The sequence below is a fragment of the Streptacidiphilus jeojiense genome (assembly GCF_000719095.1).
Classification (GTDB): domain Bacteria; phylum Actinomycetota; class Actinomycetes; order Streptomycetales; family Streptomycetaceae; genus Streptacidiphilus; species Streptacidiphilus jeojiensis.
Window position 1 is genome coordinate 572,863 of record NZ_JOEH01000004.1, and the last position, 57,541, is coordinate 630,403.

Below are 57,541 nucleotides of genomic sequence, written 5' to 3' on the forward strand. Positions count from 1 at the left end.
GGCAACGGCTTGGCCGTCCTGGAGGCAGTGCTCCGCAGGATCGACACATCGGGGCAGAAACCACTCCTGGTGTGGGGAAACGGACTCAGCACGTCCGACAGGACCCGCCAGCGCGGCAGCCCGGCGGCCCGAGCCGCTTCCTGCCCCGCCAGGATGATCTCGCTGTGCGCACGCCCCTGAGGTGACAAGACGATCTCCCCACGTACCAGTTCGGACTTGAAACCGGGGGGAGCCTCGAGCTTCTCAAGAATGTCGAGCAGTTCCTGGTAAGTGAACACCTCGTGCGCAACCATCATGTGCCTACTCCTCCCCGGCGCTGCCGGTTCCCGAGCGCGTTGCGGTCCACAACCGACTTTATCGCCCAACGAGACGCCTTCGCCGAAGTCACCGGGGTCAGGAGCCTCGCTGTGAGCGGCTACCATGGTCCACACGGCGGACGAGCCGGCCGGGCGGTCGCGTTACACCCCTCACGGGGTGTGCCGAGGAACGTCCGGGCTCCACACGGCAGGGTGGTGGGTAACGCCCACCCGGGGTGACCCGCGGGAAAGTGCCACAGAAAACAGACCGCCGGCCGCTTCGGCAGCCGGTAAGGGTGAAACGGTGGTGTAAGAGACCACCAGTGCCCAGGGTGACCTGGGCAGCTAGGTAAACCCCACCTGGAGCAAGGTCAAGATGGAACGCCGGAAGGCGCTCCGCGCAGGCGTTCGAGGGCTGCCCGCCCGAGCCTGCGGGTAGACCGCTGGAGGCTGTCGGCAACGGCAGTCGTAGATGGATGACCGCCTCCCGGTCGACCGCAAGGTCGGCCGGCGACAAAACCCGGCGTACAGGCCGTGCTCGTCCGCTGTTAAGCCTGTGAATTGCAACATGCTCAAGCGGTGAGGGCGTTCACGCAAGAGCACAACCCGCGCTGATGTGGGAGCTCCTGCCTAACTGAGAACCGTATGTGGACCGATTCATGAGCCCCGGGGTGGCGGTGGCGGGTGGTCTGGAGGACCCGCATAGGCGGCGCTGGGGTAGGGCGGATGCGCGGCCGGGGTGGGTGGGGGCTAGTCGGCCGAGTTTCGTTCGACTGAGAGCGCCCTCGGCCGGCTGTATTCGGGGTCGTCCGGCGCTGCGGGGGCTGGGGATGTCAGTGGGGCCCCATAGACTTCAGCGCTCCGACAGGTTCGCCGGTGGCGGAGTCGCCGCGGGGTTGCCGGAGCACCCGGTAACGTCCGGGCACGGTTGTGTCTTGGGGCCGGTCCTGCTTTTCTTCAACCCAATCCAGCGGCCCCTGACAGCCGATGGACTACAGAGCACGTGTGCAACGCGCCGCCGAAAGGAGACCGACTCATGGCATCTGAGCGGTTCGAGGTTGTCGAGATCTGTGCCGGCGCCGGCGGGCAGTCCTTGGGGCTGCACCGGGCTGGCTTCCAGCATCGGCTCGCTGTGGAGCTTGACGTCAATGCGGCGGCCACGCTGCGGCACAACTTGGCACGGCTGCTCATGGAGGAGGACGACACTCTTACGCGGGAGGCGGCCGACGAGGCCGTGGAGGCCGTGGTAAAGGTGGGCGACGTGGCCAGCCCGCATACCTGGGCCCCCGATGACTATCAGGACGTCGATCTGCTGGCGGGCGGCGTGCCTTGCCCGCCGTTCAGCATCGCTGGCAAGCAACTCGGGGCCACCGATGAACGCGACTTGTTCGCCTGGGCAGTTGAGCTGTGCGGGCGGGTACGACCGAAGGCGCTACTGCTGGAGAACGTCAAGGGCCTGAGCGGCAACCGCTTCTCCGCCTACCGCCAGCATGTGCTGGAGCGACTGCACAAGCACGGCTACACCGGCGAGTGGCGACTGCTCAACGCCTCCGACTATGGCGTCTCGCAGCTGCGCCCTCGGTTCGTGTTGGTCGCCCTACAGCAGGAGTACGCCGAGTACTTCTCCTGGCCCGATCCTGACCCCGATCTTGCCAGGCCGGTAGGCGACCTGCTCCGCGATCTGATGGGGCAGCAGGGTTGGAAGGGTCTTGAGAAGTGGGTAAAAGCGGCCAACGGGGCTGAGGGCAGGAGCATCGCGCCCACCATTGTGGGCGGGTCGAAGAAGCACGGCGGCGCCGATTTGGGGCCGACCCGGGCCAAGGTCGCCTGGGCGCTCTTGGGAGTCGACGCCATGGGCGTGGCCAATGAGAGTCCCGACAAGAAGTGGGTCAGGCCCGAAGGGGTGCCCGGCCCCAAGCTGACCACGGCGATGGTGGCGCGTATCCAGGGCTGGGACGACGATCGGTTCCGCTGGGAATTCCTGGGCCGTAAGACTTCGGTCTACCGTCAGATCGGCAATGCCTTTCCGCCACCGGTCGCCGAGGCTGTCGGCGCGTCGATCGCCCGGGCGTTGCGCAAGGAGCAGAAGCGCACCGATGTCGTGGAGTCGGTGAGCCCGGTGCTGGACCCGGTGTACGCGCTACTCCGCGGCAGCGGCACGCGCGCGCTCAGCGCGAAGCAGATCGTCGCACTCCTGGAGAAGGCTGAAGCGGCGAAAACGAGGGCTGGAACAAATCCGATGACTGCCCTCAGTCTGCCAGAGGTTGAGCGGCGCATTGCCCACATCGGCCAGGACTTCGACATTGTGGAGGCCGAGCTGAAGACAGGGGAGCTGACGTATCGCCTTGGCGAGTTCAAAGCATTCGTTGGACAGCAGGGCCATGCCAGGCACGATCTGTTCGCGAAGAACCAGGCGAAGATCAGCTGAACGCCCCCGGTTTGGGAGGGCGGTCGCTTCCGGCGTCATGATGCCGGAAGCGACCAAGTTCGCGCGGGATACTAGCGGAATGGATATTGGCCTTCAGCGTTCTGTGTCATTGCTGTGTCACTCCCGTCGTCAGCACCCCAGGCGCGGGCGTTGAAGCGCTCTGTATCCACGCCACCAGAGTCCATGACTTCCATGATCGCGGTGTGGATCGTGCGAAGGACAGGGGTCGCAATACGCAGGGCGTCATCTGCCATGAAGCGGTCAGTCCAGGGCCTGATGGCCCATCCGTGACGTAGCCCGAAGGGCTCCGGGACGGAGAGAGTGCCGCCGAGCCGACCAAGGAGAGCCGGGGTCCAGGAAAAGTAGGCGCGCGTCAGCAGCCGGGCGACCTCCCCGGAGTCCACGGGAAACTCGCTCTTTCGAAAGCGGGTGACTGAGAGGACTTGGCTCCAGTTGCAACCAGGTTGGCTGATCAGTTGCGCGGAGGGCGGCCCCAGGGCGTAGGCAGATACCTCCACTTCCAGCACGGCGTCCACAACGGTGGCGCTGACCAAGAACGTGACCACCAAGCGCCCTCCGTGCAACGAGTACTGGGCACCGAGCCGATGCTGGCGATCCTTGCCGAGCAGCATCGAGTCCTTAGCCCTCAGGACCTCTGCGGCGCTGAGATTGAACCCTTCGACCTCGACCCCGGTCGGCCGTTGAATCCTTCCCGTGCGCCCGCTGGTATCGATGACTACCCAGTTGCGGATTGAGGGACCAATGTCACCGTCTCCGTCGACACTTAGCTGATGCTGGTCGAGTAGATTCGTAATCACCGAGTCAATTATTTCTCCGGCCTTGAACGATTGGATACCGATCCCGTCACGCGCTGTGAGATCCTCTTCTAACCGCCAACGTCCCCAGCGTCGGCCGAGCCCGAGGATTCCTACTCCATCGGAGGACAAGAGGACGTTGCTGTCCTGCTCGGCGTCGAGTTCTTCCAGCGCAACGATGCGAGACGTACTTCTCCGGCGGTAAACCGGCGACGGTCTGTCGGCGACCGGGGTGCCGTCCAGAACCGCTAGCAAGCGCGCGCGCAGGTTCACTGCACTCCGGAGGACGAGATCCTTGGCAATGGACCAGCCGACAACTGGCGCAAGCAGTACAAATCTGCTGTACCAGCTTAGCCAACTGCCACCTGGCAGTCCGCGGACGGCCAGCCACACTGCCATGGCTACTATTGCCGCCACGGGCAGCGATCGCAGTGCTGCAGCACCAGGCCGAATTAGCGAGCGAATCCACAATGCCGCAAGCCAGAGCATCACGCCGGGGAAGAATGACCAGCCGAAGGCCAGCGAGACGAGCACCAGCAACAGGTCGCGTCGCCGTCGCAGTTCGAGGGATTCCAGGCAGTGCTCGACAACCGTTCGCGGGGACATGCCGAACGACTGGATAAAGATTCCGGCACGGTGACCCAGGGTGTGCTCCACCACCGCGCGCGCATAAGCTTCACCCAGACTCGGCCGAAGCAGCCCGACGCGCTTCTGGCCGCCTGACAGTTCGAATGCATCCGGAAGGTATCCCATGGGGAGTTCGCGAAATGCGACGGATGCCAGCTGCTGAGTCACCGTCGGTTCGCTTTTCGGATTCTCTGCTGGCGAGCTCGATGGCAAGTTACCGTTATCGGGCAGCGACTGCCCTGACTTGAGCAGCACCGCCAGGTACCTCTGGTGGAATGGCTGCCTGGAAGACTGGGCTGTCAGCGCCTGGCGGAAGCGGTCGAAGAGGTCAGTTGCCACGAATAGCCCCCTGCTGCGTCGACAGTTCTCCAACAGACTCCGAAGCCGGGACTGCGGATGGTGGCGATGCCTCCGAAGGGTCTGGCACTCGACTCGGCTCCGCCTCCAAGGTGACTCGTTGCCCCGAAGTCAGTCGGGCACTACCGAGTTGGGACAGCAAGGTGGGCGCCGAGGCCCCAACCACAAGCGCGGCGTAGGGACCCTCAATCTGACCGGTACTTCCGAACAGCAGCCCGGCGAGGCAGCCCAGTACCACTTGGGTCGACGCGCCTGCCAGACGCGCCGGCGCATCGTAGACCGCAAGTAACCTCGGCGGGCTGATAGGAGGAACGGCCGCCGCAGCATCACGGCGGGCGATCTGCCAAGCCTGAATGGTGCGGTGCAGCTCAAGCACACCATCGAGTAAGCCACCGGTTGCACCCAATAACGCGAAAACCCAGAGATCCAACGTACGCCGCCCCGAGCCAGACTGTCGTTCGAATCGGTCCCAGTGTGGCAGTTGCCGGCCCGCCGGGACGAGGATCCGCCCTTTCGACTCAAGGAACGTCTGTGAGGATGTCCTCGTGGGGTGTTCCGAGTCGACGTCCGGTCGTGTCTCATTGACGTCCCCCCTGACCGTGGACAGCGATTGCTTAGGCTGCGGAGTGAATCGTTTCCCGGCTATGCCTGCGTTCCTTCCTCCGCACCCGTCGCAGGCGCGTCGACGAGGTTGCCACCGTCCTGCTGGTGATCGAGTAGGCTGCGTCGCTGCGCAAGAAGGCTGTCAGCAGCCGCTGCACCAGACTGCCGCGCTTCCCCCTGTCGCCCACGGCCCGCGCCGAGCTGTATGACTGACTCGAGCGCTTCCGCAGTTGCTTCGGTGGTCGGACTGCGGCCCTTGTGATGGCGTAGTCACCCTGTCCCGCCCACAGCTGGCTCCCTTCTTGCATCAGGATGAGCAGGTAGATATCCCATCTGATCTGCATAGACACCCTCGGTGGATCTCGCGGATTCCTCGCCCAGGTGTACTTGTCATCTGTATCGTCTTCACTGAATCTTCAAAATGGCTGCTTGCCGTGGTGCTGTGCTGCCTTGACACTCCGAAGGACGCCTTCGCATGGTCGACTCCAATGCTCTTGCCTCGCACTGGCGTGAAGATGTCCCGGTGGCGGGGAGTAGTCACCTACCTCCAGACGTCGGCTATGCGAAGGCGCTGACCAACCAGGGGTACAGCTTCGACGTGGCGGTTGCGGACCTGGTGGACAACTCGATCGACGCAGGGGCCGACTTGGTGGCGGTCCACTTCCTCCGTTCGGCGGACAGATTGCACACGCTGCTCGTGCTCGACAACGGGCAGGGCATGAACGAGCGGGACCTCGACCTGGCCATGACCGTTGGCCGACGCCGCGATTACGGAAGCAGTGCGCTCGGGATGTATGGCACTGGCCTCAAAGCTGCTTCGCTGTCACACGCGGGGGCGCTGACAGTCATCAGCAGGACCAAGAGCAGCCGTCCGGCCGGACGTAAGCTCACAAGCGAGGGTATCGAGGACAACTTCCGCTGTGACACCGTAGATAAGGATTTTGCGCAGGAGCAGATTGACGTCTATGACGGGGTGATCGGTTTCCAGGGGACGATCGTGCGGTGGGACCGCGTCAACGCCTTCGAGACAGTCGCCCCCGGGGAGACCGACGCCTTCCTCGCCAAGGCGACCCAGAGCTTGGAGCGGCATCTGGGACTTCATTTGCACCGGTTTCTCGCCCGCGGGCTGAAGCTGGACATCGTTGTCACGGATGTGGACACCGGTGAGGAGACCCAACACGACGGCGTGGAGTCGCTGGACCCCTTCGGCTACAAGATCCCCGGCCGCAAGGGCTACCCGCGGGAGCTTACTGCTGAAGTCGAGGGAGTGGGGCAGGTCGCCCTAGAGGCTCACATATGGGTGGCCAAGTCCCGGCTGGCTGGGTACGCCCAGATCGGCTCGCCCATCCAGCGCCAGGGCTTCTACTTCTACCGCAACGATCGCCTCGTCCAGGCAGGCGGGTGGAACAACCTTCGCACCCCGGAGAGCCACCTGAACCTGGCCCGCATAGAAGTGGATCTGCCTGCCCAGGCGAACCGGGTTTTCAGCCTCGATGTGAAGAAGGAGGGTGTCCAAGTTATGCCGGCGTTCACCTTCGGCGTCGAGAGCGCCTGCGACGCCGAAGGCAGAACCTTCCGTCACTACCTTGCGGACGCCGAGGCCGCGTACCGCGACGGCAACTCGCGCCAGGTCGTCGAGCGCCCAGCCATTGTGGCTCCCGGCAAGGGCTTCGATCCGAAGGTGAAGCGTTCTGTTCGGGAGCAGCTCGCCGTCAAGGCGGCCGAGGACCCGATTCGCATCGAGTGGACGGCCTTGCCAGAGGACAGATTCTTCGAACTGGACCGCGAGCACAATGCCATCCATCTCAACAAGGCGTTCCGCGAGGACTTCAATGGTGGCCGCCGCGGAGGCGCCAACGATGCGCCTGTCACCAAGACACTGCTCTACCTGTTGCTGCAGGACTGCTTCGGCCTCGGGCGCTGGGAGAAGAAGCGTGCGGATCGCATCGACTACTGGAACGCCATCCTGCTGTCGGCGGTGCTGGCCCAGCGTGAACGGCTGGAACGCAGCACGTCCTGACACTGACTCAGCTGGACCCGGCCCTACCACGTCGGCTGTACTCGGGAAACCGTCCGGCGGCTATGGTCCCGAAGTTTCCGTCTCCGAGGAGGAACTTTCTTATGAGCGACCCGCTGCTGGATGTCCACACCACCACACTTGCTGTCATGAAGCAGTCCCCGCGCCCCTTCGCCAAGTGGGCGTCCGGGGTCGCCGAGGAGGATCACCCGAATATCGACCTGAGTGAGGCGATGTTTGTCGACCGCATCGGGCGGAGTGGGACCGAGGGCGACCCGCTGGTTGCCTTGTGGTCGCGGACGTTGACTGCCTGGGACTTCGCCGAAGCCGCTGCCTGGGCGCAGGGCACGCCCGCGCGCTCCGCCGCCCGCCGCGCCTGCGCGTACGACGTGCTCGGCTTCGATGAGGCGCTGCGTGCCGCGCTCGACGATGCCGTCCCGGTGTCCCCACTGCCTGGCGCTACGGTGATCACGGACGACAGTCGCGGATACGTGCCCTGGTACACCCCCGGGCGTGCCGCCGCCCGTAGCTTCTATTGGAAGGCATACGAAGCGAAGTTGCGTGCCAAGGGCTGGTCCGACAGTGCCATCGCCAGCCTAGATGAGGCCAGCCGTGCGGTCGTCGAGCGCCTCGCCGACCCAGAACATCCCGAGCCGCGCCAGGCCAAGGGCCTCGTCGTGGGCTATGTGCAGTCCGGCAAGACGGCTAACTTCACCGGCGTCGCTGCAAAGGCGATCGACGCTGGTTACCGGTTGGTCATCGTTCTCGGCGGAACCCTCAACATGTTGCGCTCGCAAACCCAGCGCCGCATCGACATGGAGCTGGTCGGCCAGGAGAACATCCTGCGCGACGCTGATCCGCAGGACCTCGACACGCTGGTCGGCATCGACTACGTCGGCGAGGACGGGGAATGGTCCGAGTTCGTCCGACATGGAGGCAGACCCTCACAGTTGGGCGCGTTCGACATCGAACGATTGACGGGACGTGACAACGACTACAAGAGCTTGGATAAGGGCATTGGGACGCTGGAGATCCAGAAGCTCAAACGCAGCCTGCCCCTGTACGACCCGGAGAACCTGCACCGCGCAGCCGCCCGCGTCATGGTGGTGAAGAAGAACAAGGCTGTCCTATCCAAACTGGTCAAGGACCTCAAGCAGGTGCGGAGCGTCCTGGGCGAGCTGCCTACACTGATCATCGACGACGAGTCGGATCAGGCGTCCGTCAACACGAAGGACCCACGCAAATCCGCCTCGAAGGAGGCGATCGAGCGCACCGCCATCAACGGCCTGATCTCGCAACTGCTCGGGCTGCTGCCGCGAGCCCAGTACGTTGGATACACGGCCACGCCATTCGCCAACGTATTCATCGACCCAGGCGACGTGGAGGACCTATTTCCCAGCGATTTCCTGATCTCCCTCCCGCGCCCCGAGGGCTACATGGGCGTCCAGGATTTCCACGACCTGGATTCGGCGTTGCCCGAGTCCGAGCGTACTCCCGCCAACTCCCAGCAGGCGGCTCACGTCCGCAGCATCTGCGACGGTGACGATGACCGGCTGCAGGAGGCCGTCGACGCCTTCGTCCTCACCGGCGCCGTCAAGCTCTATCGCGCCGACCGGGACGTGGACCAGCGTTCGTACCGGCACCACACCATGCTCGTTCACGAGTCCGTGAAGAAGGATGACCACGCTGAACTGCAGTTCCGGGTGAGCGCCCTGTGGAACAACTCCGGCTACAGCTCCGCCCGGGGTCATGCGCGCCTCGCCAAGCTGTGGGAGGACGATATCCGAAAGGTCTCTCTCGCTCGCGCGGCTGACCTGCCGAATCCGAACACTTACGAGGAACTGCGTGAATACGTGAGCCGGGCCTGCCAACTCATCCGGAAGGGCGGCAGCCCGGTCACGGTCGTCAACGGTGATTCCGACAAGTATTTCGAGCAGCTCGACCTGGACTTCGACCGAACTCCGAACGTGTGGAAGATCCTTATCGGTGGAGCCAAGCTATCCCGCGGCTTCACCATCGAGGGCCTGACGGTGTCCTACTACCGCCGCACGACCCTCGCCGCCGACACGCTTATGCAGATGGGCCGCTGGTTCGGTTTCCGCCCTGGTTACCGAGACCTTGTGCGTCTGTACATCAGCCGCGCCGAGCAGCGCACCAAGACGCAGACGGCTGACCTTTACGAGGCGTTCGAGGCCATCTGCCGAGACGAGGAGGCATTCCGCTCTCAGCTCGATCAGTACGCTGAACTCATCGAGGGTCAACCACAGGTGACGCCAGGTCAGGTCCCCCCGCTGATCGCTCAGCATATGCCGTGGCTCCCGCCGACCAGCCGCAACAAGAGGTTCAATGCGGAGCTTGTCGAGATCCGCTCACCCGGCAAGCCTATCGAGCCGGCCGCCTACCCGTCGGACGGAGAGGTGCTGGAGGCCAACGCGAAGAGGTGGGACGCCGTACTGCGCGGATTTACCAGGCAGAAGGTTGAGTTCCGGGCCCCGGCCAGCCCGGCGGGCAACTCTGAGCGTACGTTCAGTGCGCTTACGGCCATGGTCGGCCAGGAAGGACTCATGCGTGTCCTGCGCAGCCTGGAGTGGGGGAATCCGGGTAACTTCCTCCCGAACCTCCGTTACCTGGAGCAGCTGGACGGCACCCTCGCACGGGTGGACGAGTGGCTGGTGATCGCCCCCCAGCTCGTCGACGGAGAGAAGGCCCGGGCTGCTATCAACGGTTCACCTGTCCCTTTCTCCCTTGTCCGCCGTACGCGGCAAGCTGGGAAGAGCGCCTTCGGACGCATCTCCAGCGTCGAACATCTGCGCCTCGCCCAGAACTTGGTGGACTCCGCAGCTGACCCCGCCCTCGCCCTGGAGGGCAACCCTGTACTCGGGCGGCACACTGGCGTCGTCCTGCTCTATCCGGTGGTCGAAGCCCGCGCCGACGCTGAGGTTCACGCTGCGGTTCAGTCCGACGGCTCAGCCGACCTCTCGCGCCTGGTCATGGCCTTCACCGTGGTTGCCCCGAAGTTCGCCAACGACTCCTCGCGCCGCTTGGTCCGCTTCCAGGTCAAGGACTCCCGTCACAAGGACGCCATTGTCGTCAACGCCGAGGAGTAACAGCCTAGGCATGACCCTGCAGGGGCGCCGGTCAGCGCTGTCCGCGCCGTTCATTGACGGCGGTGACGACCTCGGCAGCGCAGAGCACGGCTGGTTGGTGCTCCCAGAAGCGGAGCACCAACCAGCCGGCCTCGGCTAGTCGCGCGTCGGTGTCCCGGTCGCGCTGGACATTGCGGCCGATCTTCTCGCGCCAGTAGCCGGGGTTGGTCCTCGGCGGCACGAAGTGCTCTGGGCAGCCGTGCCAGTAGCAGCCGTCGACAAAGACCGCGACCCGCGTGGGCCGGAACAGCAGGTCTGCGGTGCGGCGCATCCCCGGCAGTGGCTTGGCCGCCACCCGGTAGCGCAGCCCCGCTGCGTGGACAAGCGAGCGCAGGGCCAGTTCCGGGGCGGTATCACGGCTGCGGATGGCCTGCATGTTGCGGCGGCGGGCCGCGGAGGATGCCCAGCTCCCCTCCGGGGCGGTCCAGGCTGTACCTGCTGTTTTGGGGGTACCGGTCACCTGGTCATGATGCAGGATCTCGCTGCGGGTCCGGAAGCCGCGGTGCTTCTTCGACCGGGTCGCCAGGCTGGGCGACGACCCACAGCTCGCCGCCGATCTGGGCACTTGGGCGGTCTGCGTACCGCGGGTGGGCCCGGACGACGCGGTGGGCGACGAACTCACCCTCGTGCGGGACCGGGCCGCCGAGACTGGTAGCAATGGCCTGGTGGACTGGGTAGTCGCCCAGGATGAGGATGCCTTCTGGGCGCAGTCGCGGGCGGGCGCGGCCCGGGCTGCCTTCTCTGACCCTGGCCATGTAGTCGAGCTGCTGGGCAGCGGTCCGCACCACACCGCGGCCGATCCGCTTGCCGTGGACCGAGCGGAACAGTTCGACGACTCTGGCCTGCCCCTGGCGCTTTCCGGGGATGAGGATGCGGTTGCGGGTCTCCTCGTCAAGGTGCAGCAGGACGTTCTCCGGCAGCACCGAGTCCCGCCACAGCCAGACAATCTGGTCCCGGTGCTCGGCCTTGATTGTGAGCTTGAGGTCGCGGTTGGTTCCGCCGTTCAGTATCCCGGGTCGGATGCGTACCAGACCGGCGCTCCAGCGGCTGCGGTAGTCGTCCGCCGACACCACCAGGCACAGGTGCCCCAGGGCCTCCGGCGGGATCATCCAGCTCCCGAATTTCTGGGAGTACTTGCAGTCGACATCGATACCGGCGATCTCGTAGTCCATGTCCTTGCCATCGTCAAAGCGGAACCTGCGCTGGAGGTTGATCTCGACGAGGGTTCCGGCATGGGTCTTCTCGGTCTTGAACAGGTCCTGCCAGTCATAACGGCCGGTGACCTCGCCGTTCAGCAGCTGGTCGATGGTCTCCCGCAGGACGGTCGCGAAGCGTGAGCCATCCGGGTCAAGGAGGATTAGCGCTTTCCGCACGCGTTCCAGTTCCTCATCGACTGGGGCATGGGACACAGGCGGTGAGCTTTCAGCAGTCACGGGGCCTTGCCTTTCATTTGGGTACGGGCCGACTAAGCAGCCGGGAGTGGGTGCGCTGGGGAGCTATCCGCGAGCAGACGGCGTATCGAGGTGGCGCAGCAGTGCCCGCACGTCTGCCGTGTCCAGGCCGGCTCCGGCTGCTGGCTCCTCCTGCAGATCGGCGAGCTGTTGGACGGCCGGGTCGTCCAGGACGCGGCCCATGAACTCCAGCTTCTCCTCCAGCCGCAGCCGTACCACTTCGTCGACGGTGCCGCGCGTGGCCAGGACGGTGACCCGGGTCTCGGTGCCGGGAGCCAGGCCGAGGCGGTGGATCCGGTCCAGACTCTGCAGGTACCGCCCGGCCATGAAATCACGGTCCACATAGACGGCATCGTGGCAGACCTGGTGCAGGCTGATGCCCTCACCCAGGGTGGCCGGGTTTGACAGCAGCACATGGCAGTCCGGATCCTGGCGGAAGCGTCGCAGCTGCTCCTCGCGGTCGGCCGTGCCGCCGTAGATGGTGGCTGGGCCGTAGCCCTGAAGCAGCTTCTCCAGGGTGGTCAGGCTGCGCACGAAGGTCGTCCAGACCAGGGTCTTACGTCCCTGAGCCGCATTGTCAGCGACGATCTTCAGGGTTTCTTGGTACTTCGGTGACAGCTCGTAGCTCGGCAGGTCCTGTAGTAGCTGGTAGAGGGAGTCGCTGGGCGAGGCATGCAGAGGCGGGAGCTGGTACTCCAGGGGTTCGTAGCGGCTGGCGCCCTCCAGCAGCAGGGCCGGGCTGGTTGCGGCCATCAGCAGCCGCAGCATGGCCCGGCCAAGCGCTTCGATGCTGCTACGCGCGCCTTCCGCGCGGGCGGAGAAGTTGCCTTTCAGGGCCTCGTACACCTCGGCGTGGATAGGCGGCATGTCCAGGTAGCGGAGTTTCGGCTCGAATCCGGGCAGCCCCAGTTCTTTCTTGGTGGTGCGGGTGAAAAGCGGGCGCAGCACCGAGCTGGCATAGGCCAGGTCGCCGCCGCCCACTGCCTCGGTGACTACGCGCTTGCCGTGTCCTGGCCAGACGAAGGACAGCAGGTTCTCCAGGTCCCTGGCTCCATTGGGTGCCGGGGTGCCGGTGAGGATCAGCCGCCGGTCAGCCAGCGGTCCCAGCGCCAGGCAGGCGGAACCGTAGGTGCCGCCTGCCCCCAGCTTCATCCGGTGTGCCTCGTCCAGTACCACCATTGAGGGGCTAGCCCGGAGCCAGGAGGCCAGCGCGCCCAGCGACCGGTCCAGCCGCTCGTAGTTGACCACTCGCAGCTCCACCAACGGGTCAGCCTGGCCACCGGGCACCTCGGTGCGCAGCGGTTCGTTGAAGCAGAAGGAGCTCTCGTACTCCCACGACTCGTAGGCGGACTTGGGGCAAACGACCAGCAGCCGCTGGGCCTCGCCGCGCTCGCGCATCGCGGCGTAGACGGCGAGCGCCACACGGGTCTTGCCGGCACCGGGGACACTGAAGTTGGCGCTGTGCCGCAGCGACAGAAGCTGGGCGATGTCCCGCTGCTGGAAGGATGTCAGATCGGCTGTCCATTGCGGGCCGAGGAGCCCGGTGACATCCGCAGGCCCGACCGTGCCAGCAGTGCTGCCAGCCAGGCCGTGGTTCAGACTGCGCTGGACTGTCTCGGCGTCGTCGAGTACTCCGTTGACCAGCGCCATGAGGTCAGCAGCCCAGTTGACACCAGGGTGGGTCCAGGTGCTGAGCTCGCCAAGACCCACCAGAAAGTCGTCGAGATCGATCTCGGCGGCCAGAGGCCCGCGCTGGCCGCCGACCGCGATCCGGGCAGTCAGCTTGGCGAAGTCGGCCTGAAACGCTGGCAGGGTGCGCAGCTCCACGCGGGTGCGCGTCACATCGAAGCCCAGCCGCAGTGAGGTAATTGTGCTGTTTCCGGGGCCGCTCAAGGCTGCGGCTGCTTCACGTCCGCAGCAGCGATCAGCCACGCCAGGCCGTTCCCGGGCAGGTCGATGCTGCGCTGTGCCTCGACTGCGAGCTTGCGCATGACGGTGCGCAACTGGGCAAGGGCGTCGTCAAACGCTCCCTCATCTAGGCTGCCATTGCCCCGGGACATCACCAGGTCGGTGACGGACTGCTCCAGGTCCTTGCAGGCGTCGCCGACTCGGTCGGGGGCGGCTAGGCGCTTCTTGCGTAGCCGAAAATCGCGGCCCGCCGTATCGATGGCCTCGTTGAACGCGTCCCGATATGAGGCGACGACCGCGGCGGCGGCCGCGAACTGTTCTGCGGGTGCCGCGGATTCGCCGGCCGCCTTGACGGCTTCAGCGCGCAGCAGGGTGTCAGTAACTGCACGAGCTGTGGCGACGTCGGCCCCGCCAGCCCTGATGCTGCGGTTCAGGCCGGGGATCGCCACTGCCGCTGCCGCGGCGGGCTCAGCGGGCCTGAGGTTAGCGGGCATGGTCTTGTCGAGATAGCGGCTCTGGAAGTCTGCGTCAATGAACCGGACATCGGTCTTGGCGAAATCCAGCACGATCGCGGCAAGCCGAGCTTCCTTCAGTAGATCAGCCCGTTCCCTGCTCTTAGCTTTCTCCTTCTCGTAGGCACGGTAGAGTTCGGCGAGTTTCTCCTGCGACCGCTCAAGATCCATCAGGCGCAGCGACACCCCGTCGGCAGTGGTGCTGCGCTCGATCAGGTCCCGCAGCTGGGCCAGTACCCACAGGTCACGTATGCAGGACTTCGCGTCGGTGTGGAACGCCGCGGCGATGACCGACAGATCGCGATTGAGCTGGACGTGCTGCTCCTCGATCGCGAGCAGCCGGTTGATGTACGAGTAATCTCGCCGCTGGTCGGGGCGCAGCTGCAGGGAGAGCTCAACATTATTGACGTCCTGCCAGTCACAGGCCGCCGGCAGCACGCCCACCCGGATGCTGCTCACCTTTTTGGTCTCACGCAGGGCCGCGCAGCGGGTGTTTCCGTTGACCAGGATGCCGTCACGGGTGATCAGGCCAGGCTCGTTCTGGCCGTGGGTACTGAGGCTCCTCTGCAGGACCTCGAAATCGGGGTCCCGCCGGTCGGGCTCCGAGGGACGGATCGTCAGTAGGTGCTGCAAATAGTCCTGGCTCTCCGCACTCCAGGGGTCGGCTGAGAGGACGGCGTCACGGCCCGGGTCGAGGCTGCGCTGAGCACGGATGCGGTGCGTCCCGGGGTTGTAGTACAGCGCATCCAGCGGCATGTCGATGACCTCGACGTGCAGTTGGGAGCCGCCACGCCACTCCACGGTCAGGGTCTCGGCGACCCCGCTGTCATCGCGCAGCTCCTTCAGCCGCTGTTCGACCAGCGTGCGGGTGGCCGTGGCGACCGGGGGGACACCGAAGTTCGTGAACATCTCTGGGACTCTCCTTGAGGATGCAGGAAGGCAGTTGCTGCCGAGAGCGGGCGGGCAGGGCGCCTTTCCGAGAACGCCCCGCCCGGGGACGACAGGATCAGTGCTGCTGAAGGGCAGCCCGGACCTCGTCGCGGGCCTCCGCCGGCAGCGTGCGGTACGCCGCCCACAGGCCCTCGGTCTCGCTGAAGCCGCGCGCATCCTGCTCGACCCAGGCCGCCAGCATCTTCTGCTCGTAGGCCGGCAAGCGGCCGATGCGCGACAGGACCTCGCCCAGGTCAGCTGTCAGCTCGCGACCGCCGACTCGGCAGCGGTTGCACTCGATCACCAGCTGCACTCTGGTCTCCCCACTGGGCAGCCGGACCGGGCGGCGGGCGATGTCGAGCTGCGAGGCGATGTAGGTGCCGGCGTACTGCTCGCCCGGGCCGATGCCGCAGGAGCGGCACTTGTGACCGTCCCGCATCATCAGCGCCTGACGCTCGGCGGCCGTGACGGTAACGCCGGCCTTTTTGGTCGCCTTCCCCGGCTCCCACACCGCAGCGCCCTGCCTCACAAAGCGGTGCTCGTGCGAGCCTAGGGCCGGGTCCTCCCGGTTGGTGTCGATGCGCCATTCGAAGTCACGCAGGTCCCGCATCCGGCGGTCGATCTGCGAGGTCTGCGGAAAGGCGTCGCGCAGTTGAGTCTTGGTGAACAGCTCACCGACGCCGACCTCCTGCACCAGCCAAAGCGCTACGCCCTTCATCGTGCCGAGCTTCGGGTCGTTCCAGGACGGCATGGCCATGGGAGAAGTCCACCTCTCAGGTTGAAGAGCGAGACATCACCGGGCAGGACTGCGGACGCCGGAGGCCCGACAGCTGCTGGCCGGTTACAGCACCTAACTCAACAGCAGCGGCTCCCGGATCGGAAGGGTGATCGTGTCCCACCTGCAGAGCCAGTTAGCCCTTAAGCCGAGACAGGAATCTCGCACGCAACTCGCCTGTCAGGCGACACAATGGCCTGATCTTCAACCGGCAACTCCCATGAAGGAGACATGACTTGCCGAGGCTTGGTGACTTCGCCACGCTCGACCCCGCACTTCCCGTCGAACAGCGAGAGCTTGCCGAGGCCGTACGCGGTCTGCTGCTTCGGATCGGGCTCTCTTGCCAGCACACGGGAGAAAGACTGCTGAAGGAAGCAGGGACAGAGGGGTTCCTGAGCAGGCCGGTGTTGTCCGACCTGGCCAACGGCAGGCGCAAGCGCGCCCCCAGGGAGGCACCGCTTCGGGCGCTCCACTCGCTGGCTGCGAACAGCGAGAGAACCCAGGGCATGGTGTGCTCCTGGGAGACGCTGAACCGTCTCCGGGAAGCCCTGTCCCCGTCTCTGCCCGCGGAAGAGGAGCCGGGGAAACCGGTCGCCTGCCCGTTGTGCGGGGCAGCCGCTTCGCTGGAACAGGCACTCTCTGAGAGAGTCAGGCCGGCTGATATCACTGCCTCCACCCCCGCGCGGAGTGTTGTGCCGGTCCCCCGGCCGGAGGGGGACCGGCACAACACAACTCTCCCGGACTTCATCTGGGCGCCTACCGAGGACCTCGCCCTGTACCTCACCGCCGGCAACCTCGAACGCGCCAACGGTCTCATCCGCCACGTCGGCACCGAAGTCCAGCCCAGCGAGACTGCCGACGCCGTGGTGTCTTGCCGTGACGCCGGCCTCCTCGGAGCAGCGGACGCAATCATCAGTTACGCCGGCCGCCGTCCCGAACGGGACGTACTCCACATCCTCCACGCACTCAACCAGCGACAGCGGCGAACTGACGCCGACACCCTGCTTGAGTGCGCGCTCCTTGCCGGCACAGGAACTTTCTGAGCAGAGATGATTCAAGGCTACTAGGAACGTTATGCCGATTCTGTGTCCGGTTTCGTTGATCCAGTCCTGCTGGTAGATCAGGTCGTCAGAGAATGTTGGGCCGGCTGCCAGGGCTGTGGTGACGAAGGCTGTGGTGATGCCACGACGCATGGTGCTCTTGGCCAAACTGGCCCCCTCGTGCTAACAGCGCAGATCCGTAAGCTGCCGGGGATACAGATTTTGAATGGCCCAACGTCCTGGGCCCGCTACTTCCTGAGGCATCGTCAAGCACGGTCGGGATTCATCGACCGCACGCGGCAGGAGTGCTGGATGGGCCGCTACGAGCGCATCCTCGCCACCCAACTCCTCGCACCAGATGGGTGGATTGAGCGTCTTCCTGCCCCACTGACCGGCTGATCCGCCCCTGCCGACCACAGACCATCAGCCGATCGGTTGATGGTGCGGCTCCACCGGACGGTCATCGGCTTCTGGCCGGTCAGGCGATTCGGCGACCCGGGCACCGCGCCGAGACTGGCTGTTGTCGGCGAAGGGCGTCGGCGGGTGGGCTCGGGTGAGCGGGCGGGAGTCGTGGGTGATGTCGGTGCCGGTGATCGAGGTGGAGCGGCTGCGGAAGCAGTACGGGGAGCGGACGGCTGTGGCCGATGTGTCGTTCTCGGTGAACGAGGGTGAGATCTTCGGGATCCTGGGGCCCAACGGGGCCGGGAAGACCACCACGGTGGAGTGCATCGGCGGGCTGCGGCGCGCGGACGGCGGCAGGCTGCGGGTGCTCGGGTTGGATCCGGTCGGGGACCGGTCGCGGGTCGTCGCCGAGCTCGGGGTGCAGCTGCAACACAGTGAGCTGCCGCCCAACCTCAAGGTGGGCGAGGCGCTGCGGCTGTACAGCTCCTTCTACGAACGCCCGGCCGACTGGCGGGAGTTGCTGGAGGTGCTGGGCCTCGGTCCGCAGGCCGGGACCCGGTACGGGAAGCTGTCCGGAGGACAGCAGCAGCGGCTGTCGATCGCGCTGGCGCTAGTCGGCAACCCCCGGGTGGCGATCCTCGACGAGCTGACCACCGGTCTGGACCCGGCCGCGCGACGCGACACCTGGGAACTGATCGAGTCGGTGCGGGACCGGGGCGTGACCATCCTGCTGGTCACCCACTTCATGGCGGAGGCGGAGCGGCTCTGCGACCGGGTGGCGGTGATCGACACCGGACGGGTGGTCGCCCTGGACACGCCCGCTGAGCTGACCGCGCGCCTGGACGTGCAGCAGCGGATCCGCTTCGTGCCGTCCGTCCCGATCGAGGACTCCCTGCTCAGCGAGCTGCCCGAGGTCGAGTCGGTGAGCCGGCGCGGGGACGAGGTGCTCGTGGTCGGCGGTGCCGACGCGCTGGCCGCGGTGGCCGCGCGGCTGGCCCGGCAGGGGGTGCTGGCGCACCGGCTGCGGGTCGAGCAGCCGAGCCTGGACGACGCCTTCCTCGCCATCACCGGGCGGGACGAGGTGGCGGACCCGGGCCCACGTGTCCGACCGCTGCGTCACGACCGCTGACACGAGACATCGAGACATAGAGACACGACCTACGAGACACGACCGTTGACTTCGAGGAGTTTGCCATGACCACCGTCGCATACCCTGCACCCACGCCCGCGCCCGCTCCGGCCGGCGCGATGGCCGTCCGCCGTAGGGCGTTCTGGCTGCTGGCCCGGACCGAGGCGCTGCTGTTCTTCCGCAACGCCGGGTCGGTCGTGTGGACCGCCCTGCTGCCGATCGTCGCCGTGGTGGTGCTGGGCATCGTCCCCGGCACCCGTCACGCCAGCCGGTCCTTCGGCGGGCTCAGCCCGCTGCAGGTATACGTGCCGATCCTGATGATGTACGTGTTCCTGATGGCGGCCGTGAACATGCTTCCGGCGGTGCTCAGCAGCTACCGGGAGAAGGGTGTGCTGCGCCGGCTCTCCACGACGCCGGTGCCGCCCGGCCGTCTGCTCGGCGCCCAGGGGCTGATCTACCTGGGGCTGGGCGTCGTCATCGACGTGGTGATCCTGGTGGTCGCGACGGTCTGCGGGGCGCCGGCGCCGCGACAGTTCGGCGGCTTCGTGGTGTCGCTGCTGCTGGTCGCCGCGGCCACGCTGGGGATCGGGATGCTGATCACCGCCATCGCCAAGACCGAGCGGATCGCCAACGCGCTGGGGCTGGTCACCTTCTTCCCGCTGATGTTCTTCGCCGGGCTGTGGATCCCCAGGGACAAGATGAACGTGCCGCTGCGCACGATCAGCGACTACAGCCCGCTGGGCGCCGGTGTGCGCGCCCTGCAGGCGTCCATCGCCGGGCACTGGCCGCCCACCGCGGCGCTGCTGGTGCTGGCCGGGTACGCGATCGTCTGCGGCTTCGCGGCGTCGCGGATGTTCCGCTGGGAGTGACACCATCGAGACCATGACTGCTGTCCCCGTTCCGGATGCCTGGCAGGCCCGCTCCGATCGCCTGGCCCGGCTGCTGCTCCTGCCGATCCTGGGCGTGGCCACGACGCTGGCCGTGCTGGGCCCCTCGGACGGGGGCGGTCCGTCGCTCACCTCGGCCCACGGTCTGACCGGTACGGTCGCCGTCGCCGTGGCCGCCTGCTGGTCGGCGGCGCTGATCCGCTACCCGGTCACCGGGGTGCCGGGCAACGTACGGGCCGTGGTCTTCTGCGTGCACATCCTGCTGAGCGGAGTCCTGGTCTGGGCGAACCCCTGGTTCGGGGTGTTCGCCTTCAGCTGCTACTTCTTCGCCGACGAGCTGGAGCCGGATCGTCGCAAGGCCGCGTTCGTCCTGGTCGCCGCGGTGCTCTCGGCCTCGCAGACCAACGGCTATCCGGTGGCCTGGGACCTGCACACCGTGATCTACCTGGTGATGGTGGCCTTCAACGTCACAGCGGTCCTGTTCATGGTCGGCCTGCTCAACCGGGTGCTGGAGCAGAACACCGAGCGGGGCCGGATGATCGACGACCTGGGCGAGGCCAACCGCCGGTTGCAGGAGTCGATGGCCGAGAACGCCGGTCTGCACGCCCAACTCCTGGTCCAGGCGCGCGAAGCGGGCATCGTCGAGGAACGGCAGCGGCTGGCGGGCGAGATCCACGACACCCTGGCGCAGGGACTGACCGGCATCATCACCCAACTGGAGGCCGCCCGGCGGGCGCGCCACGACGAGCCGGAGTGGAACCGCCACCTGGACCTGGCGGACTCGCTGGCCCGGGCCAATCTCACCGAGGCCCGCCGGTCGGTACGGGCGCTGCGTCCGGAGCAGTTGGAGCGGGCCACGCTGCCGGAGGCCATCGAGGCCCTCGCCCGGAGCTGGTCCGAGCAGTCGGCCATCGCCGCCGAGGTGGAGACCACCGGGATCCCGGCTCCGATGGGCACGGACGTGGAGGCGGCGCTGTTCCGGGTCGCGCAGGAGGCACTGGCGAACGTCGGCAAGCACGCCCGGGCCACCCAGGTGCATCTGACCCTCAGTTATCTTGACGACATGCTGCTGCTCGACGTCGCCGACGACGGGGTGGGATTCACACCCGCCGACGAAACCGCCCCCGCCGGCGAAGCCGGTCGCTCCGCCGACGAAGGCGGTCCCTCCGGCGCCGAAGCCGGCTCCTCCGGCGACTCCCACCGCTCCGGCGGCTACGGTCTGCCCGGGATGCGGCGCCGGCTGGAACGCCTCTCGGGCAACCTCAACGTGGAGTCCACCCCCGGCTACGGCACCACCGTCAACGCCGCCGTCCCGGTCCGCGACCCGGCGCTGGGGGCGGTCCGATGAGCCCGATCCGGTTGCTGATCGTGGACGACCACCCGGTCATGCGCGACGGCCTGCGCGGGGTCTTCGCCGGCGACGACGGGTTCGAGGTCGTCGGCGAGGCGGGGGACGGGGCGGAGGCGGTGCGGCAGGCGCAGCGGACCGACATCGGCGTCGACGTCATCCTGATGGACCTGCGGATGCCCGGCACCGGCGGCGTCGAGGCCATCACCCGGCTGCGCGAACTGCGGCATCCCGCCCGGGTGCTGGTGCTGACCACCTTCGACACCGACCGTGACGTGCTGCCCGCGATCGAGGCCGGGGCCACCGGCTACCTGCTCAAGGACGCACCGCGGGAGGAGCTGATCCGCGCGGTGCGGGCGGCCAACGCGGGCCAGTCGGTGCTCGCTCCGGCCATCGCGGGGGCCCTGATGGGTCGGCTCGGGGTGCGCGAGGCGGGCAGTCTCAGCCCGCGCGAACTGGAGGTGCTCCGCAGGGTCGCGGCGGGTGCCACCAACCAGGCGGTCGCCCGTGAACTGCACGTCAGCGAGGCCACCATCAAGACCCATCTGATGCACCTCTACACCAAGCTCGGGGTGCGGGACCGCGCAGCGGCGGTGGCCGCGGCGTACGAGCGTGGGCTGCTCGGGCGGGACTGAGCCGCGGGGCTTCCGGAGCGGTTCCGGGGCGGATCCGGGGCGGATCCGGAGCGGTTCCCTAGCGGTTGCAGGGCGGAACCGGGGCGCTTGCGGAAGGTTCGTGCCGGCGGCGGTGAGCTGATCGGCCGTCCGTGATCGATTGACCCGGCGGTCGGCGGTTCCCCACGTCCTGACAGCAGGTATAACTACGGCATGAACAGGAAGCCGCCGTCCAATGGTTCGGTCACGCTCGAGGACGTGGCCCGGGTCGCAGGCGTGTCCCGGGCCACGGTTTCGCGTGTCATCAACGGCAGCACCACCGTGGACCCCGCCATGCGCCGGCTGGTCGAGGACGCCGTGGCCGCCACCGACTACGTCCCCAACCGGGCAGCCCGCTCCCTGGTCACCCGGCGCACCGACTCGATCGCCCTGGTCGTCTCCGAGGCCGAGCAGCGCAACGTCGCCGACCCGTTCCTCGGCCGGATGTTCACCGACCCCTTCTTCGGCCGGATGGTCACCGGCGTCATGGAGGTCATCCGGCCGCGCGGCGTGCAACTGGTGCTGATGCTGGTGGACGACGCCGACTCCCGTACCCACCTGGTCAGCTATCTGCGCCAGGGGCACGTGGACGGTGTGGTGCTGATCTCGGGTCATGCGGCGGACCCGCTGCCCGGGCTGCTCGCCGACGCCGCCGTTCCGGCGGTGCTGTCCGGCCGACCGGGGCAGCCCACTCCGATCAGCTTCGTCGAGGCCGACCAGCGCGCCGGTACGGTGCTCGGGGTCGAGCACCTGGTCGCCACCGGCCGCCGCAGGATCGCCACGCTCACCGGCCCGCTGGACATGCCGTCCGCCCAGGAGCGGCTGGCCGGCTTCCGGCAGGCGATGGCCGCGCACGGCCTGGCGGAGGCCGGGGTGGTCGAGGGCGACTTCACCCAGGCCGGCGGCGCCGCGGCGATGCGGCTGCTGCTGGAACAGGCCCCCGACCTGGACGCGGTCTTCATCGCCTCCGACCTGATGGCCCTGGGCGCGGTTCCGGTCCTCAACCGGGCCGGCCGCAGGATCCCCGAGGACGTCGCGCTGGTCGGCTTCGACGACAGCAGCGCGGCGCTGGCCTGCGACCCGCAGCTCACCACGGTCCGGCAGCCGCTGGAGGAGATGGCGTCCCGGATGGCGCAGTTGCTGCTGCAGCAGATCGCGGAACCGGAGGAGTCGCTGCAGTCGGTGGTGTTCCAGCCGACGCTGGTGATCCGCGGGTCGGCGTAGCCCTACTCCCGCCGGAGTAGTCGAAGTGCCGCTCCGGCTACGACGCGCGGGTGCGGCCGGAGCGGCAGGGTGGGCACATGTCCGCCGAGACCTCCGACCACACCGCGTCGAGCATCCCTTCCGCAGCGACGCCTCCCGCACCGACCCGGGCCGCCGTTGCCGCGCCGCCGCTGTTCCGGTTGTCGCGGCGCGGGCGGCGGCTGTGGGTGCTGCTGCACGTGGTGACGTCCGTCGGGTGGCTGGGGCTGGACCTGGGGGTGCTGGCCCTGGGGGTGACGGGGCGTTGGTTCACGCCCGGGGACGGGGAGTTGGGGGTGTACCGGGCGATCGACCTGCTCGGCTACGCGGTGGTGCTGCCGGTCGCGCTGGTCGCGGGCGTGTCCGGGGTGGTGCTGTCGCTGGGGACGTACTGGGGGCTGCTGCGGTACCGCTGGGTGGTGATCAAGCTGGTGCTGACACTGGTGGCCCTGGTCGCTACGGTGTTCGCGCTGCTGCCGCTGATGGACCGGGCCGTGGCGAACTGCCTGGCCGGTGGTGGGCCCGGTGGGGCCGGGAACAGCCTGGTCGCGGCGCCGATCGTGGCCGGGGCGCTCTACACCACGGCGACGGCGCTCTCGGTCTACAAGCCGAGGGGCTCACGCAGGCGGGCGTCGATGCCCTAGTTTCTGGCCATGGATATGTTCGGCAAGATCGACATTCGGACCACGGACCAGCGGCTGGCGGACATCGAGGCCAAGCTCGACTCGATCATCGCCCATCTGGGGATCGGCGCGGCGGCGGCGCAGGCGACGCCGACGGGACCGGCGGCACCGGTGGACGCGGCGCCGGTTGCGTACGACGCCACCGATCCGCGCGGGATGCCCGAGGTGATGGCATTCCTCCGGCAGGACAAGCTGATCCAGGCCATCAAGGCGTACCGGGAGATCACCCACGTGGGGCTGCTGGAGGCGAAGCAGGCGGTGGAGCAGGTGGCCCGGGCGGAGCCGGGGGAACGGGGAGGCGGGAGCCGCTGGCGTCGGTGAGGTCGGGGTTCCGGCGTTCTTCGGCTGCGGGCCGCGAGAGGTTGGTCGCGCACGCTTTTCAGCAAGCAGAGCCCCGCGCCCCTATGGGGCTGCAAGTTGCCCACTGTGCGGAACCATCAGGGGCGCGGGGAACTGCGCGACCAACCAGGCAGACGCCGCAGTCGAAAGGGGAACCTAGTCCGCGGTGGCGATCAGGGTCTCCAGTTTCACGTCCGGGTTGCTGCGGACGAAGCTGTTCATCTGCCACTTGTCGCCGAACAGGGCCAGCAGCACGTCGTCGGAGCGGCGGGTCAGTGCCTCGCCGGTGACCAGGCGGCTGCGGCCGAGGACGGCGGCGCCCTCCGCGTCGGTGACCCGGGCGATGTTGTAGGGCAGGTAGTCCAGCGCGATGGGGGACGAGAACTCGTGCTCCATCCGGTGCAGCACGACGTCGAACTGCATCGGGCCGACAGCGGCCAGTACCGGCGCCTGGTCACCGCGGCGGTCGGAGACCAGGACCTGCACCACGCCCTCCTCGTCCAGCTGCGAGATGCCCTTGCGGAACTGCTTGGAGCGGCTGATGTCCTTGGGGCGGGCCACCGCGAAGTGCTCCGGGGCGAACGCCGGCAGCGGCGGGAACTCGGCCTTCTTGCCCGCGTAGAGGGTGTCGCCGACGCGCAGCGCCGTGGCGTTGATCAGGCCGACCACGTCGCCGGGGTAGGAGGTGTCGACGACGGTGCGCTCCGCGCCGAAGACGGTGTGGGCGTACTTGGTGGCGAAGGATCGGCCGCTCGCGGCGCGGGTGACCGACATGCCGCGCTCGAAGACCCCGGAGCAGACCCGGACGAAGGCGATGCGGTCGCGGTGGGCCGGGTCCATGTTCGCCTGGATCTTGAAGACCAGGCCGGAGAAGTCGGACTCCACCGGGCGGGAGCCGGTGGTCGCCAGCGGGCGCGGGCCGGGGGCCGGGGCCAGGTCGACCACGGCGTCCAGCAGCAGGCCGACGCCGATGTTGGTGAGCGCGGCGCCGAAGAACACCGGGGTGATCCTTCCGGCCCGGAACTCCTCCTCGTCCCAGCCGGGGCCGGAGGAGAGGACGAGCTCCATCTCCTCCAGGGCGGTCTGCCAGACCTCGCCCTCCTGCTCAGCGGCCTGATCGGCCGTCAGCTTCTCCTCCTCGGCCTTGTGGGTGCCGCCGGGGACGCGGGTGAAGCGGCGCATCTGCTCCGGGTTGCTCGCCTCGACCAGCCCGCGCAGGTTGCCGGCGTTGCCGACCGGCCAGACCACCGGCACCGGGGTGATCTCCAGGACGTTCTGGATGTCGTCCAGCAGTTCCAGCGACTCGCGGCCGCGGCGGTCCCACTTGTTGATGAAGGTGATCACCGGGACGCCGCGGTGGCGGCAGACCGAGAACAGCTTGCGGGTCTGCTCCTCCAGGCCCTTGGCCGCGTCCACCAGCATGATCGCGCAGTCGACGGCGGAGAGGACGCGGTAGGTGTCCTCGGAGAAGTCGGCGTGGCCGGGGGTGTCGACCAGGTTCATCACATGGTCGCGGTGCCCGAACTGGAGCGCGGCGGAGGTGACCGAGATCCCGCGCTCCTTCTCCAGCTCCATCCAGTCCGAGGTGACGCCCTTGCGCCCGCTCTTGCCGTGGACGGCACCGGCCGAGGTGATCGCCTGCGCGTGCAGGGCAAGGGCCTCGGTGAGGGTGGACTTACCGGCGTCGGGGTGGCTGATCACGGCGAAGGTTCGCCGCCGCGAGGCTTCCTGGAGGACCTGGGTCGCGCTGGCGGGCTGGTCGGAGCTCACGGTGATTTCCTCGGTCCTGAAGCATGCGGGGGAACAAACCACCTTAACGAGGAAGTGCCCACCGAGTCGAACCACAACAGTGGCGCAGGGCTCTGCTTGATGAAAAGCATGCGCTGCCGACCATGCACCTCCGTAGAGGGTTGGCAGCGCATGCTTTTCATCAAGCAGAGCCCCGCGCCCCTAAAAGACTAGAAGACCACCAGCGAGCGCCCGCCGCGCCCCGCGGCCATCCGTTCGAACGCGGCCGGGATCTCGTCCAGGGTGATCCGGTCGGTGATCAGGGCGTCCAGGTCGAGCCGTCCGGCTCGGACGTGTTCGGCGAGGACCGGGATGTCCTTGACCGGGTCGCTGTTGCCGTAGACGCACGCGGTGAGCGTGCGGGCGAAGTGGAAGACCTCCAGGGCCGAGAAGGAGACCAGGTCGTCCTTGCCGCCGATGCCGACGACCGTCACCCGTCCGCCCTTGCGGGTGGAGGACCAGGCCGCGCGGATGGTCGTGCTGCGGCCCACGCACTCGAAGGCGTGGTCCGCGCCGTTGCCGCCGGTGAGCCTCCGTACGGCCTTGGGGGTCTGCTCGTCGGCGAGCAGGAACTCGGTGGCGCCGTGCAGCCGGGCCAGTTCCTCCTTCTCCGGGCTGACGTCCACCGCGATGATCGGCGACGCGCCCGCGATCCGGGCCGCCTGGAGCACGGCCAGGCCGACCCCGCCGAGGCCGAACACGACCACGGACTCGCCGTCGCGCACCCGCGCCGCGTTGTGGATCGCGCCGTAGCCGGTGAGCACGGCGCAGCCGAGCAGCGCGGCCGAGGTCAGCGGGACGCCCTCGGGCAGCGGGATGATCGCGTTCTCGTTGACGATCGTCTCCTCGGCGAAGGCGGCGACGCCCAGGCCGGGGTAGAGGCCGGTGCCGTCGGGCAGGGCGGCGTAGGTCTCGACCGAGGCGGCGTACTGGTTCTCGCAGAGCCAGGGCTCGCCGATGGTGCAGAGGTGGCAGCTGCCGCAGGCGGGGGCCCAGTTGAGCACGACCGGGTCGCCGGGACGGACCGAGTCCACGCCCTCGCCGACGGAGACCACTGTGCCCGCGCCCTCGTGGCCGAGGACCACCGGGGTCTTGGCCCTGAGCACGCCGTTGGCCAGTGAGAGGTCGGAGTGGCAGACGCCGGCGGCGGCCAGCTTGACCCGGACCCGGCCGGGGCCGGGCTCGGGGAGCTCGATCTCGGTGAGTTCGAGCGGGGCTCCCACAGCGGGGAGCAGGGCGGCGCGGACCATGGCACGGGCCTTTCTCGGCGGGAGGGGGTGGGCGGTGCGGATCAGAACTGCAGCGACTTCGGCTGGAGGAACTCCTCCAGGCCGTGGCGTCCCAGTTCGCGGCCGACGCCGGACTGCTTGTAGCCGCCGAAGGGGGCGAGCGGGTTGAAGCGGCCGCCGTTGATGTCGATCTGGCCGGTGTCCATCCCGCGGGCGAAGGCGGCCGCGGTCTCGTTGTCGGCGGCCCAGACGCCGCCCGCCAGGCCGTAGGAGGTGCCGTTGGCGATCTCCAGGGCGTGCGCCTCGTCGCGGTAGGACAGGATCGACAGCACCGGGCCGAAGATCTCCTCCTGGGCGACGGTGGCGTCCGGGGTGACGTCGGCGAGGACGGTCGGGCGGATGTAGAAGCCGGTCTCCAGGCCCTCGGGGGCCTCCGGGCCGCCCGCGACGACCCTGGCGCCCTCGGCGACCGCGGTCTCGATGTAGCCGCGGACCCGGTCCCGCTGCTTGGCGTTGACCACCGGGCCGAGGCGGGTCTCCGGGGAGGTGGGGTCGCCGGGGACGTACTTGGCGGCGGCCTTGGCGGCGATCGCGACGGCCTCCTCGTACTGGTCCTGGTGCACCAGCAGCCGGGTCCAGGCGGTGCAGGTCTGGCCGGAGTTGGCGAAGACGTTGCCGACGTTGACGTTGACCGCTCGGGCCAGGTCGGCGCCGGGCAGGACGACGTTGGCGGACTTGCCGCCGAGTTCCAGGGCGACCCGCTTGATGCCGCCGCCGGCGATCTCGGCGATCTTCGCGCCGACCGCGGTGGAGCCGGTGAAGGAGACCAGGTCGATCCCCGGGTGTCCGGCCAGGGCCGCGCCGGCGACCGTGCCGACCCCGGTGACCAGGTTGAACACCCCGGCCGGGAAGCCGGCCTCGTGCATGATCTGCGCGAACAGCCGGGCCACCAGCGGGGTGTCCTCGGCCGGCTTGAGCACCACGGTGCAGCCCGCGGCCAGGGCCGGGACGACCTTGGCGACCACCTGGTGCAGCGGGTAGTTCCACGGCGTGATGGCGGCGACGACCCCGGCCGGCTCGGCGTAGACGGTCGAGTTGCCGACCTGCTCGGTGAACTCGTACCCGGCCAGGATGTCCAGGTAGGAGCCGGCGACGCCGAGCGGGAGGGCGGCCTGGACGTTGGTGGCGAAGCCGATCGGGGAGCCGAGCTCGGCGACGACGGTGGCGGCGATCTCCTGCTGGCGGGCGGCGAGGCCGTCGCGCAGCCGGGTCAGCGGCAGCAGACGCTCGGCCGGGGTGGTCGCGCCCCAGCCGCGGGCCGCCGCCCGGGCGGCGCGCACGGCGGCGTCCACGTCCTCGGCGGTGCCGGCCGGGACGGACGCGATGACCTCCTCGGTCGCCGGGTTCAGTACCGGGATGGTGTCCGTCCCGAGGGACGGGACCCACTCGCCGCCGATGTACTGATCTCCATGCTGCTGCACCAGGTGGTCCTTCCGTCGCGGCTGCGCTGCCGGGCCGGCTGTTGGTCGGCCGACGTTAACTAGCAATGCTAATTAATCGCTCCGGGCAGCTCCGACGCAAGTGCCGTGCCGCGTGCCGCACGTCACGGTGCGTCCGGCACCCGGCGCCAGGTCGGCTCCGGTGGTATCGGGCGAGGTCAGGACGGGAACGGCGCCTCGCGCTGGCGCAGTTCCTCGGCCCGCGCGCCGGCCAGCTCCATCCGCACGGTGCAGCCCGCGTCCGAGGTCCTGACCTCGACGCTCTCGCAGATCTGACGGGCCAGCCAGAGCCCTTCGCCGGGCTGCGGGCCGTCCGGGCGGGGGAGCCGGTAGCCGAGGGTGGGGTCGTCCAGGGCGCTGTCGGCGGGGCGGGGGCCGGGCTGGGTCAGCTCCACCGAGACGGTCCTGGCCTTGGACCAGATCGCCACGGATCCGTCCGTGAGGGGTACGGCCGGGTCCGGGGCCTCGGCCTCCGCCGCGGCGTGGGCCAGCAGCCGGGAGACCTCGGCGACGGCCAGCACCAGCAGTTCGGCCCGCTCCCGGTCCAGGCCCAGGTGCATGGCGTGGTCGGCGACGAAGCCGCGCAGATGGGCGCTGCCGGGTGCGGGGGTGCTCCAGCTGAGCCGGGCGGCGCCGGCCGGCGGCGGTTCCAGCGGTGCGGCCGCCGGGCTCTGCGCACGGAAGTGGACCGGTTCCAGGTAGGCGTCGGAGACGGTGGTCCTGGTGCCGTCGATCCGCTGCGGATGGGTGCGCAGCGCGTCGGCCAGCACGTCGGGGCCGGCGATCCGGGAGTCGTAGGGGCAGATCATCCAGATGTTGGTGTCCGTGAGCAGTGCGTTGAGCTGCGACTCCATCTGCTTCCAGGCGGCGGCCTCGGCCCGGGAGCGGCCGGCCCAGACCGGCTCGGCGATGATCCGGACGTGGCGCGGGCCGTCCCCGTTCGCGGTGCTGCCGCCGGTCGCCGCGGTGTGCCGCCAGTAGCGCTCGAACGCGGCCACGCGCTGGGGCGGGCGGCGGCCGAAGTACGCCGTCTCGGCGAAGTCCAGTCGGTCGGCCCGGTCGCCCAGGGCCTCGCTGAGCAGCTCCAGATTGGCGGAGGTGGTGGCGGCCAGCACCGGTTCGCCGCGCCGGAAGCCCTCCTCCACGAAGGGCAGCGCCATGGCCAGGAACTCCTCGTCGGAGCCGTAGACGCAGACCTGGTGCCGGAAGTCCGGATCGGTGGAGCGGAAGCTGTCGGCGGTGTCCCAGCCGGCCATCCTGATGACCCGTCGGACGTGGGCGGCCGGACGCTCCAGGTGCAGCGAGCGGCCGTCGCTGAGGTCCTGCTTGGTGGCCATCAGCAGCCGCAGGCCCTCCAGGTCGATGAAGTCCAGACCCGACATGTCGACATGGAGATCCTCGTCCAGGTCGGCCCCGTCGGCCAGGGCCGCCTTCAGCGCCTGGGCCAGCGGGGTGTGCCCGCCGTCGCCGACCGCCCCGCTCAGCCCCAGCCCCGGGGTCGCCCCGCGGTGCCGGCGGATGACCAGCTCACCGTCCTCGAACTGGGCGTTCTCGGCCGCCCTGCCGTTGTGCGCCGCGTCCACCACGGCCATGTCGGCCGAGGCGAAGGCCCGGTGGTCGTACTGGCACAGCGCCAGCACCTTGCCGCCGACCGCCAGCGGGGAGACCGCCTGCTCGTAGGCGACGATCTGCTGCATGGTGATGCCGTGCCTGGGCACCCAGCCGGTCTCCCCGGTGACCCGCAGCAGCCGGTAGCCCTCGGCGGCGGTCTGCTCGATCAGCGAGTCCATCATGGCGACGGTGCGGTCGATGTCGAAGTACCCGTCGATCATGTAGACCAGGTCGGCCGGGACGATCAGCAGCTGCCCGCTCGCCGCCAGGCCGTCCACGTCGATGCCGGCGCCGGTCAGCGTCTCCCGCACCCGGACCAGGGCCGGGCCGTCGTCCTCGGCGATGTAGATGACCTTGTCGTGCCACTGCACCCCGTCGCGGACGAAGGCGGCGGTCACCGCGGCGCGTTCGCGCTCGTCCCCGAAGACGAAGCAGAGGTGGTCATTGGGCCGCACGGCGCCGACGGGCACGGGCTGCTGGACGGTGGCCATCAGGCCTCCTGCTGCCGGCGGCTTCCGAATGCCGCGGATGCCGCAAATCTAGGGCGGAACGGTAGATCAGGTCAGCACCTTGGCGAAATCCGATGCCTGCGGTGAGCGATTCCGTGCCCCCGCGAACCCATAGACTCAGGCAATGCGATCGGATGCACACCCCGCGGCCAAGAGTGCCACCGGCGCGCGCGCCACCGCGCCCGCGCCCAGGGCGAAGCGGGTGCCGCGGGCCCAGCGCGAACAGCAGATGCTGGACGCCGCCGTGCGCGTCTTCTCCCGTTCCGGCTACCACGCGGCCTCCATGGACGAGATCGCCGAGGAGTGCGCGGTCTCCAAGCCGATGCTCTACCTCTACCTGGGGTCCAAGGAGGAGCTCTTCGCCGCCTGCATCCGGCGCGAGGCGGACCGGCTGATCGTGGCCGTGGGCCAGGCGGCCGAGCCGGGGCTGGAGGCGGGGGAGCAGCTGCGGCGCGGACTCACCGCCTTCTTCGGCTTCGTCGCCGAGCACCGGGAGAGCTGGATCGTGCTCTACCAGCAGGCCCGGGCCCAGGGCGAGCCGGTGGTCGAGGAGGTCGCCGCGGCCCGCCGCCAGGTCACCGCCGCGGTCACCGCGCTGGTCCGCCGGGCGGCGCTGGACTCCGTCCCGCCGCCGCGCCCCGGCGAGCGCCCCGACCGCGGCGAGGCCGCCGCGGTCGCCCAGGCCATCGTCGGCGCCGCGGACGCCCTGGCCGGCTGGGTCCTCGACACCGGCCCCGAGCCGCCCGAGGAGACCGCCCGCCGGCTGATGTCGGTGATCTGGATCGGCCTGGAACCCCGCCTGCACGGCGCCCGCTACCGCAAGCCGTCGGAGTGACGGCGACTCGGTGACGGCGGCTCGGTGACCGCGGCTCGGCGACGGCGGCTCGGTGACGGCTGCGGCCTGGTGACGACCGCGGTCTGACGGGCGCTCACCAACCCAGCGCGGCCATCGCGGCGTTGTGGCCGGGGATGCCGCTGACGCCGCCGCCGCGGACCGCGCCGGCGCCGCAGAGCAGCACGTTGGGGTGGGCGGTGGCGACGCCCCAGCGGTCCGGCGGCGCACCGGCTTCGGTGTCGTCCTCCGCGAAGGGGAAGGCCAGGTCGCGGTGGAAGATGTTGCCGCCGGGCAGGCCGAGGTCGCGCTCCAGGTCCAGCGGGCTGCGTGCCTCCAGGCAGGGCCTGCCCTCGGCGTCCACCGCCAGGCAGTCGGCCAGCGGCTCGTCCAGCACCGCGTCCAGCTGGGCCAGCACCGCGGCGAGCGCGGCCTCACGCACGCTGTCGTGGTCCGCCCCGGCGAACAGCCGGGCCGGCAGGTGCAGCCCGAACAGGGTCAGCGTCTGGTAGCCCTGCTCACGCAGTTCCGGGCCGAGGATGGACGGGTCGGTCAGCGAGTGGCAGTAGAGCTCGGACGGTGCCACGGACGGCACCGCGCCCGCCTCGGCGTCCCGGTAGGCGTCCTCCAACTGCCGGTAGTCCTCCGCCACATGGAAGGTCCCGGCGAAGGCGGCCCGCGGGTCCACGTCCCGGTCGCGCAGCCGGGGCAGCCGGCGCAGCAGCATGTTCACCTTCAGCTGCGAGCCCTCCGGGTCGGGCCCGGCGGGCGCCTCGCCCAGCAGCCGCTCCAGCTCGCGCGGGGCGGCGTTGCACAGCACCTGCGCCGCGTCGACCCGCAGCTCCTCCCCGCCGCAGCGGAACACCACCTCGGCCTCGCTGCCGTCGGTCCGCACCGCCGTCACCTCACAGCCCGTCAGCAGCTCGGCCCCGGCCTTCCGGGCGGCCGAGGCCAGCGCGTCGGTGACCGCGCCCATCCCGCCGACCGGGACGTCCCAGTCGCCGGTGCCGTTGCCGATCACGTGGTAGAGGAAGCAGCGGTTCTGCCGCAGCGAGGGGTCGTGGGCATGGGTGAACGTGCCGATCAGGGCGTCGGTCAGGACCACCCCGCGGACCAGGTCGTCGGCGAAGGACGCCTCCACCGCCTCCCCGAGCGGGCGCTCGAACAGCGCCTCCCAGGCGGCGTCGTCGCCGATCCGCTTGCGCAGCTCCGTCCGGGTCGGCAGCGGTCCGGTCAGCGTCGGGAAGACCGCCCTGGCCACCTGCCCGGTCCGCCCGTAGAACTCGCGCCAGGCCTGGAACTCCCGCCCCGAACCGGTGAGCCGGCGGAACCCCTCGGCCGTGGCCGGCTCGTCGCCGTTGTCGACAAGCAGCCCTGTCGACCGGTCCGCCCGCTGCACCGGCGTGTAGGAGGACACCCTGCGCCGGCGCAGCTCCACCTGCAGGCCCAGATCCGTCCTGATCCGCTCGGGCAGCAGGCTCACCAGGTAGGAGTAGCGCGACAGCCGGGCGTCCACCCCGGCGAAGGCCCGCTCCGACACCGCCGCGCCGCCGGTGTGCCCCAGCCGCTCCAGCAGCAGCACGCTGCGCCCGGCCCGGGCCAGGTAGGCGGCGGCGACCAGCCCGTTGTGGCCGCCCCCGACCACCACCACGTCGTAGTGGCGCTGCAGCGGGGACACGTAGACGGAAGAGGAATCGCTCATTCGGAAGTCCTACCAGCCGGACGGGTCCTCGGCCAGACCTCGTCGTCGCTCACCCGTTCGGCCCGCAGCGGGTCGCCGGGCGGGCGAGCGCGTGTGAGCGTGAGGGCGTCCGAGACAGCCAGATTTCCGGAGGACCCGTCGTGCTGACGAACACCCGCCTTCGTACCTCGCTCGCGGCGGTGGCGCTGGCCGCGTCGCTGCTGGTGCTGCCGGCCTGCTCCAGCGGCAGCAGCAAGAGCTCCGTCAGCGCGGTCGGTGCCGCCGTGGCTGCGACGCCGACCAGCAGCGCCGACCGGGTCAAGTTCGCCAAGACCAAGTTCGTGGCCAACGCGAGCCTGGCCGCCGGGGCCGCGTACCAGTGGCTCTACAAGCCGTTCAAGGCGGGCACGTTCAAGAGCGGCGCCAAGGGCAGGACCTTCGCCCTGGTGAAGGGCGGCCTGGCCGGCGCCTTCACCTACAACCGGCTGAAGGCCGCGCTCAACGACGCCAAGGGCGACCCCACCCTGTCCAAGGCCACCGACGCGCTGTCGTCCGGTATCGAGAGCATCAAGAACCTGCCGAGCAAGATCAGGGGCGGCAACGCCACCGACGCGGACTTCAACCAGGTCCAGAGCGTCGTCGACGGGGTGAAGAAGGCCGCCTCGCAGAACGGCCTCAACGTCACCGACCAGGTGCCCTCGGCCGGCCAGCTCACCCAGATGGTGTCGAGCTGACCCCTTCGGCCCCGGCCGCGCCGGCCTCGGCCCGCGCGAAGACGTAGCGCCACTGCCTGCGGCCGTCCGCCGCGTGGAACTGCTCCCGGACGTAGACCAGCGTCTGGGCCGGCCGGTCCGACGCGGCGGGCACCGTGGTCCGCTGCTCCGGGGGCACGCGTTCGGCAAGGTTGACCGGGACCGCCGCGATCCTGCCGTCCAGCGGCCCTCCCACGAACTGGACCCGGGCTCGGCGCATGGACCCCAGCCTCTCACTTCCGGCCCCTGGCACACACCACCCCTGTCGCACCCGTATCCTGCTCTGTACACATTCCGGTAACCCTGGGGTGCGTACGGTGGCGAGAGGGGCTCGATGCAATCCGCGGGCAGGCGATCCAACTGGTGGCGCAGGCGCTCGGGCCTGGGCGCGCGCGAAACCGGTCCGCTGGGCGCCGCGGAGGCTGCCGCCCGCCTGGAGTCCCGGCTGGAACAGCTGCTGCGCGCGGTCCGCGCGGGCTTCCCGGTCGCCCCGGCCGCGCACGCCGTCGACTACCGGTGTTCCTGCGGCCGGGTGGGCTGTCCCGCCCCCGCGCAGCACCCGCTCTCCTTCGCCTGGCAGTCGCAGGCGTCCGCCGACGCCGAGCAGGTCACCCGCTGGCTGACCCGGGACCCCGAGGCCAACGCGGTCACCGCGACCGGCCGCAACCACGACGTGCTGGACGTACCGGCGGAGGCCGGGCGGTTGGCGCTGGAGCGGATGGACAGCCTGGGCGTGGCGGTCGGTCCGGTCGCCGCGGTCGGCGAGGACCGCTACCTCTTCTTCACCACCAGCCGCTACGCGCTGGACGAGGACGAGTGGTGGACCTCGGAACTGGACACCAGCCCCGAGGACGTCTCCGAACACCCGGGCCTGCGGTGGCACACGCGCGGCAGCTACGTGCTGCTGCCCCCGTCCCGTCTCGCCGACGGCTCCACGGTCAGCTGGGTACGCGACCCGGACCGCCCCCTCCCCGACCCGCTACGCGTCCTGGACGTCCTCACGGACGCCTGCACCGCGGTTGGCGCCGTCGCTGTCGGAGAACACTGGCTGATCGGTTAGCTGCGGACCGTAGCTGGTCGGCCGCGCAGTTCCCCGCGCCCCTGCCAATTGCAACTGGCTCACTTGCAGCCCCCTAGGGGCGCGAGGAACTGCGCGACCAGCCACCGAACCACAGGTCACGGCAGAGTCAGCACCTCGGACCCGCTCTCGGTCACCACCAGCGTGTGCTCGAACTGCGCAGTGCGCCTGCGGTCCTTGGTCACCACCGTCCACCCGTCCGGCCAGATGTCGTGCTGGTAGGTGCCCAGGGTCAGCATGGGCTCGATGGTGAAGGTCATCCCCGGCTGCATCACCGTGGTCGCGTACGGGCTGTCGTAGTGCGGCACGATCAGGCCGGAGTGGAACGACGTGTTGATGCCGTGCCCGGTGAAGTCCCGTACGACGCCGTAGTTGAAGCGTTTGGCGTAGGACTCGATGACCCGCCCGATGACATTGATCTGTCGCCCGGGCTTGACCGCGGCGATCCCGCGCCGGGTGGCCTCCCTGGTCCGCTCCACCAGCAGCTTGGACTCCTCGTCCACATTGCCGACCAGGTAGGTGGCGTTGAGGTCGCCGTGCACCCCGTGGATGAACGCGGTGACGTCCAGATTGACGATGTCGCCGTCCTGGAGCACGGTCGAGTCCGGGATGCCGTGGCAGATCACCTCGTTGACCGAGGTGCAGATGGACTTGGGGAAGCCCCGGTAGCCCAGGTCCGAGGGGTAGGCGTCGTGGTCGCACATGTACTCGTGGGCGATCCGGTCCAGCTCGTCCGTGGTCACGCCGGGCGCGATGGCCGCGGCCGCGGCGTCCATGGCCCTGGCCGCGATCCGTCCGGCGATCCGCATCTTCTCGATGGTCTCCGCGGACTGCACCTCCGGGCCGGTGTAGGGGGCAGGCCCCTTGCGGCCCACGTACTCGGGGCGTGGGATGTGCGCCGGGACGCTGCGGGTCGGTGACAGGGTGCCGGGAACGAGTGGAGACATGCGGGCGATTCTAGGGGGTGTCCGGCGGGCCCCGGAGTGCGACGCGAAGCCCTGGGCAGGATGCTGATGGCGGACGCGAGCGCGGCGCAACACCGGGAAACGTAGGGAGAAGCGTGATGGCCGACGGTGCCGACAAGGCCGAGGGCTGGTTCTACTGCCTCAAGCACAAGACCGTGGAGCAGGGCATGGTCTGCCCCGCGCGCAACCGGCTCGGGCCGTATGCGACCGAGGCGGAGGCCGCAAGGGCGCTGGAGAAGACCAAGGAGCGCAACGAGGAGTGGGACAACGACCCCCGCTGGCAGTGAGCGGACCCCGCACCAACCCCGCACGGACGGCGGGCGACTGGCAACGACACGGTAAGGGGCTGGCATTCCGGATATTCCGGACAGCTCTTGGCGTGGCGGCGCTGATCGTGCCAGGGTTGCCGTCGAGACCGGCATGGGTACGCACTTCCCGCACCGGTGACGGTACGGGCACGGCGGGGGCGCACGCGGGTGGCGGACAGGGCAGCGGCGGCACAGCGGCGGAGCGGTGATCCCGGGTCAGCCCCTGCCGAATCCCGCTCCGGCGCCGACCGCAGCGCCCACCGCCCCGGCGCCCGCGGACCGCTCCTGCTGCTCGCCGTCGTGGTCGGAACCGCCGTGGCCGCGGTCTGCCTGCGGGCCGGGGGTTCCGCCCCGCTGGGCGGTGTCGGCGTGCTGCACGGCCTGTGGCTGTTGGTCGCCCTGGTGGTCTTCGCCGGCGGCTGGTACGGCGTGGCCCAGTACCAGGCCCGGCAGGGCGAGCGGCCGCTGGGGACGCCGCGCGAGGAGCGGCTGCAGACCCTGACCGTCGCCGCGCTCGGCATCATCGGGCTGGCGACCACCGTCGGGGTGGCCATGCTCGGACTGACCCACACCGGCCCGCCGGACCTGCCGCCACCGGACCTGACCCCGGTCACACCGCCGCCGAACCAGCAGCCCAGCCCCCTGGCCCTGCCCAGCCTGGCACCGGCCAGGAAGAGCGGCTCGCACCCCTTTCCGGTCGGCGAGGTGCTGCTGGTCCTGATCAGCCTGCTGGCCGTGGCGGCCGTGGTGGTCCTGGCGGTCTTCGTGAGCCGCTGGCTCCAGGCCCGCAGGACGCCCCCGCCGGTGCTCCGGTCCACCCTCGCCCCCGAGGACGACGACGGCGCCGCGCTCGGCGACGCCGTCCGGGCCGGGCGGCTGGCGCTGCAGGGCGAGGACGTCAGGGCCGCGGTGATCGCCTGCTACGCCGCGATGGAGGAGTCCCTGGTCGCCGGCGGGGTGCGCCGCCACGCCGCCGACAGCCCGGCCGACCTGCTGCGCCGGGCCTCCGAGGCGGGTCTGCTGGCCGGTCTGGCGCCGCATCAGCTGGCCGGCCTGTTCCGCGAGGCGCGCTACTCCACCCATCCGATGACCGAGTCCGACCTGCAGCAGGCGCGGGCCGCGCTCGACGAGATCAGTGCCCTGCTCGCGGAGCGCGCCGCCCGGCTGGAGGCCGAGGCCGCAGCGGCGGCGGCGCTGGCCGAGCAGGCGGCCGCGGCCGAGGCGGCGGCAGTGCCGGTGTCGAAGGGGGCGGAGGCCCGATGAGTCCGCGAGCGGTACCACGCCTGGCCGTCCTGCCGGAGGCACTCCTCTGGCTCGGCGCCGCCGCGCTCTGCTCCGAGGTGGCGCTGGCGCTGGTCGGCGGGCTGCCGGGGGCGGCCACCGGGGCCGCCGTCCTGGCCGTCGCCGGGATCCTGGCGGTGCGCTACGTGCACGGCGCCCAGGCTATGGACAGCGACTACCGCCGCAAGGTCCACCTGGTCGGCAGCCGCGAGCCGACCCTGCGCTACTGGGACGCCGCGATCGAGGACGCCCTCGACTCCATGAGCGGCTACGAACTGCACCTGCGGCCGCTGCTGCAGCGCCTCTACGCGGTGCGCCTGGCCGAGCGGCACGGGGTCTCCCTGGACACCCAGCCCCGGCAGGCCGCCGCGATCATCGGCCCCGAGCTGTGGCCCTGGATCGACCCCACCCGGCCCCGCACCGGACGCCATCCGCTGGACGTCGGCCCGCTGGCGCCTGCGGCCGGCAACGGGGCCGCGGGCCGGCAGCGGCGCAGCACCACCCGCCGGGTCGACCCCCGGCTGGCCCCCGATCCCATCAGCGGGCCCGTCCTGACCGCCCTCGTCGAACGCCTGGAAAAGATGTGACGTGACGCCGGATCCGTCGACCCCGCCGATACCGCCCCTTCCCGAACCGTCCGAACCGTCCGAACCGGACATGAGGAGCGCAGTGACAACCGTGAGCCCGCAGGACGCCCCGGTCCTGACGCCCCAGCAGGCGGGCAGCCGCGCGCACGAGGTGCTGACCGAGATCGAGCGCGCCGTCGTCGGCAAGCGCCAGGCGCTGGAACTGGTCATGCTCGGCGTGCTGGCCGGCGGACACGTCCTGATCGAGGACCTGCCCGGCCTGGGCAAGACCCTGCTGGCCCGGTCCTTCGCCACCGTGCTCGGCCTGGACTTCAGCCGGATCCAGTTCACCCCCGACCTGCTGCCCTCCGACGTCTCCGGCGCCCCGTTCTACGACCAGCGCAGCGGAGAGATGGTGTTCCGTCCCGGGCCGGTCTTCACCCACCTGCTGCTCGCGGACGAGATCAACCGCACCCCGCCGAAGACCCAGGCGGCGCTGCTGGAGGCGATGGCCGAGGCCCAGGTCTCGGTGGACGGCACCACCCGTCGGCTGCCCTCGCCCTTCGTGGTCATCGCCACCGACAACCCGATCGAGTACGAGGGCACCTACACCCTGCCCGAGGCCCAGCTGGACCGCTTCCTGCTCCGGGTCAGGATGGGCTACCTGCCGGTCGCCGACGAGGCCGCGATGCTCCGGGCCCGCCTGGACCGGTCCGCGCCGGAGGCCGTCCTCAAGCCGCTGACCGACCCGGCCGAGGTGCTGGCGATGCGGGACAGCCTGGAGCGGGTCGAGATCGACGACGACCTGGTCGACTACATCGTGGCGCTGATCGACGCGACCCGTAAGCACGCCCAGATCCAGGTCGGCGCCTCGCCCCGGGGCGGCCTGGCGCTGGTTCAGCTGGCCCGGGCCCGGGCGGTCATGGCCGGACGCGACTTCGTCACCCCCGAGGACGTCAAGTCGGTGGCGGTCCCCGCGCTGGCGCACCGGATCAGCCTCAAGCCGGAGCTCTGGGTGCGCCGGATCAGCGCCGACGACGTGATCGCGGGGGTGGTGGAGACCGTGCCCACACCGCGGACCACGCCGCGCAGCGCCCCGCGGACCGGTGCGCAGATCGCCCCGCAGACCACTCCGCCCCAGGCATGACGGTGGGTCGGACGCCCCGGCGCAGATCGGCCCGGGCCGTCGCGGGACGCGCCACCGGTGCCGCGGCGGCCCCGGTCGAGCCCGCGCCGCTGCTCCCGCCGGAGGTGCGCCGCGCGCTCGGCGGCGACGGCACCCACCGCCCGGAATCCGAGCCGCCCGCCCCCGGCCCGGACGGCGCCCGCCCGTCCGAGCGGGCGCTGCGGCTGGCCACGGTGGCCGCGGTGGCGACGGCGGCCGCGGTGCTGACCGGGCAGCCCTGGCTGCTGGCGCTGGCCGTCGGCCCGGCGGTGCTGCTGGTCCTGGCCGGCGTCGGCGGCCGACCCGACCGGGCCGGGGCCACCGCCGAGGTCGGCTCCCGGCGCTACTTCGAGGACGAGACGGTCACCGTGCGGATCACCGTCCACTTCGACGGCGCCGTCGGCTGGATCGACCCCGGCGTCGCCCCCGGCCCCGGCACCGAACTGCTCTCCGTGGACGTCACCGGATCCGTCGTCACCCTGGGCTTCACCGCCACCCGTTGGGGCCGCTGGTCGCTCGGCGTGGTCGACCTCGACCTCTACGACGCGGGCGGGCTGGCCCGCTCCACGGTCCGGGTCGACCTCGGCGAGATCGAGGTCTTCCCGGTGCCGGCGGACGGCAGGCTCACCCCCATCCCGGTCCGGCTGCCGGACCGGCTGGGCGAGCACACCGCCCGCCAGTCCGGCGAGGGCATCGAGGTCATCGGGGTGCGTCCGCACGTCTGGGGCGAGCGCCAGCGCCGCATCCACTGGCCGTCCACGACCCGGCGCGGCTCCATCCAGATCAACCAGTTCGCCGCCGAGCGCACCGCCGACGCCGTGGTCCTGCTGGACGCCTTCAGCGACGTCGCGGACCCGGTCACCGGCAGCTCCAGCCTGGACGAGTCGCTGCGGGTCGCCGCCGGCCTGGTCCGCACCTATCTGCGCAGCCACGACCGGGTCGGCATCGTCTCGGTCGGCGGCAAACTGCACTGGCTGCAGCCCGGCACCGGCGACGCCTACTTCTACCGCATCGTGCAGACCGTCCTGGACGTCCGCCGGGACCTCACCTTCCACACACCCGACCTCAACCGGCTCCCGCCGCCCGCGCTGCCGCACGGCGCGCTGGTCTACGCGGTCACGCCGCTGGCCGACAACCGGATCATGGACGTGCTGGGCGGCCTCGCCGAGCACGGCAACCCGATCGCGGTGGTCGAGATCCCGATCGGCGACCCCAGGATCGCCGCGGACGACCCGGTCGAACAACTGGCCCTGCGGCTCTGGCGGCTGGACCGCGAGGCGGTCCGCTTCAGCCTGGTCGAGAAGGGCATCCCGGTCGTCCCCTGGCTGGGCGAGACCCTCGACCTGTCCCTCGCCCCGCTGCTGCGCAGCCGTCTCTCCGGGAGGGTCGGTTGACCACGACCACGACCACGGCCTCGACCTCGACCTCGACCACCGAAACACCGGGGCCCGCGCCCGCGCCCGGCCTCGACCGCCCGGTGCAACTCCTCGGCTGCGCGCTGGCGCTGCTGGTCACCGACCCCACCGCCTGGGCCGGCCGGCCCGCCGTCGACTACGTCGTGCCGCTCTTCGCCCTGGCCGCGGCCCTGTTCGCGGCGGCCCCGCTGACGGCGCGTCCGGTCGCCGACGGCTACCGCTGGTACGCCCGACTGGCCCGGCACCGCAACACCGCCTTCGCGGTGCTGTGCATCGTCCTCGCCGCGACCGACCCGCCCCCGGCCTGGCTCGCCGCCGTCGACGCGGCCCTGCTGCTCACCTACCTGCTCGCGGTCGACGCGGTGGCCGCGGGCCCGCCCGGCCTGCGCCTGCTCCGCCGCCCGCTCACCCTGCTCGCCGCCTACGGCGGCACCGCAGCCGTGCTGGCGGCCGCCCTGCTCCCGACCACCTCGCTCGGCCCGTCGTCCCGCCTGATCGCCGCCCTGGCCCTGACCGGCGCCGGGGCCGCGGTGGCGGTCGCGTTGGGGATCAGGGGCCGGCGGGGATAGCGGCCGGGCGGCGGGGTCAGCCGGCCAGGACGGCGGGGTCGGCCGGGTCGGCCTCCCGCTGCCGCGCCGCCTCCGCCGCGCGCCGTTCCCGCATCGCGACCGCGTGCGGATCGGTGCGGGCGTCGTAGCGCATCAGCGAGGGCAGCGCGGCGGCCAGGGCGCCGACCGCGAGGACGCAAGCCAGGCCGCCGACCCAGATCGAGGCCCGCACGCCGACCAGGGCGGCCATCCCGCCGGCCCGGACCTGGCCGAGCTGCGGGCCGACCGAGTAGCTGAGCAGTTCCACACCGGCGAGCCGTCCGCGCAGCTCGTCCGGGATGGTGCCGTTCCACAGGGTGGCCCGGAACAGCCCGCTGACCATGTCCGCCGCGCCCGCCGCGACCAGGCAGAGCAGTACCAGCCAGACGTCGCTGAACAGCCCGGCGCCGGCGACGGCGGCACCCCAGCCGATCGCCGCCCACACCACCATCCGGCCGTGCCGGTGCACCGAGGAGGCCCAGCGGCTGGTGAGGGTGGTCAGCAGCGCGCCGACCGCGAAGGCCGCGTACATCAGCCCCAGGGACCAGTCGGCGTGCAGCCGGTCCGCGAGGAAGGGGAAGACCGCGGTCGGCATCGCGAAGAGCATCGCGGCGATGTCGACCGCGTAGGTGCCGAGCAGTTCCGGACGGCTGCGGGCGTAGCGCAGGCCGTCGGCGATCGCCCGCAGCGAGGGCTTCTCGGCGGAGGCCAGGGCGGGGACCGGCTTCAGCCGGTACATCAGCAGCACCGAGGCGACGAAGGTCGCCAGGTCGATCGCGTAGGCGACGGAGACACCGGCCGAGGTGGCGATGACACCGGCCAGGGCCGGGGCGGCGATGGCGCCGGCGTTCCAGCGCAGCGAGTTCAGCGAGGCGGCGGCGGTGAGCTGGTCGTGCGCGACGATCTGCGGGGTGAGGGCGTCCAGGGCCGGACGCTGGATCGCGCCGAAGGCCGAGCTCAGTGCGGCGACCAGGTACAGCGGCCAGACAGCCGGATGCGGCAGCAGCGCGTTCCCCAGCAGCGCCGCGGCGCACAGGCCCTGGGCGACCTCGCTGCGCAGCACCAGCCTGCGCCGGTCCATCGCGTCCGCGAGCGCCCCGCCCCACAGACCGCAGACGATCAGCGGGACCAGCTCGACCGCGCCGATCAGCCCGACCGCCAGGGAGGAGCCGGTCAGCTGCTTCAGCTGGAGCGGGACCGCGACCAGGGTGAGGTAGCTGCCGAAGACGGTGATCGCCCCGGCGCTCCACAGCAGCCTGAAGTCCCGTGAGCCGCGCCAGGGGGAGAGGTCCACGGTGAACGCGGCGGCGAGGCGGCGCAGTGCACCGGGGGCGGCGGGCGGGATGTCGTTCGAGGTCACAGCGGTCGATCCTGACCCGGGCAGCCGGGCGGAGGCAAACCGTTATCCGCGGGCGGAGCCGTCGTCGCGGCTGCTCACCAGCGCATCGGCGGCGGCGCGGCGGTCAGCCGTTCGATCGCGCGGGCCAGTGCGCCGCGCAGTGCGCCGCTGCGCGGTGCGGGAGTTGACGGTTCGCCGGCGGCCGCGCTGACGAGGTGTTGGACGATGTCGAAGTCCGGCGCCCCGGCGCCGTCGGGGACGGTCAGCGCCTCGTGGGCCAGCCCGCGCAGCTCGCCGTCGGCGGCGCCCAGGTCCGCCTCCAGGGCCAGGATGGTGGCGCCGGAGCGCCGCGCCCCGTGCACCCGCTCCAGCAGCCCGCCGTCGGAGCCGCCGGGGGCGACGACCAGCACGGTCTCGCCGCGTCCGGCCTGCTCCAGACGGTGCAGCGGGACCGCGAGGTGCGGGGGCGCGCCGGGGGGAATCGTGCGCCGCAGCAGGGTCGGGGAGAGCTCGGGGAGACCGCTCCAGGACGCCTCGTCGTCCAGGTGCGCGGCGAGGTGCCAGGGCTCCTCGGAGTCGGCGCCGACCAGCAGCAGCCCGCCGGGCGCGGCCGAGCGGCGGGTGACCGCGCCGCGCAGGGCGCCGGCGAAGCCCTGGGTCCGCTCCGGCCAGCCCGATCCGGCGAGCAGTTCCCGCAGCACTGTGACCCTGGCCGCATCCATGCCCCTCATGCTGCCGTAGTCGGCGCCGCTGATGGGAGTATTCGGGAATGACTGCACCTCAAGAGACCACAGCCGGCGCCGCTCCGGCCCCCGCGCGCAGCCCCTTCGACCTGCCGGACGTCTCCGGCCTGGTCGTCGGCGTCCTCGGCGGCACCGGGCCGCAGGGCCGTGGCCTGGCCTACCGGCTCGCCAAGGCCGGCCAGCAGGTGGTGATCGGCTCCCGCAGCGCCGAGCGCGCCCAGGAAAAGGCCGACGAGCTGGGCCATGGCGTGCGTGGCGCGGACAACGCGACCACGGCCGCCGAGAGCGACATCGTGATCGTCGCGGTGCCCTGGGAGGGCCACGCGGAGCTGCTGGCCTCGCTGCGCACCGAGCTGGCCGGGAAGATCGTCGTCGACTGCGTCAACCCGCTGGGCTTCGACAAGCAGGGCGCCTACGCGCTCAAGCCGGAGGAGGGCAGCGCCGCCCAGCAGGCCGCCGCGCTGCTCCCGGACTCGCGGGTGACCGCCGCCTTCCACCACCTCTCGGCGGTGCTGCTGCTGGACCAGGCGGTGGACGAGGTCGACATCGACGTGCTGGTGCTGGGCGAGGAGCGGGCCGCGACCGACGCCGTCCAGGCGCTGGCCAACCGGGTGCCGGGGATGCGCGGGGTGTTCGCGGGGCGGCTGCGCAACGCGCACCAGGTGGAGTCGCTGGTCGCCAACCTGATCTCGGTGAACCGCCGCTACAAGGCCCACGCGGGCCTGCGGGTCACGGACATCTGAAACCCCCGGGACGGACCCTGGGGACGGATCCCTGGGGACCCCTCGGACCGGAACGGGCCGGACGTCGGACACAATGGTCCTCGTCCGGCCCGTTCCGTCGTCCCGCTCCCCGGAGTCCCCGATGCCCCGCTTCGCCCTGCTTGCCTTCGTCCTCGCCGCCCTGGCCCTGGTCGCCGCCGTGGTCTCGGTGCTGGCGGGTTTCTGGATCGGCCTGGTCTGGGTGCTGCTGGCGGGGATCGCCAGCAACGTCGGCTGGGTGCAGCTGCGGCGCGCCCGGATGTGAGCCTGGGCTTTCGCCGGTCAGCTTCCGAAGACGCTGCCGAGGTGGAAGCTGAAGAAGTGGAACAGCCCGGAACCATCGTTGGCGAGTTGCGCGCTGCCGCCGAACCAGCCCAGCACCCGGTAGATCACGTCGTTGAAGAACCAGTTGTTGACCGTCGGGTTCCACAGCAGCAGGAAGACGATCATCATCCCGTACGGGGCCAGGTTGTTGAACGCGCGCCGGTTGTCGTACGAGAGCCAGGGCTCGATGATCCCGTAGCCGTCCAGCCCGGGCATCGGCACCAGGTTGAGGATGCCGGCCATGAGTTGCAGCATCGCCAGATAACCGACCGCGCTGTAGAACGCGTAGTGCGATTCAGGCACGATCCCCTTCACCTGGCTGAGCGGGATCAGCAGCGCCAGCGCGAGGACCAGGTTGACGGCCGGGCCGGCGGCCGAGATCAGGCTGTGCTTCCACTTGCCCTGGATCCGGCCGCGCTCGATGAAGACCGCGCCGCCGGGCAGCGCGATGCCGCCCAGGATGATGAAGATCAGCGGCATCACGAAGCTGTAGATCGGGTGGGTGTACTTCAGCGGGTTCAGGGTCAGGTAGCCCTTGGTGCCCACCGAGATGTCGCCGCCGTGCAGTGCCATCCGAGCATGTGCGTACTCGTGCAGGCAGAGCGAGATCAGCCAGCCGGCCACAACGAACAGGAACACGCCGATCTTGTTGCTCGGTGCAGTGAACGTGTGGTCGGCGTTCCCCCAGCCGGTCCAGAGACCCACACCGGAGGCGACCAGGACGGCGAGCAGCACCCAGAAGATCACGCTGATCTTCCGGTCGGCCGAGGGTGAGGGACGGGCGTCGGTGTACGTCATCAGTGCGTGGCTCCGAAGGGCGGGGGAGTGCCGATCATGCCGCCTCGCCTCTCCCCGCGACAAGCGACACCCAGGTGTCAACCACTGGAACGACCGTGTTCGGCAGTGCGTTCCAACCGATGGCGTCCATACGGGAGAATGATCCGATGCAGTACGGCGTCCTCGGCACCACGCAGGCGCTCCGCGACGACGGCACCGAGGTGCCGCTCGGGGGGCAGCGGCTGCGCGCCCTGCTGGCCGCGCTGGTGCTGCGCGGCGGGCGGGCGGTGCCGGCCTGGGCGCTGATCGAGGAGATCTGGGGCGAGCAGCCCCCGGCCGACCCGCAGGACGCGCTGCAGACGCTGGTCGCCCGGCTGCGCCGGGCCCTGGGCGCCGACCAACTGGTCTCGGCGGCGGACGGCTACCGGCTGACGGGCCACCGCAGCGACCTGCGGCGCTTCGAGGAGCTGGCGGCGGCCGCGGACACCGACTCGCTGCGCGCCGCGCTGGCGCTGTGGCGCGGACCCGCCCTGGCCGACCTGCCGACCCGGACCGACGCGGCCGCCCGCTGCGAGGCGCAGCGGGACGCGGTGCGGCTGCGGCTGCTGGCCGAGGAGCTGGCGCTCGGGAACCCGGCCGGGGTGCTGGCCGAGCTGGCGGAGCTGATCGAGCGGCAGCCGCTGGACGAGCCGTTGCGGGCGCTCCAGCTGCGCGCCCTGCACCGGGCCGGGCGCACCCCCGAGGCGCTGCTGGGCTACCAGGACTTCCGCCGCCGCCTCGCCGAGGAGCTGGGCACCGACCCGGGACCCGAGCTGCGCGCCCTGCACCTCGAACTGCTCGCGCCGGCGCCCGGACCGGTACCCACCCCGGCGCCCACCCCGCCGCCCGAGCGCGCTCCCGCGCCGCAGGCCGCCCGGACCAATCTCCGCCCCCGGATGACCAGCTTCGTCGGCCGCGACACCGACCTGGCCGCGCTGCGGTCCGCGCTCGCGTCCCGGCGGCTGCTGACCCTGATCGGTCCCGGCGGCAGCGGCAAGACCCGGCTGGCCCAGCAGGCCGCCGAGGCGCGGGCCGGCGACTTCCCGGACGGGGTGTGGATGGTCGAGCTGGCGCCGCTGGACGATCCGCAGGCGGTCACCGGCGCCGTCCTCAGCGCCCTCGGGCTGCGCGCCACCCAGTTGCACGTCGGCAGCAAGACCGATCCGCTGGCGGCCGAGTTGCTCTCCGGTCCGCTGGGCAGCGCGCCCGAGGCCGAGACGCCGCTGCGGCAACTGCTGGACCACTGCGCCCAGCGCCGGCTGCTGCTGGTCCTGGACAACTGCGAGCACCTGGTGCAGCCCGCCGCCGAGCTGGCCGAGCGGCTGATCACCGGCTGCCCCGGGGTCACCGTCCTGGCCACCAGCCGGGAGCCGCTGGGCGTGCCGGGCGAGGCCGTCGTCCCGGTCGACCCGCTGCCCGATCCGGCCGCCCTGCGGCTGCTGGCCGAGCGCGGCGCCGCCGCCCGCCCCGGCTTCGACCCGGCCGATCCAGCCCAGGACCCGGAGGCCTGCGCCGAGATCTGCCGCCGCCTGGACGGGCTGCCGCTCGCCATCGAGCTGGCCGCGGCCCGGCTAAGGGCCCTGACGCCACGTCAACTCGCGGACCGGCTGGACGGACGGTTCCAGCTGCTCGGCGGCGGCACCGGCAGCCGCACCCTGCTGCCGCGCCAGCAGACCCTGCGCGCCGTGGTCGACTGGAGCTGGGACCTGCTGGACAAGCCGGAACGCACCCTGCTGGCCCGGCTCTCGGTGTTCGCCGGCGGCTGGACCCTGGAGGCGGTCGAGGAGATCTGCGCGGACGACTCGCTGCCCCGCGAGGAGGCGGTCGCCCTGCTGGCCTCCCTGGTCGACAAGTCGCTGGTCCAGGTCTCGCTGCGGACCGCGGACGGCCGCGGTCCGCGCTACCGGATGCTGGAGACCATCCACGAGTACGCCCGCGAGCGGCTGGCCGAACAACCTGCCGACGAGGAAGCGGAGATGACGCGCCGTCATCTGGTCTGGGCCCGGGAGCTGGCACGCACCACCGACCCGCTGCTGCGCGGCGGTGAGCAGCTCGGAGCCCTCGCCCTGCTGGAGGCCGAGCACGACAACCTCCGGGCCGCGCTGCGTCGGGCCGTCGCCGGCGGGGAGCAGCAGGAGGCGCTCTGCCTGGTGCTGTCGCTGGCCTGGTTCTGGACGCTGCGCGACTTCCAGGAGGAGGCCCGCAACTGGGTCGCGGCGGTGGCCGCGATCTACCCGGACGAGCCGGCGGCGGAGCTGTCCGGGCCGTCGTCGCAGGGACCGCCGTCGCAGGAACCGCTGCCGCAGGGACCGCTGCCGCAGGAACCACTGCCGCAGGGACCGCTGGACCTGCCGCCGCCCTGGTCCGCCGAGCTGCAGGACGAGGCCGTACGCGGTCTGCGAGTACTGCAACTGGTGAGCCTGGGCAGCGAGTTCGGCCGGATGCCGACACAGCCGCAACAGCAGGCCGTCGCCGCGATGCTGACCGGCTACCGCCCCGAACTCCCGCAGTCGGCCCGGCTTCCGGTGCTCTACCGGGTGCAACTGGCGATGCAGTCGGGGCTGATGAACGAGCTGCACCCGGGCATCGACGACCTGGTCGAGTCCTGCCGGCTGCACGACCGCCCCTGGGAACTCGCCTACGCCCTGCAGTTGCGCTGCAAGCTGCGCAACGACCAGTCGGGGCAGCGGGTGCCAGCCGAGGCCGACGCCGCCGAGAGCCTGGGCCTGTTCACCCGGCTCGGCGACCGCTGGGGCATGGCCGAGGCGCTGGCGGGGCAGTCGGAGACGGCGGGGATGATCGGCGACTACGGGACCGCCGCCCGCTGCGCCCGCGAGGCCATCGAACTCGCCGAGAGCGTCGGCGCCGACCAGAGCATCCCCATCCTCCAGGTACGGCTCGGCGACGCACTGCTGGGTGCGGGCAGCCCGGAGGAGGGCGAGCACTGGCTGCGGCTCGGGGTGGAGTCGTCCCACAGCCACGGCCCGTTCGGGCAGGGCGCGGGCTTCTACGGAGCGGTGGTGCTGGCTGCGCTGCGGGCCCAGCAGGGCCGGTTCGCGGAGGCACGCGGTTTCCTGGAACCGCTGCTCCCGCCGTTCAGCGACAACAGTCTGGCCTCCATGCTGGGCGGAATGCTGGACTGCTTCCTGGGCTGGATCGACGCCATGGAGGGGCGGCCCGAGGAGGGTCGGCAGCGGTTGCGGCGCGGCCTCGCGTCCATCCTGGACCACCCGATGGCCTCGTTCGTCGACGAGACCTTCGCGCTGCTGATGGCGCCCACCTCGGCCTACATCCTGCTCGCCTGCCACCGGGCCAGCCTCGGCCGGGCCGAGCACCCGGAACTGCGGGCGATCCGGCTGCTCGGCGCCCACGACAGCAGGATCCCGCTCACCGCCGTCCACCACCTGGCGCGACCGATGCTGGCCGAGACGGCGGACGAGCTGCGCCGGATCGTCGGCGACGAGGCCTACGAAGCCGCCCGCGCCGAGGGAGCGGCCCTCGACACGGACGGCATCGTCGCGCTGCTGCGGGACTGAGCGCCTGTCTTCGCACCCCCGTCGGACCGTCAGGTCCGCTTCTTGAACTTCATCACCGCCAGCGGTGCGAACACCGCCGTCAGCCCCACCGACCAGGCCAGCACCTGCAGCGCCGGGTGCAGCACCGGGCCGCCGTTGATCAGCGCCCGGCTGGAGTCGGCCAGTGCGGACAGCGGGTTGACCTTGGTGAACGCCTGCAGCCAACCCGGCATGGTGCTGGTCGGTGCGAAGGTGGAGCTGCCGAACTGCAGCGGCATGATGATCAGGAACCCGATCCCCTGCACCGCCTGAGGGCTCTTCAGCGCCATGCCGAGCAGCATCGACACCCAGACCATCCCGGCCCCGAACGCCATCGCCAGCGCGAGCGCCAGCAGCAGTTGCAGCGGCCCGGTGTGGATCCGCAGGCCCAGCAGCATCGCGAAGGAGATCAGGATCACCAGCGACAGCAGCGAGCGGCAGCTCTCCGAGATCAGCTTGGAGATCAGCACCGAGGCCCGGCCGATGGGCAGGGTTCGGAACCGGTCCATCACGCCGGTCTGGAAGTCGGAGTTGAGCCCGGTGCCCACGGCCATGGCCAGGCTGATGCCGATCTGCCCCAGCATCCCCGGGACCATGTACTGGATGTAGTGCCCCTGGCTGCCCGCCACCGCACCGCCGAACACGTACACGAAGAGCACGGTGAAGATGATCGGCATCAGGATGGCGTCGAACATCGACTCGGGGTCGGCCTTGATCCGCATCAGATTGCGGCGGGTCAGCGCACCGATGTGGGCCAGGTAAGCGCGCGGGCTGATCCGCTGGTCGTCCAGCGGCGGCAGGGGAAGTACGGCGGCACTCATCAGACACGCTCCATCCGGCTCTGGTCCTGCTCTGCCTGCTGATTCCGTTCTGCGGGCTGCGCCGGAGCGTCCTTCGCGGTGGCGCCGGTGACGGCCAGGAAGACGTCCTCCAGGCTCGGCAGCCTGGTCTCGATCCCGGCGACGCCGAACCCCCGGCGTCCCAGCTCCCCGATCAACGCGGTCAGCTGCTCCTCGTCGCCCACCGGCAGCACCAGCTCGCCGCGGGCCGCCACGGCACCGTGCCCGGCCAGGCAGCGCACCATCTCGTCGAGCTGCTCGGGACGGGCCGGACGGACCGTCAGCGTCTGCCCGCCGACCTGCCGCTTCAGCGCCTCGACGCTGCCCTCGGCAATCACCCGGCCCCGGTCGACGACCGTCACGTCGTCGGCCAACTGCTCGGCCTCGTCCATGTACTGGGTCGTCAGCAGCACGGTGGAGCCCTCGGAGACCATCCGCTGGACCTCCTGCCAGACCTCGTTGCGGGTCCTCGGGTCCAGGCCGGTGGTCGGCTCGTCCAGGAACAGCACCCGCGGCTGGCCGATCATGGAGGCGGCCAGGTCCAGCCGGCGCCGCATCCCGCCCGAGTAGGTCTTCACCGGCCGCCTGGCCGCCTCGGTCAGCGAGAAGCGCTCCAGCAGCTCCAGCGCCCTGGCCTTGGCGCCCTTGGCGCTGAGGTCCAGCAGCCGGCCGATCAGGTAGAGGTTCTCGTAGCCGGACAGCAGCTCGTCCACCGAGGCGTACTGCCCGGTCAGCCCGATCGCCCGGCGCAGCTGCCGGGGCTGCTGCAGCACGTCCCAGCCGGCCACCGTGGCGCTGCCGGCGTCCGGCCTGATCAGCGTGGACAGAATGCGGACCAGCGTGGTCTTCCCGGCCCCGTTCGGGCCGAGCACACCGCGGACGGTCCCCTCCCGCACCTCCAGGTCGACGCCGTCCAGCGCCCTGGTCTCCCCGTAGTACTTCGCCATCCCCCGTACCGTGACGGCCGAGGGGCTTCCTGCGCTCTTGGTCATGGCAGGACTCTCGCGCCCCCGGCCGTCAGGCCCCCGTCACGCCTCCGTCAGGCCCCGTCAGACCTCCGTCGAGGCGGCCGTACCGGGTGTCAGGCCCCGCCGTCCGTCCTGCGCAGCACCAGCGAGACGAACCCGAACGTGCGCCGGTAGTCGCGCAGCCACTCCTCGCGGTGCACCCGGGCCGCCTCCAGGGCCGCCGCACTGTCGGGGTCGTCCGGGTGGTCCAGGGCCCACTCCGACAGCGTCCCCGTCCAGGACCACTCGTACTCGTCCAGCTCCGCGGTGGTGCTGGTGTGGGCGAACACCGGGGTCCAGCCCGCCCGCACCACCCGGTCGACGGTGCCGGCCAGGTCGGAGAAGGGGTCGGCGCCGCTGCCGTCGCCGAAGATCTCCAGGGCGGCCGGACCGGGCTCGCGCTCCCAGTAGCCGTCGCCGACCAGTACCGACCCGCCGGGGGCGAGGTGCCGGCGGGCGGCCTCCAGGGTCGGCAGCAGGCCGCCGAAGGCATGGGTGGCGCCCATGCAGAGCACCAGGTGGAACGGCTCCTCGGAGCTGTACTCGGCGGCGTCCCCGACCCGTAGTTCCACGTTCTTCCCGGTCAGCACCTCGGGGACGTTCTCGAACGCCGCGGGGTCCAGGTCCACCCCGACCACCTGCAGCTCGGGGCGCCCGTCCAGGGCCAGCTCCAGCCAGGCCCCGCGCCCGCAGCCGAGGTCGAGCACCCGTTCGTCCCCGACCGGCAGCCCCCAGCGCAGCAGCAGGTCGGCCGAGTCGGAGTCGAGCGGGGCGGCTATCGAGTGGTACTGGTGCGCGATGGCGGAGATCCTCTGTCGATTCATGCCGCGTACCTTCTCATCCCGCCGGCCCGGGCGTCGCCGGGGTTTCACCCGGGTCCCCGCGGGGACCCGGGTGACGGCCCGTCAGTGGAAGGTGTGCTCCGCCGCCGGGAAGCTGCCGCCGATGACGTCGGCCGAGAAGGCCCGGGCGGCGTCGCCGAGGGTGGCCCGGAGGTCGGCGTACTGCTTGACGAACTTGGGCACCCGGCCGCCGGTCATCCCGGCCATGTCGGTCCAGACCAGCACCTGCGCGTCGCAGCCGACGCCGGCGCCGATGCCCACGGTGGGGATGTGCAGCGAGGCGGTGACCTGGACCGCCAGCTCGGCCGGGACCGCCTCCAGCACGACGGCGAAGGCGCCGGCGGACTGGGCGGTCTTGGCGTCGGCGAGCAGCTGGTGCGCCGCCTCGTCGCCGCGGCCCTGCACCGGGTAGCCGCCGAAGGCGTGCACCGACTGCGGGGTGAGCCCGAGGTGCGCCATCACCGGGACGCCGGCCTGCACCAGCAGCTCGGTCGCGGCGGCGGAGCGCTCGCCACCCTCCAGCTTCACCGCGCCTACCCCGGCCTCCTTCATCAGCCGGACCGCGTTGTGCAGCGCCTGGGCCGGGGACTCCTGGTAGGAGCCGAACGGCAGGTCGGCGACGATCAGGGCGCGCTTGGTGCCGCGCACCACGGCGGCGGACATCATCACCATCTCGTCCATGGTGACCGGCACGGTGTTCTCGTAGCCGAGGTGGCAGTTGCCCGCCGAGTCCCCGACCAGCAGCACCGGGATCCCCGCCTCGTCGAAGACGGCGGCCGTGGGGGCGTCGTAGGCGGTGAGCATCGGCCAGCGCTCGCCGCGCTGCTTGGCGGAGGCGAGGTCGCGGACGGTGACGCGGCGGGAGGTGACACCACCGTAGAGGGACTGCGGCGCCTTCTCGGCGGCGGGCTTTTCGGCGTGGCCGGAATTCTGGGCAGGCGGGAGCGAACCGTGCTGCATGGCTGTTCTCCTGTTGGTCGTCTCGTGGCGCCGCGGAGGGCGTCCCCGGATTCCCCTCCATGCTGACACGTCGCGGTCTGCCCGCAAAGAGGTGGGTGGGGACCATCGGGGCAGCGGGACGAGCCGGGGCATTGCCCAATCTTTACGATACGAGACGGAGTCGTATCGTAAAGGGCGGTAGCGTGGTCCTCATGGCCACCACATCCCGTACCCCCGCCGGCGTCGAACGCCGGATACCCGAGGCCGTGCACCGCCGCCGCTGGGGGATCCTGACCGTACTGATCTTCAGCCTGCTGGTCGTCGTACTCGACAGCTCGATCCTCAACGTGGCGATGAAGACCATCGCCAGCCCCGCCCCCACCGGCATCGGCGCCACCCAGAGCCAGCTGGAATGGGCCATCAACTCCTACACCCTGGTCTTCGCCGGGCTGCTGTTCACCGCGGGCATGCTCGGCGACCGGCTGGGCCGCAAGAAGACCCTGCTGTTCGGCATGGTGGTCTTCGGCGCCGGATCGCTGCTCTGCTCCATGGCCACCTCGCCGGCCGAACTGATCGGCTACCGCGCGGCGATGGGCTTCGGCGGCGCCTTCGTGATGCCGGCCACCCTCGCCATCATCATGAACGTCTTCGAGCGCGAGGAGCAGCCCAAGGCCATCGGCATCTGGTCCGGAGCGGTCGGCCTGGCCATCGCCATCGGGCCGATCGCGGGCGGGCTGCTGCTGGCGCACTTCTGGTGGGGCTCGGTCTTCCTGGTCAACGTCCCGATCGTGGTGCTGGCGCTGATCGGGATGGTCTGGCTGGTCCCGGACTCCCGGGACCCCAACCCCGGCCGACCCGACCCGCTGGGCGTGCTGCTGTCGGTGGTCGGCCTGGTCGCGCTGGTCTACGGGATCATCAAGGGCGGCCAGGTCGCCGACTTCACGGTGACCCAGGCCTGGCTGCCGATCCTGGTCGGCATCCTGGTGCTGGCCGGCTTCGTGCTGCACCAACTGCGCAGCCGGACCCCGATGCTGGACATGGGCTGGTTCCGCAACCGGCACTTCTCCGCCGCCGTGGTCTCGGTCGGACTGACCTTCTTCGCGCTGATGGGCGTCACCTTCTTCGGCGTCTTCTACCTGCAGAGCGTGCGCGGCTACTCGCCGCTGCAGGCCGGCCTGCTGCTGCTCCCGCTGGCCGCCGCCCAGCTGCTGGTGTCGCCGCGGGCCCGCTTCGTGGTCGCCCGCTTCGGGGTACGGGCCACCTGCGCGACCGGGATGCTGCTGATCGCCGCCACCTTCGCCGGGTTCCTGCTGCTCGGCCAGCACACCGGGATCTGGGTGCTGGAGGTGCTCTCCTTCTTCCAGGGCACCGGGATGGCCCTGGTGATGCCGCCGGCCACGGTCACCATCATGGGCACCCTGCCCCGTGAGAAGGCCGGCTCCGGATCGGCCGTCAACAACACCTTCCGGCAGGTCGGCGGCTCGCTCGGGGTCGCGGTGCTGGGCGCGCTGCTGTCCACCACCTACCGCAGCGGCATCCAGGACAGGCTGGGCGCGCTGCCGGCGCCGTACCGCGGCACGGCGGGGGAGTCCATCGAGGGCACCCTGGGCGTGGTGGAGAAGATCGGCCCGCGCGCCGCGGCCCTGGTCGACCCGGCCAAGGAGGCCTTCATCCACGCAATGCACGTGACCGCGCTGACCGCCGGCGGGGTGGCCGCGATCGGAGCCGTGGTGGCGTTCTCCTTCCTGCCCGGCAGGCCGCCGGCCGCGGCGCAGGAGGGGGCCGGGACCGGCGCCCCGGAGAACCCGGCAGGATAGGCCCGTGACCAGGACCGGGACCAGTGAAGAGACGGCGGCCGCCGCCGCCCCGCGCCGCGGCCGCCCCCGCAGCGAGGCGGCCGAACAGGCCATCGTGGCGGCGGTGCTGCGGCTGATCGAGCGGGGCTACCCGCTGGCGCTGCTCTCCGTCGAGGGGATCGCCGCCGAGGCGGGGGTCGGCAAGGCCACCATCTACCGGCGTTGGCCCAACAAGGAGGAACTGCTGCTGGACGTGCTGCAGCGGATCGACGAACCCGAGCCGCCGCGGCACGACGGCAGCGTGCGGGACGCGCTGGTCGCGGTCCTGGAGTTCCTCCGCCAGGCGGCACTGGCCAGGCGGGCGCACGCCTCGCTGGCGGTGCTGTCGACCGAGCTGCGCTCCATGCCCGAGCTCTACCGCCGGTACCACGAGAAGGTGATCGAACCGCGCCGGGCCCGGATGCGGGAGCTGCTGGCCCGCGGCGTCGAGAGCGGCGAGATCCGCGGCGACCTGGACCTCGACCTGCTCGGCGACCTGGTCATCGGCCCGATGCTGTCCAGGACGCTGCTGCGGCCGGGCGCCGAACTGGACGACCCCGCCCTCAGCGCCACCATCGTGGACACCGTGCTGCAGGGCATCGCACCGCCCGTGACCGGGTCCGGAGCACCACCCCTATAGCGGCATTTGCCACAGAACGGAACCTTTGCCGCCGCCCGGCGCGTCCTGATTCGCATAGGAGTCCGGCTTACCCGCACCCCCTAGGGTTGCGGATGGGTACGCGAACGGCGTTGGGGTTCATCGATGGCACAGGCAGACACAGCACAGCCGCGCACCGCCCCGAAGGGGTCGCGGATTCCCGGCGTCGGCGGCTGGGGGCGGGACGGCAGGGGCCGCAGCACCTGGCGGCGGGGGTGGGTCCTGGCCGCGCTGGCGCTGGCCCTGGGGCTGCTGCTGATCTTCCACTCCGACATCCCCAACCGCGTCGGCAACCTGGGCAGCCTGGTGGAGACCTTCCTGCCCTGGGCCGGCCTGGCGGTCCCGGTGCTGCTGGTGCTCGGGCTGCTGCGCCGCTCGGCGACGGCGCTGGTGGTGCTGCTGGTGCCGGTGCTGGTCTGGTTCAACCTGTTCGGGGCGCTGCTCACCGACAAGGGCGGCGGCTCCTACGACTTCACCGTGGTCCAGCACAACGTCAACGCCACCAACAGCGACATCCCCGGGACGGTGGCCACCCTGGAGGCGGCGAAGCCGGACGTCATCGCGCTGGAGGAGCTGTCCGTCAACCAGGTCGGCACCTTCCGGAAGGACCTGGCCGCGGCCTACCCGTACCACGTGATCGAGGGCACGGTCGGACTGTGGTCCAAGTACCCGCTGTCCGACAGCGGGCCGGTGGACATCAAGATCGGCTGGGTCCGGGCGCTGCGCACCACGGTCGCCACGCCGCACGGCGACGTCGCCGTCTACGTCGCCCACATGCCTTCCGTCCGGGTGAAGTTCGACGGCGGCTTCACCGCCAACCAGCGGGACAACAGCGCCGAGGCGCTGGGGGAGGCGCTGGCCGCCGAGAAGCTGTCCAAGGTGGTGCTGCTCGGCGACCTCAACGGGACCATGAACGACCGCAGCCTGGCCCCCATCACCGCGCAGATGCGCTCGGCGCAGGGCTCGGCCGGCGCGGGCTTCGGCTTCAGCTGGCCGGCCGCGTTCCCGATGGCCCGGATCGACCAGATCATGACCAGGGGAGTCACCCCGACCGACGCCTGGACCCTGCCGCAGACCGGCAGCGACCACCTCCCCATCGCCGCCCACATCGAGCTCTAGCGGCACCGCTGGCTGTCAGGACCAATCGACACTGACCTCCGGTCAGGACCCTTCGCGCCAGCGGTTGGTGATCGGCTGCCGGCGGTCCCTGCCGAAGTTCTTGGACGAGATCTTGGTGCCCGGCGGGTACTGCCGCCGCTTGTACTCGGCGGTGTCGACCAGCCGCACCACCCGGTCCACCACGGCCGGATCGAAGCCCTCGGCGAGGATCTCGGCGCGGCCCTTGTCCTGCTCGACGTAGGCGGTGAGCACCGCGTCCAGCAGGTCGTAGTCGGGCAGCGAGTCGGTGTCCACCTGGTCGGGGCGCAGCTCGGCGCTGGGCGGCTTGCTGATGGTGTGCTCCGGGATCGGCGGGGTCTCCCCGCGCTCGGCCGCGGCCTGGTTGCGCCACCTGGCCAGCCGGAAGATCAGCGACTTGTAGACGTCCTTGATCGGGCCGTAGCCGCCGACCGAGTCGCCGTAGAGGGTGGAGTAGCCGACGGCCAGCTCGCTCTTGTTGCCCGGGGCCAGCACCAGGTGGTTCTCCTGGTTGGAGATCGCCATCAGCAGCGTGCCGCGCAGCCGGGACTGCAGGTTCTCCTCGGCCAGGCCGGTCAGCCCCAGCGCGTCCATGTAGGCGTCGAACATGGGCTCGATGGAGACGGTGCGGAAGTGCAGCCCGGTGCGGCGGGCCAGCTCGGCGGCGTCGTCGCGGGAGTGCTGGGAGGAGTAGGCGCTGGGCATGGACACGCAGTGGACGTTGCCGGCGCCGATCGCGTCCACCGCGATCGTGGCGACCAGGGCCGAGTCGATGCCGCCGGACAGTCCGACCAGCACCGACTTGAAGCCGTTCTTCTGCACATAGGCGCGCAGCCCGACCACCAGCGCGCCGTAGACCTCCTCCAGCTGGCCGAGGCGCGGGCCCTGACCCGCGGTCACCGGTTCGGCGGGTACCGGCAGCACGTCCTCGGAGAGCACGGTACGGACCACCTCCAGCCCGTCGGCGACGAAGCGGCTGCTGTGCTCGCCGGGGTCGGTCGCCGCCGTGGCCTGCGGCAGCTCCAGGTCGAGCAGCAGACAGCCCTCCTCGAACTGCGGCGCCCTGGCCAGCACCTCGCCGGAGGCGTCGACCACCAGCGAGTCGCCGTCGAACACCAGCTCGTCCTGGCCGCCCACCTGGTTGACGTAGGCCAGGGTGCAGCCCGCCTCGGCGGCCCGCCGCCGCACCAGCTCCAGCCGGGCGTCGTCCTTGTCGGCCTCGTACGGGGAGGCGTTGACCACCAGCAGCAGCCCGGCGTCCGCCTGCCGTGCGGCCTGGACCCGGCCGCCGTCCTGCCAGATGTCCTCGCAGACGGCCAGGGCGACGTCCACGCCGTGCAGCCGGAACACCGGCAGGGTGTCGCCGGGCACGAAGTAGCGGAACTCGTCGAAGACGCCGTAGTTCGGCAGGTGGTGCTTGGCCAGCCGGGTGACCACCCTGCCGCCGTGCAGCAGTGCCGCGCAGTTCTGCGGCGAGCCGACCGGCAGGCCGAGCCGGTCCGAGGCGGTGGTCGACCTGCCCAGGTAGCCGACGACCACGGCGGTGCCGCCGAGGCCCTCCGCCTCCAGCCGCTCGGCCAGGGCCACCAGCGCGGCGCGCGAGGCGTCCACGAAGGAGGGGCGCAGCGCCAGGTCCTCCACCGGGTAGCCGGTGAGCGCCATCTCCGGGAAGGCCACCAGGTGGGCGCCCTGCTCGGCGGCGTGCCGGGTCCACCGGACGACCAGCTCGCTGTTGCCGGCGATGTCACCGACGGTGGTGTCGATCTGATTCAGCGCGAGGCGAAGAGAAGGCACCCGATGAGTCTAATCGTCTAATCGACGCTATGGGGTTCCGAACAGGGCCGGACGGGGCGTCAGGGGGTGGTTTCCACCACCATTCCGGGCGGGGACACC

Annotated in this window: 48 protein-coding genes and 1 other RNA gene (1 of these 49 cut by a window edge); 27 read left to right on the top strand and 22 right to left on the bottom strand. The window is 70.7% G+C overall.

The window, feature by feature from the left end:
- Positions 1-296, bottom strand: the 5' portion of a protein-coding gene (locus IF29_RS0107380; RefSeq protein ID WP_051724979.1) for a Uma2 family endonuclease. The gene continues 268 nt to the left of window position 1, outside the view; only the first 296 of its 564 coding nucleotides appear in the window; its start codon is at positions 294-296; its stop codon lies off the left edge, out of view.
- A 141-nt stretch (positions 297-437) separates the two neighbouring features.
- On the opposite strand from IF29_RS0107380, the gene rnpB reads away from it, so the two are divergent.
- Together rnpB and IF29_RS0107385 are read left to right on the top strand one after the other, a co-directional pair.
- Positions 438-841, top strand: an RNA gene (rnpB, locus tag IF29_RS43290) — RNase P RNA component class A.
- A gap of 491 nt (positions 842-1,332) precedes the next feature.
- Complete coding sequence (locus IF29_RS0107385) at positions 1,333-2,724, top strand: DNA cytosine methyltransferase (RefSeq protein WP_030251262.1); 1,392 nt, start codon at positions 1,333-1,335, stop codon at positions 2,722-2,724.
- Between the two features lie 71 nt (positions 2,725-2,795).
- Here the strand turns inward: IF29_RS0107385 and IF29_RS45875 are convergent, their stop codons facing one another.
- Positions 2,796-4,505, bottom strand: a complete 1,710-nt coding sequence (locus IF29_RS45875; protein WP_157623636.1) for a hypothetical protein — start codon at positions 4,503-4,505, stop codon at positions 2,796-2,798.
- A 1,096-nt stretch (positions 4,506-5,601) separates the two neighbouring features.
- Here IF29_RS45875 and IF29_RS0107400 point away from each other — a divergent pair.
- Together IF29_RS0107400 and IF29_RS0107405 are read left to right on the top strand one after the other, a co-directional pair.
- Positions 5,602-7,146 carry an ATP-binding protein gene (locus tag IF29_RS0107400; protein ID WP_030251266.1) on the top strand — a complete coding sequence of 515 codons (1,545 nt, stop codon included), beginning with the start codon at positions 5,602-5,604 and terminating at the stop codon, positions 7,144-7,146.
- Positions 7,147-7,247: 101 nt separating this feature from the next.
- Entirely contained in the window at positions 7,248-10,250 is a 3,003-nt protein-coding gene (locus tag IF29_RS0107405) for a Z1 domain-containing protein (protein WP_030251267.1), read from the top strand.
- A 31-nt stretch (positions 10,251-10,281) separates the two neighbouring features.
- On the opposite strand, the gene IF29_RS0107410 is transcribed toward IF29_RS0107405, so the two are convergent.
- From IF29_RS0107410 to IF29_RS0107430, 5 genes are all read right to left on the bottom strand, one after another.
- On the bottom strand, positions 10,282-10,749 hold the full coding sequence (locus IF29_RS0107410) for a very short patch repair endonuclease (RefSeq protein ID WP_084713680.1): 468 nt from the start codon (positions 10,747-10,749) through the stop codon (positions 10,282-10,284).
- 4 nt (positions 10,750-10,753) lie between these two features.
- Positions 10,754-11,722: a NaeI family type II restriction endonuclease gene (locus IF29_RS0107415; RefSeq protein ID WP_051724981.1), complete on the bottom strand. Its 969-nt coding sequence runs from the start codon at positions 11,720-11,722 to the stop codon at positions 10,754-10,756.
- 63 nt (positions 11,723-11,785) lie between these two features.
- Complete coding sequence (locus IF29_RS0107420) at positions 11,786-13,390, bottom strand: DEAD/DEAH box helicase (protein ID WP_232242061.1); 1,605 nt, start codon at positions 13,388-13,390, stop codon at positions 11,786-11,788.
- Between the two features lie 239 nt (positions 13,391-13,629).
- Positions 13,630-15,069 (bottom strand): hypothetical protein, encoded by a 1,440-nt coding sequence (locus tag IF29_RS0107425; protein ID WP_030251276.1) that lies wholly within the window; start codon positions 15,067-15,069, stop codon positions 13,630-13,632.
- A gap of 97 nt (positions 15,070-15,166) precedes the next feature.
- Positions 15,167-15,847, bottom strand: coding sequence for a hypothetical protein (locus tag IF29_RS0107430; protein ID WP_030251278.1), 681 nt, complete (start codon positions 15,845-15,847; stop codon positions 15,167-15,169).
- Between the two features lie 254 nt (positions 15,848-16,101).
- Between IF29_RS0107430 and IF29_RS0107435 the strand changes: the two genes are divergently transcribed.
- The 8 genes from IF29_RS0107435 to IF29_RS0107470 all read left to right on the top strand — a co-directional run bounded on the left by IF29_RS0107435 (position 16,102) and on the right by IF29_RS0107470 (position 23,570).
- Entirely contained in the window at positions 16,102-16,908 is an 807-nt protein-coding gene (locus IF29_RS0107435; protein ID WP_030251279.1) for a hypothetical protein, read from the top strand.
- Positions 16,909-17,488: 580 nt separating this feature from the next.
- A complete protein-coding gene (locus IF29_RS0107440) occupies positions 17,489-18,436 on the top strand; it encodes an ABC transporter ATP-binding protein (RefSeq protein WP_051725020.1) in 948 nt (315 codons plus the stop codon).
- Positions 18,437-18,501: 65 nt separating this feature from the next.
- Positions 18,502-19,305, top strand: coding sequence for an ABC transporter permease (locus IF29_RS0107445; RefSeq protein ID WP_051724982.1), 804 nt, complete (start codon positions 18,502-18,504; stop codon positions 19,303-19,305).
- A gap of 13 nt (positions 19,306-19,318) precedes the next feature.
- Positions 19,319-20,671: a sensor histidine kinase gene (locus IF29_RS0107450; RefSeq protein WP_030251286.1), complete on the top strand. Its 1,353-nt coding sequence runs from the start codon at positions 19,319-19,321 to the stop codon at positions 20,669-20,671.
- On the top strand, positions 20,668-21,306 hold the full coding sequence (locus tag IF29_RS0107455; protein WP_030251288.1) for a response regulator: 639 nt from the start codon (positions 20,668-20,670) through the stop codon (positions 21,304-21,306). Before IF29_RS0107450 ends, IF29_RS0107455 begins: the two co-directional genes overlap by 4 nt.
- Before the next feature lie 192 nt (positions 21,307-21,498).
- Entirely contained in the window at positions 21,499-22,548 is a 1,050-nt protein-coding gene (locus IF29_RS0107460) for a LacI family DNA-binding transcriptional regulator (protein WP_030251292.1), read from the top strand.
- Between the two features lie 77 nt (positions 22,549-22,625).
- Positions 22,626-23,210 (top strand): hypothetical protein, encoded by a 585-nt coding sequence (locus tag IF29_RS0107465; protein ID WP_051724983.1) that lies wholly within the window; start codon positions 22,626-22,628, stop codon positions 23,208-23,210.
- 9 nt (positions 23,211-23,219) lie between these two features.
- Positions 23,220-23,570, top strand: coding sequence for a ribosomal protein L7/L12 (locus IF29_RS0107470; protein ID WP_084713682.1), 351 nt, complete (start codon positions 23,220-23,222; stop codon positions 23,568-23,570).
- 174 nt (positions 23,571-23,744) lie between these two features.
- Here the strand turns inward: IF29_RS0107470 and IF29_RS0107475 are convergent, their stop codons facing one another.
- The 4 genes from IF29_RS0107475 to IF29_RS43280 form a co-directional block, all read right to left on the bottom strand.
- Entirely contained in the window at positions 23,745-25,358 is a 1,614-nt protein-coding gene (locus IF29_RS0107475) for a peptide chain release factor 3 (protein WP_030251301.1), read from the bottom strand.
- 188 nt (positions 25,359-25,546) lie between these two features.
- Entirely contained in the window at positions 25,547-26,626 is a 1,080-nt protein-coding gene (locus tag IF29_RS0107480) for a Zn-dependent alcohol dehydrogenase (protein WP_030251304.1), read from the bottom strand.
- 41 nt (positions 26,627-26,667) lie between these two features.
- On the bottom strand, positions 26,668-28,086 hold the full coding sequence (locus IF29_RS0107485) for an aldehyde dehydrogenase family protein (RefSeq protein WP_030251307.1): 1,419 nt from the start codon (positions 28,084-28,086) through the stop codon (positions 26,668-26,670).
- A gap of 176 nt (positions 28,087-28,262) precedes the next feature.
- Positions 28,263-30,206 carry an anti-sigma factor RsbA family regulatory protein gene (locus IF29_RS43280; protein ID WP_051724985.1) on the bottom strand — a complete coding sequence of 648 codons (1,944 nt, stop codon included), beginning with the start codon at positions 30,204-30,206 and terminating at the stop codon, positions 28,263-28,265.
- A 142-nt stretch (positions 30,207-30,348) separates the two neighbouring features.
- Here IF29_RS43280 and IF29_RS0107495 point away from each other — a divergent pair, with 142 nt between their 5' ends.
- The gene (locus tag IF29_RS0107495) at positions 30,349-31,059 is read left to right on the top strand and encodes a TetR/AcrR family transcriptional regulator (RefSeq protein ID WP_084713684.1); all 711 of its coding nucleotides are present in this window, start codon (positions 30,349-30,351) and stop codon (positions 31,057-31,059) included.
- 94 nt (positions 31,060-31,153) lie between these two features.
- Here IF29_RS0107495 and IF29_RS0107500 read toward each other — a convergent pair whose 3' ends face one another.
- Positions 31,154-32,758, bottom strand: coding sequence for a phytoene desaturase family protein (locus IF29_RS0107500; protein WP_030251316.1), 1,605 nt, complete (start codon positions 32,756-32,758; stop codon positions 31,154-31,156).
- Positions 32,759-32,898: 140 nt separating this feature from the next.
- On the opposite strand from IF29_RS0107500, the gene IF29_RS0107505 reads away from it, so the two are divergent.
- Positions 32,899-33,471 carry a hypothetical protein gene (locus IF29_RS0107505; protein WP_084713686.1) on the top strand — a complete coding sequence of 191 codons (573 nt, stop codon included), beginning with the start codon at positions 32,899-32,901 and terminating at the stop codon, positions 33,469-33,471.
- Here IF29_RS0107505 and IF29_RS0107510 read toward each other — a convergent pair.
- Complete coding sequence (locus tag IF29_RS0107510) at positions 33,449-33,709, bottom strand: hypothetical protein (RefSeq protein WP_051724986.1); 261 nt, start codon at positions 33,707-33,709, stop codon at positions 33,449-33,451. The genes IF29_RS0107505 and IF29_RS0107510 overlap by 23 nt on opposite strands.
- Positions 33,710-33,823: 114 nt before the next feature.
- On the opposite strand from IF29_RS0107510, the gene IF29_RS0107515 reads away from it, so the two are divergent.
- Complete coding sequence (locus tag IF29_RS0107515) at positions 33,824-34,549, top strand: bifunctional DNA primase/polymerase (protein ID WP_084713688.1); 726 nt, start codon at positions 33,824-33,826, stop codon at positions 34,547-34,549.
- A 116-nt stretch (positions 34,550-34,665) separates the two neighbouring features.
- On the opposite strand, the gene map is transcribed toward IF29_RS0107515, so the two are convergent.
- Positions 34,666-35,514 carry a type I methionyl aminopeptidase gene (map, locus tag IF29_RS0107520; RefSeq protein WP_380520811.1) on the bottom strand — a complete coding sequence of 283 codons (849 nt, stop codon included), beginning with the start codon at positions 35,512-35,514 and terminating at the stop codon, positions 34,666-34,668.
- Between the two features lie 116 nt (positions 35,515-35,630).
- Here map and IF29_RS0107525 point away from each other — a divergent pair, with 116 nt between their 5' ends.
- The 6 genes from IF29_RS0107525 (at position 35,631) to IF29_RS0107550 (ending at position 40,836) form a co-directional block, all read left to right on the top strand.
- Positions 35,631-35,819, top strand: coding sequence for a hypothetical protein (locus IF29_RS0107525; RefSeq protein WP_030251329.1), 189 nt, complete (start codon positions 35,631-35,633; stop codon positions 35,817-35,819).
- Positions 35,820-36,008: 189 nt separating this feature from the next.
- Positions 36,009-37,103 carry a DUF4129 domain-containing protein gene (locus IF29_RS0107530; protein ID WP_051724987.1) on the top strand — a complete coding sequence of 365 codons (1,095 nt, stop codon included), beginning with the start codon at positions 36,009-36,011 and terminating at the stop codon, positions 37,101-37,103.
- Positions 37,100-37,708, top strand: coding sequence for a hypothetical protein (locus IF29_RS0107535; RefSeq protein ID WP_051724988.1), 609 nt, complete (start codon positions 37,100-37,102; stop codon positions 37,706-37,708). The genes IF29_RS0107530 and IF29_RS0107535 overlap by 4 nt, the downstream gene beginning before the upstream one ends.
- Before the next feature lie 70 nt (positions 37,709-37,778).
- Entirely contained in the window at positions 37,779-38,834 is a 1,056-nt protein-coding gene (locus IF29_RS0107540; protein ID WP_084713690.1) for an AAA family ATPase, read from the top strand.
- Positions 38,831-40,246 carry a DUF58 domain-containing protein gene (locus tag IF29_RS0107545; RefSeq protein WP_084713692.1) on the top strand — a complete coding sequence of 472 codons (1,416 nt, stop codon included), beginning with the start codon at positions 38,831-38,833 and terminating at the stop codon, positions 40,244-40,246. Before IF29_RS0107540 ends, IF29_RS0107545 begins: the two co-directional genes overlap by 4 nt.
- Positions 40,243-40,836, top strand: coding sequence for a hypothetical protein (locus tag IF29_RS0107550; RefSeq protein ID WP_051724990.1), 594 nt, complete (start codon positions 40,243-40,245; stop codon positions 40,834-40,836). The genes IF29_RS0107545 and IF29_RS0107550 overlap by 4 nt, the downstream gene beginning before the upstream one ends.
- Before the next feature lie 16 nt (positions 40,837-40,852).
- On the opposite strand, the gene IF29_RS0107555 is transcribed toward IF29_RS0107550, so the two are convergent.
- On the bottom strand, positions 40,853-42,199 hold the full coding sequence (locus IF29_RS0107555) for an MFS transporter (RefSeq protein ID WP_380520864.1): 1,347 nt from the start codon (positions 42,197-42,199) through the stop codon (positions 40,853-40,855).
- Between the two features lie 89 nt (positions 42,200-42,288).
- The gene (locus IF29_RS0107560; RefSeq protein WP_030251347.1) at positions 42,289-42,915 is read right to left on the bottom strand and encodes a hypothetical protein; all 627 of its coding nucleotides are present in this window, start codon (positions 42,913-42,915) and stop codon (positions 42,289-42,291) included.
- Between the two features lie 47 nt (positions 42,916-42,962).
- On the opposite strand from IF29_RS0107560, the gene npdG reads away from it, so the two are divergent.
- Together npdG and IF29_RS46770 are read left to right on the top strand one after the other, a co-directional pair.
- Positions 42,963-43,679 (top strand): NADPH-dependent F420 reductase, encoded by a 717-nt coding sequence (gene npdG, locus IF29_RS0107565; protein WP_030251349.1) that lies wholly within the window; start codon positions 42,963-42,965, stop codon positions 43,677-43,679.
- 121 nt (positions 43,680-43,800) lie between these two features.
- Positions 43,801-43,962 carry a hypothetical protein gene (locus IF29_RS46770; RefSeq protein ID WP_198037329.1) on the top strand — a complete coding sequence of 54 codons (162 nt, stop codon included), beginning with the start codon at positions 43,801-43,803 and terminating at the stop codon, positions 43,960-43,962.
- Positions 43,963-43,979: 17 nt separating this feature from the next.
- Here the strand turns inward: IF29_RS46770 and IF29_RS0107575 are convergent, their stop codons facing one another.
- Positions 43,980-44,819, bottom strand: a complete 840-nt coding sequence (locus IF29_RS0107575; RefSeq protein WP_030251351.1) for a site-2 protease family protein — start codon at positions 44,817-44,819, stop codon at positions 43,980-43,982.
- Positions 44,820-44,965: 146 nt separating this feature from the next.
- Between IF29_RS0107575 and IF29_RS0107580 the strand changes: the two genes are divergently transcribed.
- Positions 44,966-48,373 carry an ATP-binding protein gene (locus tag IF29_RS0107580; protein WP_037594459.1) on the top strand — a complete coding sequence of 1,136 codons (3,408 nt, stop codon included), beginning with the start codon at positions 44,966-44,968 and terminating at the stop codon, positions 48,371-48,373.
- A gap of 29 nt (positions 48,374-48,402) precedes the next feature.
- Here the strand turns inward: IF29_RS0107580 and IF29_RS0107585 are convergent, their stop codons facing one another.
- The 4 genes from IF29_RS0107585 to panB all read right to left on the bottom strand — a co-directional run bounded on the left by IF29_RS0107585 (position 48,403) and on the right by panB (position 52,039).
- A complete protein-coding gene (locus tag IF29_RS0107585) occupies positions 48,403-49,212 on the bottom strand; it encodes an ABC transporter permease (protein ID WP_030251357.1) in 810 nt (269 codons plus the stop codon).
- Positions 49,212-50,222, bottom strand: coding sequence for an ATP-binding cassette domain-containing protein (locus tag IF29_RS0107590; protein WP_051724991.1), 1,011 nt, complete (start codon positions 50,220-50,222; stop codon positions 49,212-49,214). Before IF29_RS0107590 ends, IF29_RS0107585 begins: the two co-directional genes overlap by 1 nt.
- Before the next feature lie 89 nt (positions 50,223-50,311).
- Positions 50,312-51,061 carry a class I SAM-dependent methyltransferase gene (locus IF29_RS0107595; RefSeq protein WP_030251362.1) on the bottom strand — a complete coding sequence of 250 codons (750 nt, stop codon included), beginning with the start codon at positions 51,059-51,061 and terminating at the stop codon, positions 50,312-50,314.
- 81 nt (positions 51,062-51,142) lie between these two features.
- Positions 51,143-52,039, bottom strand: coding sequence for a 3-methyl-2-oxobutanoate hydroxymethyltransferase (gene panB / locus IF29_RS0107600; protein WP_030251365.1), 897 nt, complete (start codon positions 52,037-52,039; stop codon positions 51,143-51,145).
- 191 nt (positions 52,040-52,230) lie between these two features.
- On the opposite strand from panB, the gene IF29_RS0107605 reads away from it, so the two are divergent.
- The 3 genes from IF29_RS0107605 (at position 52,231) to IF29_RS0107615 (ending at position 55,630) form a co-directional block, all read left to right on the top strand.
- On the top strand, positions 52,231-53,835 hold the full coding sequence (locus IF29_RS0107605; protein ID WP_037594461.1) for a DHA2 family efflux MFS transporter permease subunit: 1,605 nt from the start codon (positions 52,231-52,233) through the stop codon (positions 53,833-53,835).
- Between the two features lie 4 nt (positions 53,836-53,839).
- Positions 53,840-54,493: a TetR/AcrR family transcriptional regulator gene (locus tag IF29_RS0107610; RefSeq protein ID WP_030251371.1), complete on the top strand. Its 654-nt coding sequence runs from the start codon at positions 53,840-53,842 to the stop codon at positions 54,491-54,493.
- A gap of 123 nt (positions 54,494-54,616) precedes the next feature.
- A complete protein-coding gene (locus IF29_RS0107615; RefSeq protein WP_030251374.1) occupies positions 54,617-55,630 on the top strand; it encodes an endonuclease/exonuclease/phosphatase family protein in 1,014 nt (337 codons plus the stop codon).
- Positions 55,631-55,672: 42 nt separating this feature from the next.
- Here IF29_RS0107615 and IF29_RS0107620 read toward each other — a convergent pair whose 3' ends face one another.
- Positions 55,673-57,442, bottom strand: a complete 1,770-nt coding sequence (locus tag IF29_RS0107620; RefSeq protein WP_030251375.1) for an NAD+ synthase — start codon at positions 57,440-57,442, stop codon at positions 55,673-55,675.
- Between the last annotated feature and the right edge of the window lie 99 nt (positions 57,443-57,541).

Coding starts and splice junctions, on each gene's coding strand:
- panB (WP_030251365.1), bottom strand. CDS start 52,039: ATGCAGCACGGTTCGCTCCCGCCTGCCCAGAATTCCGGCCACGCCGAA.
- IF29_RS0107500 (WP_030251316.1), bottom strand. CDS start 32,758: ATGAGCGATTCCTCTTCCGTCTACGTGTCCCCGCTGCAGCGCCACTAC.
- IF29_RS0107595 (WP_030251362.1), bottom strand. CDS start 51,061: ATGAATCGACAGAGGATCTCCGCCATCGCGCACCAGTACCACTCGATA.
- IF29_RS0107535 (WP_051724988.1), top strand. CDS start 37,100: ATGAGTCCGCGAGCGGTACCACGCCTGGCCGTCCTGCCGGAGGCACTC.
- IF29_RS0107575 (WP_030251351.1), bottom strand. CDS start 44,819: ATGACGTACACCGACGCCCGTCCCTCACCCTCGGCCGACCGGAAGATC.
- IF29_RS0107460 (WP_030251292.1), top strand. CDS start 21,499: ATGAACAGGAAGCCGCCGTCCAATGGTTCGGTCACGCTCGAGGACGTG.
- IF29_RS0107405 (WP_030251267.1), top strand. CDS start 7,248: ATGAGCGACCCGCTGCTGGATGTCCACACCACCACACTTGCTGTCATG.
- map (WP_380520811.1), bottom strand. CDS start 35,514: ATGTCTCCACTCGTTCCCGGCACCCTGTCACCGACCCGCAGCGTCCCG.
- IF29_RS0107455 (WP_030251288.1), top strand. CDS start 20,668: ATGAGCCCGATCCGGTTGCTGATCGTGGACGACCACCCGGTCATGCGC.
- IF29_RS0107605 (WP_037594461.1), top strand. CDS start 52,231: ATGGCCACCACATCCCGTACCCCCGCCGGCGTCGAACGCCGGATACCC.
- IF29_RS0107545 (WP_084713692.1), top strand. CDS start 38,831: ATGACGGTGGGTCGGACGCCCCGGCGCAGATCGGCCCGGGCCGTCGCG.
- IF29_RS0107525 (WP_030251329.1), top strand. CDS start 35,631: ATGGCCGACGGTGCCGACAAGGCCGAGGGCTGGTTCTACTGCCTCAAG.
- IF29_RS46770 (WP_198037329.1), top strand. CDS start 43,801: ATGCCCCGCTTCGCCCTGCTTGCCTTCGTCCTCGCCGCCCTGGCCCTG.
- IF29_RS0107615 (WP_030251374.1), top strand. CDS start 54,617: ATGGCACAGGCAGACACAGCACAGCCGCGCACCGCCCCGAAGGGGTCG.
- IF29_RS0107465 (WP_051724983.1), top strand. CDS start 22,626: ATGTCCGCCGAGACCTCCGACCACACCGCGTCGAGCATCCCTTCCGCA.
- IF29_RS0107580 (WP_037594459.1), top strand. CDS start 44,966: ATGCAGTACGGCGTCCTCGGCACCACGCAGGCGCTCCGCGACGACGGC.
- IF29_RS0107540 (WP_084713690.1), top strand. CDS start 37,779: ATGAGGAGCGCAGTGACAACCGTGAGCCCGCAGGACGCCCCGGTCCTG.
- IF29_RS0107450 (WP_030251286.1), top strand. CDS start 19,319: ATGACTGCTGTCCCCGTTCCGGATGCCTGGCAGGCCCGCTCCGATCGC.
- IF29_RS0107510 (WP_051724986.1), bottom strand. CDS start 33,709: ATGCGCCGAGCCCGGGTCCAGTTCGTGGGAGGGCCGCTGGACGGCAGG.
- IF29_RS0107470 (WP_084713682.1), top strand. CDS start 23,220: ATGGATATGTTCGGCAAGATCGACATTCGGACCACGGACCAGCGGCTG.
- IF29_RS0107445 (WP_051724982.1), top strand. CDS start 18,502: ATGACCACCGTCGCATACCCTGCACCCACGCCCGCGCCCGCTCCGGCC.
- IF29_RS0107430 (WP_030251278.1), bottom strand. CDS start 15,847: ATGGCCATGCCGTCCTGGAACGACCCGAAGCTCGGCACGATGAAGGGC.
- IF29_RS0107590 (WP_051724991.1), bottom strand. CDS start 50,222: ATGACCAAGAGCGCAGGAAGCCCCTCGGCCGTCACGGTACGGGGGATG.
- IF29_RS0107585 (WP_030251357.1), bottom strand. CDS start 49,212: ATGAGTGCCGCCGTACTTCCCCTGCCGCCGCTGGACGACCAGCGGATC.
- npdG (WP_030251349.1), top strand. CDS start 42,963: ATGACTGCACCTCAAGAGACCACAGCCGGCGCCGCTCCGGCCCCCGCG.
- IF29_RS0107385 (WP_030251262.1), top strand. CDS start 1,333: ATGGCATCTGAGCGGTTCGAGGTTGTCGAGATCTGTGCCGGCGCCGGC.
- IF29_RS43280 (WP_051724985.1), bottom strand. CDS start 30,206: ATGGCCACCGTCCAGCAGCCCGTGCCCGTCGGCGCCGTGCGGCCCAAT.
- IF29_RS0107425 (WP_030251276.1), bottom strand. CDS start 15,069: ATGTTCACGAACTTCGGTGTCCCCCCGGTCGCCACGGCCACCCGCACG.
- IF29_RS0107515 (WP_084713688.1), top strand. CDS start 33,824: ATGCAATCCGCGGGCAGGCGATCCAACTGGTGGCGCAGGCGCTCGGGC.
- IF29_RS0107480 (WP_030251304.1), bottom strand. CDS start 26,626: ATGGTCCGCGCCGCCCTGCTCCCCGCTGTGGGAGCCCCGCTCGAACTC.
- IF29_RS0107400 (WP_030251266.1), top strand. CDS start 5,602: ATGGTCGACTCCAATGCTCTTGCCTCGCACTGGCGTGAAGATGTCCCG.
- IF29_RS0107495 (WP_084713684.1), top strand. CDS start 30,349: ATGCGATCGGATGCACACCCCGCGGCCAAGAGTGCCACCGGCGCGCGC.
- IF29_RS0107420 (WP_232242061.1), bottom strand. CDS start 13,390: ATGGCGCTGGTCAACGGAGTACTCGACGACGCCGAGACAGTCCAGCGC.
- IF29_RS0107560 (WP_030251347.1), bottom strand. CDS start 42,915: ATGGATGCGGCCAGGGTCACAGTGCTGCGGGAACTGCTCGCCGGATCG.